The organism is Dokdonella immobilis (genome assembly GCF_900115085.1).
In the GTDB taxonomy this organism is placed as follows: Bacteria; Pseudomonadota; Gammaproteobacteria; order Xanthomonadales; family Rhodanobacteraceae; genus Dokdonella; species Dokdonella immobilis.
This window is the reverse complement of sequence record NZ_FOVF01000006.1, coordinates 1-57,671: the sequence shown is the minus strand read 5'-3', so window position 1 is coordinate 57,671 and position 57,671 is coordinate 1. Positions and strand designations below refer to the sequence as shown.

Here is a 57,671-nt window from a genome sequence, read left to right as displayed (position 1 = left end):
ACGCAAGCGCCCGAAGACGTTCTTGCCGAGCATCATCGTGCCGATGGTCGCGGCCTGGACGATGCCGGCGCAAAGTATGGCGATGGCGAGGGCGCGAGGCAGCCGCGAACGTTGCGCGAGGGCCAGTCCGGCCAGGCCGAGGGCCACGCATACGACCGATGCCAGCCAGTAGGAGATGTGGATCCCGACGACGCCGTCGAGCGTAGCGAGTCCGACCACGAACGGCGCCGCATTCTCGTGGCCGCTGGCGTGTATCCAGTGCGCCAGCGGGATGTCCACGGCCAGCAGTCCGATGGCGACCAGGGTTGCGGAAATCATTGCGGTCGCCAGCAGGAATCGTTGATTCATGGGTTCTCCGGAGACAAACGGCATTCGCGCGGGGCCCGGCGCGCGCGTTCACGCAGGTTCGCATGCGCTTTATGGCATCATAGCGCGCTGATTTTCCAGCCCGCCGGGTCTTTCATGCTGACTGTTGGATGCCTCCAGCGCAACGTTTTCGCCGAATTTGCGCGAGTCACCGACATTCGGGATTGTCCGGCCCGATTCACGATCCGGCGGCAGGCCGATGGACCGGCCGGCGCGGCATCGGCCACGGCATGAAGCGCAATGCCCAGCACTGAACCGCGAGGTCCACGCCAGATCCTGCGTGCCCTGGTCTGGTCGGCCAAGGGCCTGCGCGCGGCCTGGTCCCATGAAGCCTCGTTCCGGCTCGAGGGCTACCTGCTGGTCTTGCTGTTTCCGCTCGGCCTGTGGCTCGGCGACGGTGCGGTGGAGAAGGCCGTTCTGTGTGGCAGCCTGATCCTCGTGCTGTCCGCGGAGTTGCTCAACTCGGCCATCGAGGCCGTGGTCGACAAGGTCAGTCCGGAATTCCACGAACTGGCCGGGCGCGCCAAGGACATGGGGTCGGCAGCCGTGTTCCTGTTGATGCTCAACGTGATGCTGTGCTGGGGCCTGGTCCTCTGGCAGCATTTCCACTGAACGACGGCGCTTGCTGAATGCTGGAATTTGTTGCTGATCCCCATTTCTGGGCCGCCCTGTTCACGCTCGCCGCGCTCGAGATCGTGCTCGGCGTCGACAATCTCGTCTTCGTCTCGATCGCGGTCAGTCGCCTGGCACCGGAGCAGCGGCCGCTGGCGCGCAAGGTCGGATTGAGCCTGGCCTGCCTGACCCGGATCGCCCTGCTGCTGTTCCTGTCCTTTCTCGCCGGTCTCGATGACCAGCGCCTGGGTCTGTTCGAGCTGGCCGAGCAGACCATCTCGCTGCGCGACCTGATCCTGATCGGCGGCGGCCTGTTCCTGCTGGTCAAGGCGGTCATGGAGATCCATCAGGAACTGGAAGGCTCGCGCGAGGACATCGAGGAGGGGCGCGTGTTTGCGTCCTTCACCTTCGTGATCGTCCAGATCGCCATCATCGATATCGTCTTCTCGCTCGATTCCGTGATCACGGCGATCGGCATGGTCAACGAGGTATTCGTCATGGTCTGCGCGATCATCCTCGCCGTGGCCGTGATGATCTTCGCCTCGAACCCGGTCGGCGACTTCATCGATCGGCATCCGACCTTGCGCATGCTCGCCCTGGCTTTCCTGATCCTGGTCGGCGTGGTTCTCATCGCCGACGGATTCGAGCTGCATATCCCGCGCGGCTACGTCTATTTCGCCATGGGTTTCTCGATTGCGGTCGAGAGCCTGAACCTGTGGGCGCGAAAGCGCGCCAGGCGAAGCTGATCGCCGCGGTGATGGTGGCTGCGCGCCGCGGCCGGACCGGCGCTGCTCGATCCGACCGTGGTTCTTGTCGCGACCGCGTAGAATGGCCGGCCCGCAACGAATCCCCGGAATCCTGATCGTGTCCGACGAGATCCAGCTTCCTGCCCTGTACCTCAAGCGGGGTGAAGACACGCGCCTGCGCGCCGGTCATCTATGGGTATTCTCGAACGAGGTCGACGTGCAGCGTTCGCCGCTGGGCGGGTTCGAGCCGGGCCAGGCCTGCGTCATCGCCGACAGCCGCGACAAGCCGATCGGCGTCGGCTACGTCAATCCGAACTCTCTGATCTGCGCGCGCCTGGTCAGCCGCGGCATCGAGCATGCGCTTGATCGATCGCTGCTCGTGCACAGGCTCAAGGTCGCCCTGGCCCTGCGCGAGCGCCTTTACGAAGAGCCCTGGTATCGCCTCGTGTTCGGCGAATCCGATGGTCTGCCGGGACTGACCATCGACCGCTTCGGCGATGTACTCGTGGCCCAGACCACGACGGCCGGCATGGAACGGCTCAAGGACGCGATCACCGAAGCCGCGCTCAAGGTGCTCAAGCCGCGCCAGCTCTGGTGGAAGAACGACGCCTCGATCCGCAGCATGGAAAACCTGCCGGCATACGCCGATCTCGGCTACGGCGAAGCGGTCGCCGCGCCGCTGATCGTGCGCGAGGCCGGGCTCGAGTTCGAATGCGATCCGGTCGGCGGACAGAAGACCGGATGGTTCTACGACCAGCGCGGCAATCGCGATCATCTGCGTGCGCTGGTGAAGGGCAAGCGCGTGCTCGACATGTTCAGCTACCTTGGTGGCTGGGGTATCCGCGCGGCCGCTTTCGGTGCCAGCGAGGTGGTCTGTGTCGACGCCTCGCAGTCCGCGGTCGACGCGATCGGACGCAATGCGCAGCGCAACGGTTTCGGCGATCGGGTCAGCGCCGTACGCGCCGACGCATTCGACTATCTGAAGGCCCTGCGCGAGCAGCGCGAGCGTTTCGATGTCGTGATCCTCGATCCGCCGGCCTTCGTCAAGCGCAAGAAGGACCTGGCCGAGGGCCGCATCGCCTATCGGCGTCTCAACGAGCTCGGCATGCAGGTACTCGAGCGCGACGGCATCCTGATCACCTGTTCGTGCTCGTACCACATGCCGCGCGCCAGCCTGCTCGACGGCGTGCAGCAGGCCGCACGCCACCTCGATCGCCAGGCCCAGTTGCTCGTGGACCTGCAGCAGGGGCCCGATCATCCGGTGCATCCGGCGATCGCCGAAACCGATTACCTGAAGGGCTTCGTCCTGCGTGTCCTGCCGGCCTGAGTCGCTGGCATAATGCAAGGCGCCGATCGAGCGAATTCCACCCACGCCTGACATCGCGGAACCCAATGCATTATTTCGTAGATTTCGATCCGATCGCTTTTTCCGTGGGTCCGCTCGCCGTGCACTGGTACGGCATCATGTACCTGATTGCGTTTGGTGCCTTCTGGATGCTCGGCGAACGGCGCCGGCGCCAGGGCCGCCTGCCGGTCGGGCCGACCGCATTTTCCGATCTCGCCTTCTACGGCATGATCGGGGTGATCGCCGGCGGGCGTCTCGGCTACATGCTGTTCTACGGCACCGCCGACCTCATCGCCAACCCGCTGTCGCTGTTCCGTATCTGGGAAGGCGGCATGTCCTTTCATGGCGGTCTGATCGGCGTCTTCGTGGCGATGTGGCTGTGGTCGCGAAAGAACGGACTGCACTTCTTCGATGTCATGGATTTCGTCGCGCCGCTGGTGCCGATCGGCCTCGGCGTCGGCCGCTTCGGCAACTTCATCGGCGGCGAGTTGTGGGGCCGCCACACCGATGTCGCCTGGGGCATGATCTTTCCGCGCGCGATCAACACGGCCGGACACACGATCGAACAGCTCAAGGCGATGGCGGTCGCCGGCCAGCTCGAGAACGAAGTGCGTCATCCCTCCCAGCTCTACCAGATGTTCCTCGAGGGTTTCGTGCTGTTTGGCGTGCTCTATGTCGTGTCCATGAAGCCGCGCCCGCGCTATCTGGTCTCGGGGCTTTTCGCGGTGCTCTATGGGATGTTCCGTTTCCTCGTCGAGTTCGTGCGCGAACCGGACGCGCAACTCGGCTATCTGGCCTGGGGCTGGCTGACCATGGGCCAGCTGCTGTCGTTGCCGCTGATCGTGCTCGGCCTGGTCTGGATCGCGATGTCGCGGCGCTCGCCGACACTTCAGCCGCGCGTGGTCGAGGATCCTGCCAGGCAGGAGGGTCGCTGATGCGCCAGTACCTTGAACTGCTCCGCCATGTCCTGGAAAAGGGTACGCCGAAATCCGACCGCACCGGAACCGGCACGCATTCCGTGTTCGGCTGGCAGATGCGGTTCGATCTCGGCCAGGGGTTTCCCCTCGTCACGACCAAGAAGCTGCATCTGCGCTCGATCATCCACGAGTTGATCTGGTTCCTGCGCGGCGACACCAACATCGCCTACCTGAAGCAGAACGGCGTCGGCATCTGGGACGAGTGGGCCGATGCCGATGGCGATCTCGGCCCGGTCTACGGCAAGCAGTGGCGTTCGTGGCAGTGCCCGGACGGTCGCACGATCGACCAGATTGCCTGGCTGGTCGAGGAGATCCGGCGCAACCCCGACTCGCGTCGGCTCGTGGTCAGTGCCTGGAACGTCGCCGATCTCGACAAGATGGCCTTGCAGCCATGCCACACGATGTTCCAGTTCCATGTCGCCGACGGAAAACTGTCGTGCCAGCTCTACCAGCGTTCGGGTGACATCTTCCTCGGCGTGCCGTTCAACATCGCCAGCTATGCCCTGCTGACCCACATGCTGGCCCAGGTCTGCGGCCTCGCCGTCGGCGATTTCGTGCATACACTCGGCGATGCCCACCTCTACCTCAATCACTTCGAGCAGGCCCGCGAGCAACTGACGCGCACGCCACGCGCCCTGCCGACCCTGCGCCTCAATCCCGAGGTCAGCTCGATCTTCGACTTCCGTTACGAGGACATCGCCATCGAGGGATATCTCGCTGACAAGCCGATCAAGGCGCCGGTGGCGGTGTGATCGCGCTGGTCGCGGCGCTGGACCGGAATTTCGCGATCGGCCTCGACGGCACCATGCCGTGGCACCTGCCGGACGATCTGCGCCGATTCAAGCGCCTGACCCTGGGCCAGGTTGTCCTGATGGGGCGCAAGACCGCGCTCTCGCTCGGGCGCGCGCTGCCCGAGCGGACCAATCTGGTGTTGAGCAGATCCGCGTCCGCACCGTTTCCGGGACAGATCGCCGTGCGCTCGGTCGAGGCCGCGCTTGCCCTGGCCGGCGAGCGCGATCTCATGGTCATCGGTGGCGGCGAGGTTTACGCTCAGACCCTCGCCCGCGCCGCACGCATGCATCTGACCTGGGTCGATACCGAGGCAGGATCCGCGGATACCTTCTTCCCGCGCTTCGATGCGAGCGAGTGGAATGTGGAGCGTGACGAGGCGCATGGCGCCGATGCGAAGCACGCCTGTGCGTTTCGTTTCGTCGACTATCGGCGCATCACGAAGACGTTGTAGCAAGCGGCTTCAGCCGTGATGCTCTTCGTTGATTTGCAGAAAGGGCATCGAACCTGAAGGTTCTTCCTATGGGGGAGCTTGCGATGTGTGGCGCGGGCTTTGGTGCAGCCTGAGGCGTTGCCGCTTCGTTGTTGGCTTTGGTGGCGTCTGAGGCGTTGCCGCTTCGTTGTTGCTTCGAGGTCGGCCAGGGCAGTCGCCTGGCGATTCGACTAATCGAAGGACTTTCCGGGTGGTGTCGGCCGGTCCGACTTGAGCACGACGAACTGCGGTTCCTCGGCGTCGATGCGCATCGCGGTCAGGGCGCCACCCCAGACGCAACCGGTATCGATGGCGAAGACGCCAAGGCCGCAGAAGCGCCCGAGCGTGGACCAGTGTCCGCAGACGATGCGCAGGTCGCGTCGTGATTGCCCGGGCACCTCGAACCACGGATAGACGCCGGGACGCTGCGTCCCCGGCATGCCCTTCTCGGAAAACGCGATGCGCCCGCGCACGTCGCAGTAGCGCATGCGGGTCAGCACGTTGATGCCGGCGCGCAGGCGTTCGGTACCGCGCAGGCGCGGCGTCCAGGTGTCCGGCTTGTTGCCGAACATCTGCTTGAGCAGGCGTGCATGATCGTCGGCGCGCAGGCGTGCCTCGATCTCGCGGGCGACGCTCTCGGCGCGGGCGACATCCCAGCTTGGCGCCAGCCCGGCATGCACCATCATCATGTTGAGGCCGCGGTCGCTGTGCAGCAGCGGACGACGGCGCAGCCAGTCGAGCAACTCGGCACGGTCGGGGGCGAAAAGGATCTCGCGCAGCTCCGCGTTGACCTTGGCCTGGTCCTGTTCGCTGCGCGCGCCGACCGCGAGCAGCGAGAGATCGTGGTTGCCGAGGGTGACCACGGTGCGCTCGCCGAGCGACTTGACCAGGCGCAATACCTCAAGCGATTGCCCGCCGCGGTTGACCAGGTCGCCGCAGAACCACAGCGTGTCGCGCGCCGGATCGTAGCCCAGCTTGTCGATCAGCCGGGACAGTTCGTCGTAGCAACCCTGGATGTCGCCGATGGCCCAGACCGCCATGTCAGGAGTCTGCGCTCGTGTCGGCGGCGCGCTTCGACGGGAGACAGGCCATCAATGCAGGGTCCGCGGAATCGAGAGGACGAATGACGGGATGTCGGCGTCGAAGCGCGTTCCGTCTTCGGCGAGCATGCGGTAGCTGCCCTGCATGGTGCCGACGGCGGTTTCGAGGACGGCGCCGGAGGTGTATTCGTAACCTTCGCCGGGTTGCATCAGCGGCTGCTCGCCGACCACGCCTTCGCCGCGGACTTCGCGCACGTCGCCGTTGCCGTCGGTGATGATCCAGTGGCGGCTGAGCAGGCGTGCGCTGAGGCTGCCGCGATTGCGGATCGTGATCGTGTAGGCGAACACGTAGTGGTTTTCCTGCGGTTTCGACTGCTCGTCGATGAACTGGGTGGCAACCGACACCGCGATGTCATGGGGCTTCTTGGTGGTCATGGTTCGATTGTCGGGGAGTGCGACGTACTCGGCAAGTTGCAGTTGAGCGAATTTCGCGGTGCACCGCCCGGCCGACCTGAAGCGATGCCGCTGCGCCGGTTCAACCCCGGCTTGCCAGCAGCCTGGCGAGACGCACGAAGGCCTCCGGGGCCAGTTGCTCGGCGCGGCTGCGCGGGTCGATACCGGCGGCGAGCAGGTCGTCGTTGCCGGCCAGGCCGTCGAGCGAATTCGACAAGGTCTTGCGGCGCTGGCCGAATGCTGCGCGGACGAGACGTGCGATCGCGGCCTGGTCGGCGATCGGCCTTTCCTCGCGCGGCCGCGGCAGCAGCCGGACCACGGCGGAATCGACTTTCGGCGGCGGTCGGAACGATCCGGGCGGCACCGGCAACAGCGGCTCGACCCGGCAGGCCAGCTGCAGCATGACGCTGAGGCGACCGTAGGTCTTGCTGCCGGGTGCCGCGGCCATGCGGTCGACGACTTCCTTCTGCAACATGAAATGCATGTCCTCGATCGCATCGAGATGGTCGATGCAATGGAACAGGATCGGCGAGGAGATGTTGTAGGGCAGGTTGCCGACCACGCGCAGCCGCTCCGCTCCGGCCAGGGCCGTGAAGTCGACGGTCAGCACGTCGGCCTGGATGATCTCGAGTTCGCCGATGCCGGCGCTGCGGGCGGCGATGCGCGGAACCAGGTCGCGATCGAGTTCGATCACGGTCAGCCTGCCGGCCTTGCGCAGCAGCGGCAAGGTGATCGCCCCGTCGCCAGGGCCGATCTCGACGATGCGCTGGCCGGGCTTCGGGTCGACCGCCTGGACGATGCGCGCGATGATGCCGGCATCATGCAGGAAATGCTGGCCGAAGCGCTTGCGCGTGACGTGCGGGGTGTCGCTGGAGGAGGGGCTGGTCGGTCTCAAGGGTTCGTCTGAAGTGGTGGCTGGGCAGGGCGAGCCGGGATCGGCGCAGCCGGTGCACAGCATGCCCCATCCGGCGCCGCTGCGCAGCGTCCTCGCGGGCCGGAGTATCATGCGCAACCCGATGATGCGCCGCGTCGCCGGATACCGCTGCAGGCGCCCGGGCCCGCGCCTGGCGGAATCCGATCGACGCGGTTGCGCGTACTGCTTCCGCGCACCACGATCCGAGTCGTTCGATGACCCCTTCCTCGCTGTTGCGCCTGCTCCTGCTCGGCATGATCTGGGGCGCCTCGTTCCTGTTCCAGCGCATCACCGTGCCGGCGGTCGGCGCGCCGTTCACCGCGGCGATACGACTGGCCCTGTCGGCGCTGATGCTGGTGGTCCTGCTGCGCCTGCTCGGACGTTCGCTGGACCTGCGCCGGCAGTGGCGCGCCTCGCTATGGCTCGGCACGATCAGCGCGGCGCTGCCGTTCCTCTGCTTCGCCTACGCAGCGCGTAGCCTGCCGGCCGGCTACATGGCCGTGATCAACGCCACCGTGCCGCTGCTGACCGTGGTCATGGCGGCCATCCTGATGCGGGTCAGGCCCTCGTGGTCCAAGCGCATCGGCGTCGTGGTCGGGCTCATCGGCGTGGCCGTGCTGGCCCGTTATGGCAGCCTCGGCATGAACGCGCAGGCGCTGATCGCGATTGGCCTGTGTTTCGTCGCTTCGGCCCTGTACGCCTACAGTTCGCTGTTCATCCGCCGTCGCCATGCCGACACCAATCCGCTGGTCCTGGCCGGTTCGAGCCAGCTCGGCGCCAGCGTGGCGATCCTGCCGCTCGGCCTGTACAACCTGCCGACGGCGTGGCCGGCGCCCGGGGTGATCGTCTCGCTGCTCGTGCTCGGCCTGGTCTGCACCGGGCTGGCCTACGTGCTCTATTTCCGCCTGCTCAGCGATATCGGCAGCGAAAAGGCGGTGACCAATACCTTTCTCGTCCCGGTCTTCGCGCAGGTCTGGGGCGCCCTGTTCCTGCACGAGCATCTGACCGTGGCCGGCGCCGTCGGTTTCGGCCTCGTCCTGCTGGCGGTCGCCCTGGTCCTCGAGATCCATCCCTGGCGCAAACGCGCGACGATCCCGCTGCGCTGAATCAGCGCGGCCGCGCGGCCAATTCGATGGCCAGTTGCAGCGCGGCGCGCAGGCTCCCGGCATCGGCGCGCCCGCTGCCGGCGAGATCGAGCGCGGTGCCGTGGTCGACCGACGTGCGAATGTAGGGCAGGCCGAGAGTGACATTGACGGCATGGCCGAAGCCGGCGTGCTTGAGCACCGGCAGGCCCTGATCGTGGTACATCGCCAGCACCGCATCGAAGCCGGTCAGCTGGCTCGGCACGAAGGCGGTATCGGCGGGCAGCGGGCCGACCAGGTCGAGGCCTTCCTTGCGCAAGACCTCGAGGACCGGTTCGATCGTCTCGATTTCCTCGCGGCCGAGATGGCCGCCTTCGCCGGCATGCGGATTGAGTCCGAGCACGGCGATGCGCGGCGCGGCCAGGCCGAAGCGCCTGCGCAGATCGGTGTTCAGGATGCGCAGGGTCGTGGATAGCCCATCCCGGGTGATCGCCGCCGGCACGGCCGCCAGCGGCAGATGGGTGGTTGCCAGGGCCACGCGCAAATCCCTCGCGACCAGCATCATGACCACCCTGCAGCCGGCGCGATCGGCGAAGAACTCGGTATGGCCGCTGAAAGGCACGCCGGCATCGTTGATCACGCCCTTGTGCACCGGCGCCGTGACGATGGCATCGAACGTGCCGCTGGCCGCGCCATCGGCGGCTTGCGCGAGTGTTTCGAGGACGTAGCGGGCATTGCGCGGATCGAGCGAGCCGGGATGACTCGGTTCGGCCAGGGCGATGTCGATGATGCCGAGCCTGCCCGGTGGCGGGCGTGCGTCGAGGCGGAATTCCTCGAGTTCGAGGGTTACCCCGATGGCCTCGGCGCGCTCGGCCATGAGCCGTGCATCGGCGATGACGGCGAGATCGGCGCCGAGGTCCTCACCGGCCAGGCGCGCAATCAGTTCCGGGCCGATACCCGCCGGTTCGCCGGCGGTCAGGGCAATGCGTGGACGCGTCGGATCAGCCGGCGTTACCGGAGGCACCATCGGCTCCCGGCAGGCGGATCTCGATGTAGGCCTCCGCACGCAGCTGGCGCAGGAAACTGGCGTATTCCTCCTCGGCCTTGCGCGCGCCGATGGTCTGGCGCGCCTTGTTGCGTTCGGCTTCCGCGGTCTTGTCTTCGGTGCGCGTTTCGAGCAGTTGCATCACGTGCCAACCGGCATCGGTCTGGAACGGCGCACTGATCTCGCCGTCCTTGAGGCTGGCGACGACTTCGGCCACCTTGGTGCCATAGCCAGCCTTCGGAAACCAGCCGAGGTCGCCGCCGAGATTGGCGCTGTTGGTATCGTTCGAATATTCCTTGGCCAGCTTGGCGAAATCCTCGCCGGCCAGCAGGCGCTCGCGCAGTTCGCGCACGGTTTTTTCGGCCTGGGCCGGGGAGACGATTTCACTGCTCCGGATCAGGATGTGGCGGGCGTGGTATTCGGTGACCAGTTCGCTGCTGGCTTCGCGCTTCTCGATCAGCTTGATGATGTGGAAGCCGTTCGGTCCGCGAACCGGGGCTGCGGTCTCGCCGGGCTGCAGTCGGTCGGCGATTTCGGCGAACGCGGTCGGCAGCTCATCGTAACCGCGCCAGCCGAGGTCGCCGCCATCGAGCGCGTTCTGCGCATCCGAATAGCGGATCGCCGCGGCGGAAAAGTCCATGCCTTCCCTGATCTGCCGGCTGACGTCGTCGGCCTTGGCCTGGGCCGCCGCGATCTGCTCGGGAGTCGCCCCGTCCGGCAGGGTGATCTGGATGTGGCCCAGATGCAGTTCGCCGCGCCGCGCGCCGCCATTCTTGAGCAGCAGCTCGATCTCGGTGTCGCTGACCTGGACCCGGCTCTGGATCACGCGCTGGCGCAGCTGGCGGACCAGCGATTCCTCGTAGACATTGGTCCGGAACTGGTCCCAGGTCATGCCCTGGCGCTCGATCGCCTGGCGCAACTGACCGACATCGAGACGGTTCTGCTGGGCGATCTGGGCCACGGTCTGGTCGACCTCGGCGTCCGAGATCTTGATGCCGGTGCTGTCCGCTCGCGCGACCTGCAGCTTGGTCATGATCAGGCGATCGAGCACCTGGCGTTCGAGTTCGTCGCGCGGCGGCAACTGCTGCGGATTGTTTGCGTACTGGGCGGTGATCGCGTTGACCTGTCGATCGAGTTCGCTGCGCAGGATCACGTCCTCGTCGAGCACCGCAACGACGCTGTCCAGCGGTTCGGTCGGCATCAGTTGCGCCGTGGCCGCCGGTGCGAACAGGACGAAGAGCAGGATCAGAAGGGTGGGCAGCTTGTTCATGCGCATGCAGGTTCCGCGGATGCCGGTTTGACCGGACTGGATTGTAGGGGGACGTGCGCGCACCGGCGTTAAGAAAAAGTCCGCTGGCGACCGCGCTCCGGGTCGTGGACGCGGCGCCGGCAGGCGCCGCTATTGATAGCCCAGAATAGCACGGCGCAGGAAATCGCCGGCCTTCTGGCCGATCGAGCCGACGCCCTTGAACTCGACTTCGAAATACAGCGCGTCGGTCGTATCGCGCTCGACATTGTGCACGTAGTGCCGGGCCAGCACGCGCCAGGCCACGCAGCAACTGTCGTGCTCGATGCCGGCGAAGGCCTCGAGGGTCTTGCGGTCGCGCATCGAGTAGTTCCAGCGCCCGACCAGGCGCCAGGCCTCGTTGAGCGGGATCAGCACCGAGGCGTCGGCCTGTTCGAGCAGGTCGCGCCGGAACCGGTAGGAAAGATTGAACACGCCATCCTGGCCGAAGCGGTTCTGCACGCCGAAGGCGGACAGGTCGGTGCGGTCGGTGTTCGGATTCCACTGGTTGGATACGGTGAAGCGCCAGCGATCGTTGAGACGCAGGTCGAGTTCGCCGACATAGGTCGAGCCGGAATAGTCGGTGACCGCCCGGCCCGGAAGCTGGACACGCTGGTCGTCGAAATAGCGGATCTGGCCGATGCTCGCGGAAACGCGCTCGCTGCCGGTGCTGTCCTCGATCAGGCGCGAGGTCAGGGCGACGGTCAGGTTGTTCGCATCCATCTGGCGGTCGGCGCCGACGAAGCGGTTGCTGCGGAACAGCTGGCCGAAGCTGAAAGGCACTTCCTGGGTATCGAAGACCGGCAGGTTGTCCTGGTCGCGGTAGGGCACGCGCAGGTAATAGATGCGCGGTTCCAGGGTCTGCGTGTAGCCATTGCCGGCCAGCGTCAGTTCGCGGTCGAAGCGCAGGCCGGCATCGAGGCTGGCGATCGGCACGCCGCGATGCGGGGACTTGTCGCTGTCGCGATCGATCTGGTAGCTCGTGTAGCGGAAGCCGACTTCCGGGCGCACGAACCAGGCCGCGGCCTCGAGCGGGTAAGCAAGATACGGGTACAGGTCCAGGCGTCGGCCATCGACCGCATCGTTCTTGGAAAACGAGACATATTCGGAGCGCAGGCCGGCGTCGAGATCGCCGACCAGGCCGTGCTCGGCGTCGAAGGTGGCGCGCGGCAGGCGCCGGTAGGGCTCGACCGAGTTCGGCAGGGTCGGATCGGTGATCTGGTATTCATCGCCACCGAAGCTCGCCTTCCAGCCGTTGCCCTGGCCGAGGAAATAGGCGCTGGAGGGCAGCAGTGTGGTCGCGGCGATGTTCAGGCTGCGCCCGAAATCCTCGAAATAGCGATCGTCGGAGACGTGGTTGATCTGCACCGAGGCGGCCCAGTTCGCGTTGAAGCGGGTTGCGTCGTCCCAATGGAACAGGCTGCGCCGGCGATCCGCGTCGCGGTCGTGCGGCAGCCACTCGGCTTCGACCGTACCGCGACTGGTATCGGTCAGGTAGCGGAACTGGCCGCCGAACATGAGGCCGCGCTGGGTCATCAGGCGCGGGGTCAGCGTGGCGTCGTAGTTCGGCGCCAGGTTGAGGTAGTACGGGGTGGCCAGTTCGAAACCGCGATCGTTGCTGTAGCCGATCTCGGGATACAGGAAACCGGACTTGCGCCGGTCATCGAGCGGGAAGCTCGCATACGGCACCCAGAACACCGGCACGTCGCCGATGCGGAAGGTCATGTCACGGGCCCGGCCAACGCCGTTGGCCTGGTCGAGCTCGATGGCATCGGCACGGAACTCCCAGCCCGGAGCGTCGAGCGGACAGGTCGTGAACGAGGTGTCGGTGAGCTGCGCGTGGTCCTTGTCGGTCATCACGGCGGTGCCGGCGCGGCCATTGCCACGCGACGAAAGCAGCTGGTAGCGAACCTCGTTGAGGGTGGCCTGGTTCGGTGTCGTACTGCCGTGCGCGTCGCTCGCCGACAGCAGCATGTCGCGATCCTGGTAGCGCACGTTGCCGAGCGCGCTCCATTGCGTCGAAGTGCGCGCGTAGGTGAAGCGGTCGGCGCGGATCAGCTGGTCGAGCTGCTGGATGCTGGCATCGCCCTCGAGGACGAAGTTCTCGCCATCGGTGGAACGGCTCTGGCGGCCCTTGACCTCGGTATCGGCGAGATCGCGCTGGCCGTCCTTCGGCAGGTCGGCCACATAGAAATCGAGCAGGTCGTTCTTCCGGCACAGCGACCAGTCCTGGGCCGGTTTTGGGCAGACCAGGGTGCCGATCGGGCAGGCCGGTGCCTCGGCATCAGCCCAGGCCGACGCCGAAAAGCCGAGCAGGATGGCGGCCACCAGGGCGCGGCGGCAGGGAACGCGGGGTCGGAAGGGCAGCACGGTCGTTGGTTTCGCCAGAGGCAGGGACGCGCTAGCTTGCCCAATCGCCGTCGACTCGGCAAACCCCGGAGCGCCGTTCATGCCGCCGACAAGGCGCGCAGGTGGGCGATCGTCGATTCGCGCAGGGCATTGAGGCTGTAACCGCCCTCCAGGCTCGACACGAGCCGGCCCGAAGCGTGGCGCTCGGCCAGCGCGATCAACTGGTCGGTGACCCAGCCATAGTCCTCGCTGTCGAGGCTCAGATTGGCCAGCGGATCGAGTCGATGCGCATCGAAGCCCGCCGAAACCAGTACCAGTTGCGGCGCGAATGCGTCGAGCGCGGGCAGCAGGATCGTTTCAAAGGCCTCGCGGAATTCGGCCGAGCCGGCGCCGGCCGGCAAGGGCGTGTTGACCAGGTTGCCGACGCCACGTTCGCCACGTGCCCCGGTGCCCGGATACAGGGGCGACTGGTGGCTCGACGCATAGAGGACCCGGGCGTCGGCCTGGAAGATGTCGGCCGTGCCGTTGCCATGGTGGACATCGAAGTCCACGATCGCGACGCGTTCCAGCCCATGCACGGCGATGGCCTGGGCCGCGCCGATGGCGACGTTGTTGAACAGGCAGAAGCCCATCGCCGCGTCACGCGTGGCGTGATGGCCAGGCGGGCGCACGGCGCAGAAGGCGCGGCGCGAGGACGTCATCATGACCGCGTCGACCGCGGCACATACCGCCCCGGCCGCGCGCAGCGCTGCTTCGACCGAGTCCGCGCAGATCACCGTGTCGGCATCGAGGTGATGATGGCCGGTTTCCGGCGATGCCGAAAGGACATGGCCGACATGCGCGGCGCTGTGCACGCGCTGGAGCTGTTCGTGGCTGGCGCGCGGTGCCTCGTGCCGCTGCACGTGCGGACAGGCCGGATCCTCCAGCGCCTGCAGCACGGCGCGCAGTCGCGTCTGCGATTCCGGATGGCCGGGACCGGTGTCGTGGCGCAGGCAGGCTTCGTGCGTGTAGACGTCGACCTTCATCGGGGGGCGCGTTCCGCGGTCTTGGCTAGCGTTTGACGCGCTCGTGCTGCCACAGCACCTCGCCATGCGCCGAGGCGCGCGCCAGCACACGGGCAATCACGAAGAGCAGGTCCGAGAGCCGGTTCAGATAGCGCATTGCCTCGCCACGCACCGTCTCGATGCGCGACAGCGCGACGACTTCGCGTTCGGCGCGGCGGGCGATGGTGCGGGCAAGATGGCACTGCGCGGCAGCCATGCCGCCACCCGGCAGGATGAATTCCTTGAGCGCCGGCAGGTCCTCGTTGAAGGTGTCCAGGTCCTGTTCGAGATGGCCGATCGCGGATTCCTCGACCAGGCCCATGCCCGGAATGCACAACTCGCCACCGAGATTGAACAGCTCGTGCTGGACGCGGACCAGCACGTGGCGAACCGCGTCCGGGACCTCGCAGGCGAGGACGATGCCCACGGCGCTGTTCAGTTCGTCCACGCAGCCGTAGGCGTTGACGCGGGCCGAATCCTTGGCGACGCGCGAACCGTCGCCGAGTCCGGTGCTGCCGTCGTCGCCCGTGCGCGTGTAGATTTTCGAGAGACGGTTACCCACGTCGCCCGCTTGCGAGCGGCGCCTCGGCGAGCCCGCGCAGCCAGCGCGCGCCGATCAGGTGGACCACGGCGGCAGCGCCGGCATAGGCCGCGGTCGTGCGCAGGTAGGGCAGGTACCAGTCGGCCATGTTCTGCAGCCAGCCGCTCGCGCTCGGCGCGGTCACGCTGTCGCTGAGCCAGTAGAAACTGCCGTTGCTGACCAGGAAGCAGACGCTGGCGGCGCCGACCAGGCTGACGCACAGCCAGCCCAGCGTGCGCAGGCCGAGGCCATGCGAACGGGCGCGCAGCAGGGCGCCACCGGCCCACATCGCCGCATAGGCCGGCAGCAGGAACCAGTACGCAGCCGACACGCAGTAGTGACTCCAGAAATCGAGGCCCTGGCCGTTGATGACGAGGAAATCGACCAGCACGGCCAGAGCCATCAGCAGCGGGAAGGCCCAGCGCATCGACCCGCGCAGGTAGAAGCCGGCGGCGAAGAACACCGCCCAGCTGGCATCGGGCAGGGCACCGAAGTGGTTGATGCGCGTGCCCGCCATGATCACGGCGAGGACGAGGAAGATGCCGGCTTGCTGCGGCTTGGTCAGGGTCATGTCACGAATTCCGGGGAGAACGCAGCCACTATCTTAGCCCGGAACCTCGATCAGGTCGCGCCCGGGAGCTGCAGGAGACGTCGATGCCGGGCCCTATTCGGCCTCGAACCGCGCCGCGTTCATGTAGCGCACTTCGAATTGGCGATTGGCGCAGCGCAGGCGGCAGGCGCGCGCCTCGTCGATGCCGATCGCCAGGGCGCGATCCGGCGGCAGGCCGAGCGCATGGCAGAGCAGGGCGCGGATCGAACCGGCATGGGCGATCGCGAGCACGCAATCGTCGGCGCCGGTCGAGCCGATCAGGGCCGCCAGCCACGCGCCGGTGCGGCGCACGACGTCGGCGAAGCTCTCGCCGTCGGGCGCTTCCTGGATCACCCAGTTGTCGAGCCAATGGCGGTAATCGGCACCTTCGGCCTTGATGATCTCGTTCCAGTGGCGCCCGTTCCAGCGCCCGAAATCGGCCTCGCGCAGGCGTGCGTCGGCGAGCGGTTCGATCGCGAATGCCGAGGCGAAGATCTGCGCCGACTGCTGGGCCCGGCGCAGGTCGCTGGAAAACAGGAAGCGCGGTGCCGGACCGCTCCAGGTCGTCGCCAGCTTCTGGATGTCGGTGAAGCCGCGCGAGGACAGCGGCACATCGGCGTGCCCGAGGCAAAGCCCGGGATCGGCGTCGGTGCGGCCATGGCGGACGAGGATCAGATCCATGCGTGCAGGCGAGTTGGATGAGCGCTGCAGCCTAGCATCGCAGCGCGACTCGTGTGCAGCGAGCCGCGGACGCGCTGTCGATCGCACCACCGGGCAGCGCGTTGCAGGCGCACGGAATCGGAATCGGCCCCGGTGCAGTGGAAGCGCCCGCAGCGACTTCCGTACCGCCGCCGCGTCGATTCCCGTGTCCTGTTTGCCCTTATCATGTGCGCATGAGCGACAGATTCGACATCGTCATCGTCGGCGGCGGCCTGGTCGGTTCGAGCCTGGCGATCGCGCTGGAGGGTTGCGGCTATCGCGTCGCCCTGGTCGAAGCGGCGATGCCGAGGGTCGCCGACCAGCCAAGCTACGACGAGCGCAACCTGGCCCTGGCGCGAGCCAGCATCAATGCGCTGCAGGCGCTCGGCGTCTGGGCGCACACCGGCGACCAGGCGACGCCGATCGGGCGCATCCATGTCAGCCGGTACGGTGATTTCGGCGCCGTGCATCTCGATGCCGCGGCGCTTGGCCTGCCGGCCTTCGGTGCGGTGTTGCCCGCACGCGAACTCGGCAATGCCCTGCTGCATCGGCTCGATGAATGCAGCGCCCTCACGCGCATCGCGCCGGCCCAGGTCATGGCGCTGGAATCGCAGGACGATGCGGTCGAGGTGACCGTGCGTGCGGGCGACGAGGAGCGCCGCATGTCGACGCGGCTGCTGGTGGGCGCGGATGGCACCGAATCCTTCGTGCGCGGGCATTTCGGCATTGGCACCCGGCGTACCGACTACGCGCAATGCGCCTTCGTCACCACCGTGACCACCGACCGCGCCCTCGACGGCATGGCCTACGAGCGCTTCACCGATTCCGGTCCGGTTGCCCTGCTGCCGCTGGGACAGCATCGCGCCGGGCTCGTCCTCAGCGTGCCCGCCGCCGACGCCGAACGCGTTGCCGGACTCGACGATGCCGCCTTCGTCGAACTCGTGCATGCGCGCTTCGGTTATCGCGCCGGACGCCTCAGTCGCCCGGGTCGACGCAAGCCTTATCCACTGACGCGTGTGCTCGCCGAAGCGCTGACCGCGCCGCGCTGCGTGCTGGTCGGCAATGCCGCGCAGACCGTGCACCCGCTCGGTGCGCAAGGTTTCAATCTCGGTCTGCGCGATGCGCTGACCCTTTCCGAATTGCTCGTCGAGGCCCAGCAGGCCGGGACCGATCCCGGTGGCGCCGAACTGCTCGCGGCCCATGTCGCGCGGCGTACCCCGGATCGCGAGGCGACCACCGCATTCAGCGACGATCTGGTGCGCCTGATGGGCAATGACTTCCTGCCGCTGCGCGTCATGCGCTCGCTCGGCTTCGTCGCACTCGATCGATTGGCGCCGCTGAAGCGACGCATGGCCCTGCGCGGCATGGGCTTTCGCGGCGATGTCTCGCAATGGGCGCTGAGCCGATGAGCCGGCGCCAGGAGCTCGATGTCATCGTCGTCGGTGCGGGTGTCGCCGGGTCGGCCACGGCCCTGGCCCTGGTCCGCGCCGGCTTTGGTGTGACCCTCGTCGAAACCCGGTCGCCGATGGAGTGGCGGGCCGATGACGAGGTGGATCCGCGCGTGGTCGCCCTGGCTCCGGATTCCGCCAGCCTGCTCGACGAACTCGGCGTCTGGTCCAGCGTCCTCGACGCGCGTGCGAGCGCTTATCGGCGCATGCGCGTCTGGGATGCGCTGGCGCCCGGCGCGCTGACGTTCGACGCCGCGGATCGCGGCGAGGCGGCACTCGGCTGGATCGTCGAGAACCGCCTGTTGCAGCACGTCCTGTGGCGCACCCTGAATGCATCATCCGCCAGCGGAAATCCGGCCCGGCTGCTGTGCCCGGCCGAAGTCGTGGCGATCGACAACGACCATGAAGGGGTCGCGGTCGCCCTGGCCGATGGCACGCGTCTGCGGACGCGCCTACTGATCGCCGCCGATGGTGCAGCCTCGCCGATGCGTCGGCGCCTCGGCATCGGCACGCGCGATCGCGATTACGGCCAGCGCGCCATCGTCGCCCATGTCGGTACCGAGCGGTCGCACGAGGCAACTGCGTGGCAACGCTTCCAGCCGGGTGGTCCACTGGCGTTCCTGCCGCTCGCCGATGGACGCAGTTCGATCGTCTGGTCGCGACCCGACGAGGATGCCGCTCGCCTGCTTGCGCTCGACGATTCGGCGTTCCGCGCCGAACTCGGCTGCGCCTTCGATTTCCGTCTCGGTGCGATTGTTTCAGCGAGTCCACGGCACGCGTTCCCGCTGCGGCTGCGCCTGGCCGAACGCCACGTGGCCGGTCGCTGTGTCCTGATCGGCGACGCGGCCCATGCAGTCCATCCGCTGGCCGGCCAGGGCCTGAATCTCGGATTGCGCGACGTGCGCTGTCTGGTCACCTTGCTCACCCACGCGAAACAGCGCGGTGGCGATCCGGGTGCGGCGCACGTGCTGCGCCGCTACGAGCGCGAGCGACGCAGCGAAAATACCCTGGCCGCGCACAGCCTCGACCTGATCGAGCGCAGCTTCGGCTCCAAGGCCATGCCGTTGGCGGCGGCACGCGGACTGGCCCTCTCCCTCGTCGATCGAATCGGCCCGCTCAAGCACCTGCTCGGCGACGCCGCCGCAGGCCGCCTGTAGTCGCCGTCGATGCCCCGTTACGCCGCGATTACGGCGCGATGCGTTTTACTGGTGGCCTGTCCAATCAGGAGACTGCCATGGCCAACCTGCGAATGCGCTTGACCGCGAGCGAAGACGACACCGCTGCCCTGATCAATCGGATCGCCGCCCTGCAGGGAGTCGAATCGGTCGAGGAAATCGCCGACCTGATGCCACACATGGATGACCCCGATTCGAGTTCGGCCGGTCTGCCCGACGACATCGGGCCCGGTAGCCATCTGGTGCTTGTCGAGGCGGGCAACGAAACCGGGCTGCGACGCGCGCTCGAAGTGGCGGAAGCCTGCGCACATGCAATGGCGATCGGGCTCGAGGTCGAGGATCCGTCTGACTAGCGAGCGTCCCGACAGGTAGCGCGTCCTTCACGTCGGCGACCAGGCTCTGCGCGCGGACGTGGTCGCCTGACCGATTGATCCCCTGACCGGTCGATCCGGGGAGGAGACCCTGGCATCCCGAAGGCGCGCTCCAGGCCCGGCGCGGATCTTCAAGGCCATCAACCGGCATCGGTAGCGGGTCTTCCGAATGTCAGGGCGGCCGCGCGACGCGTTCAGATCCTTGCTGGACAGGACCGGCGATGGCGGGCGGCGCCGCCCTCGGTCGCCACGACCCGCGCCACGATCCGCTGCTTCGCCGGTCAGCGGTTGCCACGTTTTCCCGGATCGACCCGACTGTGCTTGCCGACCGCGCCTGGGTTGGCGGTCGAAGAATGGGTGCCCATGGCCGATTCGTGCGGCGCCGGATGGTCCCCGGTCGCGCTTCGACCGTGGGCTCCGCCATGGGATTCCGCGCCGGGCCAGTGCGGGCCCTGGCGCACGCGGGCTTTCTTGGCTTCGAGCAGGGCGCGGATCTGTGCCGCGGCTTCGTCGGGGGTGATCGCCGATGGTTCGGCCGACGCGCGCGAGTGTTCCGCGGGTCTCTCCTCGCGCTTCGGTGGTGCCGCCGTCTTGCGTGCGCTGTCTGCGGCGGGGGGCGAAGAGGGCGGCGCTGCGGATGCTGCCTTTGTGACTTCGGGTTTCGATCCGGCGCCGGCGGACGGTGTGCTCGTGCCCGGCGCGGTGCGACGGGCTCCGGGTCTTTTTGTCGGCGTAGTCTTGCCCGTTGCCTTGCGGGTCGGGGACTTGCGGGCAGGGGGCGCAGCCACGGCCTTGCCGACCGGCCGTTTGCTCGTCGGCGACTTGCGCGCAGGGGTCTTCTTTGCGGGCGCTTTCCTGGCAGGAGATTTCCTGGCAGGTGACTTCTTCGCAGGAGCCTTCTTCGCAGGAGCCTTCTTGGCGGGCACCTTCCGCGCCGGCGCCTTCTTGGCAGGCACCGTCTTCGCAGGCGCCTTGGCAGGTGCGGGCGTCTTCCTGGCTGGTGCCTTTGCAGGGGTTTTCCTGGCCGGCGCCTTTCTTGCCGGCGCCTTCTTCGCCGCGGCCTTCTTGCCGGCGACCTTCTTGCCGGCGACCTTCTTGCCGGCGACCTTCCGTGCCGTAACTGCCTTTTTTGCTTTTCCCGCCTTCTTTGCAACTGCCATGCTCGATCTCCTCATCCACTGGGCTGGAGGGAAGGGCGTTGGGTCGCCCCGTTCTGCCGGAAAACACGAATCGCAGGAGAACGTGATCGCATTGTCCGGCTGGACCGGCGCTGAATACGGCACTCGTGGCGGCTTCCGTCAACGCATCGACCGTGTGCTTCAGCCAACGGGGATTTCGCATCGCCGGGCGGGGCTGGAGATGTGGCGCGAACGTCACGATGCTCGCGCGTGTGCAGATCGCGACGCGTCGACGCAGACTGAGCGGCCGTCTCGGCACCGGCGCCTGCGTGGCTCCACCTCGCGCATCCCCGCAGTTTCTTCAAGCCGGCGCAACGATGGATGCGCGATCAGGCAGGTATCGTAACGGCTGTACTGCCTGTTCAGATTCCCTGGGGCATTCCCATTCCCGTGGGGTCGAATCGAGCCAGCAGCTGCGCGATGTCGGGCGCGACATCGAGCGTTGAAAATCCGCGCCACTCGTAGCCGGGTGCGACCGTGCAGCCAACCAGGGCATATTCGCCAAGCGGACGTGCGGCCTGCCAGCAGCCGGCAGGGACGACAAAGACCGGCGCGGTCTCATGGTCGACCGGGCCGAGCCGATGGCGCGTGAATTGGCGGTCGCGCGGATCGAAGCGCAGCATCTCGAGCGCATCGCCCTCGTACCAGTGCCAGATCTCGTCGGCATCGATGCGATGCCAGCGGCTGACCTCGCCTTCGCCGAGCAGGTAGTAGATCGAGGTGGCGGTGGCCCGCGCGCGCGCTTCGGGGCCAAACGGAATCTGGCTGGTCGACTCGTAAATACGGCGGTAGTGGCCGCCCTCGACATGCGGTTCGAGGGCCAGGGTCCGCTTCAGATGCTCTGCACGTTCGTTCATCCGCGAATGATACGTGCTCCTCGACGCATTGTTGCGCGCCGGCCGTGCAGCCGGGGCTACTTGAACTGGCTTTGGAAGAAGTTCCAGATCACGGCCGTGGCGTCAAAGCTCGTGTCGGGTTGATCACCGCGCCGTCTGCCGCCCTCGCCGCCGGGCCAGGCGTGGCCACTGTCGGCAAGCAGGTAGCTCTCGACGGCCTTGCCGTTCGCGCAGGCGTAGGTCAGGTGCAGCGAGCCAGACGCATCGCGTGACTCATGTGCGCTGCCGCACTGGTCCGCGCCAGCCCAGAACGCGGCCTGGCGCCCGGCTGGCAGGGCTGGCGTGCCGTCCCAGGCATTGAAGCGATCCCTGGGCGGCCCGCCGCCGGGCGGGACGTTGCGATCGAGCTGGCCGTTGATGATCAAGGCAGAGACCGCCTGTGCGGGTCGCGCTTCGTCACCGAACACGGTGGCCACGACCGGGGCGATCGCGGCGATGCGATCGGACAGCTCGATGCCGAGCCGGTGCACCATCATGCCGCCGTTGGACATGCCCGTTGCGTAGATGCGCCGCGGATCGACCGGGTAGCGCGCGGCCAGGCTATCGAGCAGTTCGCGAATGAAGCCGACGTCGTCGATGTTCCCGCGCATCGCATGGCCGCAGCAGTGGCCGGCATTCCAGGTCAGCATCATGCCGGGCCTGCGCCCGGTGCCTTCCGGATAGACCACGATGAAGCCTTCGGCTTGTGCCACGCGCGTGAAGCCGGTCATCGACTCGGCAAAGGTCGCGTTGCCGCCACCGCCATGCAGGACGAGCACGAGCGGAAGCCGATGCGTGCGATCGCTCGCGGCTGCGGGCAGGCGGACGACGTAGCTGCGCTTTATGCCATCGTGGACGATGTACTGGCGATCGGCATCGGTGTCGAGGCGGCGCCGCGCCTCGGCGTTGCCGGCGCGAACGACACAGGCGATCAGGACGGCGCTGATGACGAGCAGATTCAGCGCGCGCGCGACTGGCAGGCTGGAAACGGGCATGTCGGTTTTCCTCGGTTTGAAGCAGATCGGACATGTGATCGATGCGGGAAAAAGCAGGCGGTGGCCACGGGGCAGGCCGCCGCCCGAAGTGCGCTGGTTGCCTGCGCCGACAGCCCATTGCCAGCACGCAAGCAGACGTCGTGACCCTTGCGTCGCTTGATCAGACTCTCCCTAGTGTGGTGTCCCGCAAATAACGCGAAGAAATTCCGGGTGGATTTCATGGCGAGACAAGGCGTGAGGAGGAGGCATAGTGGGCACTATGGCGACGACGAGCAACGCAGTATCGCCGTGAAAGACGCCGGAATTATTTGATGGTATTTGTGGGACACCCCACTAGTGGCAAGCAATTACGTTGCCGGCCGGATCACGACAGGTACCGGAGTGCGTGACGCCGTCCTGGCTCACGTGCGTGCTGCCCTCGTAGCTGTAGCCGCCGGCGCCCGTGGCCGTGCTCGTGTGGGTGATGCCCTCGCCGCTCGCGCCACTCGTGCTTCCCGCATAGCTGCCGCCGCGGGCACCGTGCACGGTGGTGCTGCGCGCATCGCTGCGCGTGCCGTCGGCGTTGCGTTGGCCATAGCCCGAGGTTGCATAGGAGCCGCCGGCGGCCGAATAGCCGCTGCTCGAGGACTGATGGCTCGCCGATCCATCGGCGTAGCGCGCGCTGCGACCACTGCGCTGCGCATGTCCGCCGTTGGGTCCGCGCACGCTCGCTGCGCTGCCGGCAACGGCATTGCCCTGGCCGTCGGTGGCAAAGCCGCGGCCGCGCGCCAGCGTGCTGCCATGGGGCCCGCGCGAAACGGCAACGGTGCCGCCGCTGACGCCGCCAGCAGCGTTTGTGTGGGCGCCGCGGACGCGCGCGTGGCCGCCAGCGACGGCGGCGGTGCTGGTGCCGAACGTGGTGATGACGAGCAGGCTTGCAATCAGACTTGCGGATATCTTCACGAGGGTTCTCCTTGCGGGTTGGGGAAGTCTCGACGCTTCAGTGGGCGTCGAAAAAGAGGGCGGCGAGTGCGCTGCGCACGCGTTGCATGCGATCGAGGCGCGCACGCAGCATGTCGCGTACCGAAGCCTGCTCGGCAGGACTCAGGGACTCGTAGAAGGCCAGCTTGCGCGCGCGCAGGTCACGTGAACGCGCCAGGTACTCATCGAGACGGCGATCGACGTCCGCACTGAGCGCGCGCAGGTCGGGTGCATCGCTGGCGAGGATGTCGTCGGCCTGGCTCAGGCGCTCGCGCATGTCCTGGCGCGCCGAGGTGCGCAATTGCAGGGACTCCGCGCGCAGGCGCTCCCAGGCGGCGGCGTGGGAAGGATCGAGGCCCAGTTCGGCCGCGCTCGGCGTTTCGGGGGCGAGGGCGGGCCCGCGTGGCGATGCGGCGAGGACACTGGCGCCGGCCATGCTGGTCACCAGCGCGGCAACAAGGACGAGATGGGTGCGTTTCATGGTGGACTCCTCTGACCGGGGTGGCGGTGGAGCAATCCTCGACTCTATGTGCGCGCCGATCCTGTCTGCATTGCGCCCGGATGCAAGCAGATGTTGCCGATCACAGGCGCGGAAACATCCGCTTACATCTTGGCGCCGCATGGTTTCGACGCAGGCGGGAGGGATAACGCAGAATGGCGCCATGAACGAGGCCGACGCCCGCGCGCAAGTCCTGATCGTCGACGACGACGTGCGTCTGCGCGACCTGCTCGTACGCTATCTCGGACAGCAGGGCCTGGCGGCGAGCGCGGTCGGCGATGGCGCAGCGCTCGATCGCGAGCTGGCGCGGCGACACGTCGACCTGATCGTGCTCGACCTGATGCTGCCCGGCGAGGATGGCCTCTCGATCTGCCGGCGCCTGCGCGGGGCCGGACTGGAAACCCCGATCGTCATGCTGACGGCCAAGGGCGACGACATCGATCGCATCATCGGCCTCGAGATCGGCGCCGACGACTACTTGCCCAAACCGGGCAACCCGCGCGAGCTGGTGGCCCGCATCCGCGCCGTGCTGAGGCGTGGCCGTGCGCCGGTCGGTGCGCCGCGCGCGAGCGCCGAACGCGTGCGCTTCGGTGCCTTCGTACTCGATCTCGGTACGCGTGAACTGCTGCGCGGCGAGGAATCGCTCAAGCTGACCACGGGCGAATTCGCCGTGCTCGCCGCGATGGTGCAGCGGCCGCGCCAGCCGCTGACCCGCGACCAGCTCATGAGCTTCGCCCGCGGCCGTGAGCACGAGGCCTTCGAGCGCAGCATGGACGTCATGATCAGCCGCCTGCGCCGCCTCGTCGAGGACGATCCGAAACGGCCGCGCTGGCTGCAGACGATCTGGGGGCACGGCTACGTGTTCGTGCCGGATTCCCCCGCATGAGCCGGCCGAACTCCGGGCTCTATGGGCGCCTCGTCGTCTTGATCGGCGGCGTGGCCCTGCTGATCCTGCTGGTCGCCTTGCTGGTCCTGCGGGCCACCGGCGGCGGTGCCGCGCAGGACCAGGTCGCGCGCAATCTGCGCGCCCAGATCGCTCTCGCAGACCTGCTGCTCGATGCGCCGCCGGCACGGCCGCGCGATGTCGAAGCGGCGCTGGCCGAACTCGGCATCGCACATCGTCTCCAGGCGCCCGACGCGAACGCGGCACATGCCCGGTTCTGGGATGGCGTGATCGACGCGCTGGCAACGCAACTGCCCGATCGAGAGGTGCTTTTCGATGGTGGCGGCGAGCCGCGCATATGGGTGCGCCGCGTGCGCGAGGGAGACTGGATCGGCGTCCCGGTCGCGCCGTTGCGCGGAGAAATGCGACGCAGCGTCCTCGCGACCTTGCTCGCCGCGGGCCTCATCACGCTGGTCGCGGCGGCTGCCTACGCGCGCAGCCTGACCGAGCCTCTGCGCCAGCTCGCCGAGTCGGCGCCCGAGATTGCGGCCGGCCGCGGCGTCGCGCCGCTGCCGAAGAGTGCGGCGCGCGAGTTCCACGAACTCGGCGACGCTCTCGATGCCGCGGCGCACAGCGTGCGGGAGACGGCCAGGGATCGCAGCCTGATGCTGGCCGCTCTTTCGCACGACATGCGCACGCCGCTGGCGCGGCTGCGTCTGGCCTGCGAACTCGCGGCGCTCGACGAAACGAGCCGCGACGGCATGCATCAGGACATCGACGAACTCGACCGCCTGATCGGCCAATGCATCGACTACGCACGCGACGGGCGCGACGAGCCCATCGAAACCGTCGACGTCGTCGCCTTGCTGCACGAACTGGCCGCGGGCCAGGAACGCTTAGGCCAGGCCTGGGTACTGGGGGCGCCCGAGCGCGCTGTCATCGAGGGACGGCCGATGGCGCTGCGGCGCGCAATTGGCAATCTGATGGACAACGCCCAGCATCACGGTCAGGCGCCGTTCGAGCTTCTCTGCCGGTACGAGCCTGCTGCACTCTCGATAGCTGTGCTCGATCGCGGTCGTGGCGTCGATCCGGCCCTGCTCGGCAAGCTCGGCACGCCGTTTCGTCAGGCTGCGTCGAGTCGTGTGCCGGGGCGCAGTGGGCTCGGCCTGGCCAGTGCGCTGCGTGTCGCGGTCCAGCACGGTGGCTCGATCCGCTTCGCCAATCGTGAGGGCGGCGGCTTCGCCGCGACTCTCGCGCTGCCTAGCGCTCGATCCTGTAGTTGATGCCGGCGCGGCTGCCGGTGGTCGCGTTCTGCGCTTCGAAATTCCAGTGGCGGCTGAACAGGTAGCGCAGGGTGACTACTTCGCCCGGTTCGAAGATGCCGACGCCGTAGCTCAGGTAGAGCTTCGGCGAGAGATACTTGCCGACCGTGAACGCGGCGCCGCCGAGGGCGCCGTTGTCGGCCACGCCGATGTCGTCGACACCGAGGCGGCCGCCGATGCTCTTGGCCAGCAGGTCGCCGCCGGCCGTGCCGAGTGCGCGCGCGGCGGTGCCGAGCATGTCGCCCTCGCCGCTCTTGAGCGAGGACAGCGGCTTGCCGGTGACCAGGTACGAAAGTGCCTCGGACTGCTCCATCGACGGTTCCGAAAACACGGTCAGGACCGGCAACTGGGCAGTGCCGCGCACGAGCAGCCCGGCAGTCACGTTGTCGGCTTCGATCTTGCGCGTGGCGCGGATGTCGATGCCGGGATTGTCGATGGCGGTGCCGGCAAACAGGATGCGCCCGGTCTCGATCTTGAGGTTCTGGCCATAGGCCTTGTAGGTGCCGCCGGCATTCAGCGTACCGCTGCCGGTGGTGGTCCGGCCCGGTCGCTCGATCACGGCGAGATCGCCGCTGATCGTGCCATCGAAACCGTAGCCCTTGAGCTTGACCTTGTCGCCGAGCGACACGGTGACCCGCGCATTCAGAGGAACCGGCTTGCCAGGCTCGGGCTTTTCGGCGTCGACCACGACCACGTCGGGCGAGGCAGCGCTGGCGCCGGCGCCCGGCAGCCTGGCCAGGTCGACGTCGGCGGAAGGCACGACGACGGCCCCGGTCACCAGGTAGCCGTCGCTGTTGCGCGCGATCGTGAGGTCCGGGCTCAGGATCACGCGCGCTGCCGGAATGTCGGCTGCCATGAACTGATCGCCCTTGAGCTTGATCGTCATCGGATCGCCGGCGCCCAGGCCGCCCTCGCCCGTAATCGACAGGCTGCCCTGGCCCGAGGCCAGTGAGCCTTCGAGGGCGAAATGCTGCGCATCGGCGGCACGCAGGGTCAGCGCGCCGTCATGCAGCTTGAGTCCGGCGGCCGGGATTTCGCTGGCGAAGCCGGTCAGGGTCAGGGCACCGTCCAGGCGTGGTTCGGCCAGTGTGCCGGCAATGCTGTAGTTCGCCGAGAGGCTGCCCTTCGGGTTGGTGATCTCTGCGCTGAGCAGTTCGAGGAAGGCGAGGCTGTTGAGGTCGACCGAGACCTTGCCGTCGATCGCTTGGGTATCGCCCTCGGCCGGCGTCAGCCGCAGCTGGCCGTCGATGCGACCGTCGTGATCGAGCGCGGCGCGCACCGTCGCGGTGGTCGTCGTGCCGGCCAGCTCGGCTTCGACCGCAAAGCCGGTGTAGCTGAGCAGAGGCTGGTTGCCGCCGCTGTAGAACAGCTCGCCCTGGTCCGAGACGATGTGCGCCTGGCCGCCCAGGCTGCCATCGGCGGCGCGCGAAAAATTGCCATTGCCGCCGAGCTCGCCGCGCACGCGCACGGGCGAATCAGGGCTCGCCAGGCGTACCAGCAGGCGCACCGGCAGATGTTCGAGCCGATAGGTCGCGGCGAACCGGCCATCGCTGGCGCTGTTGCCCTCAAGGCACAGGCGCGCCTGCGCCTCGGGACGACCGGGTTCGATCGATTCGGCGGCCACTTCCTGCGCGGTCGGCGCGGGAGCGCCGTCGGCGCCAGGTTCCGGCTTCGGAAGAGCGGTCGTTCCGTCGGTTGTCGACACGGCCGGCGCCGATTCGGCCCTGCGCCGCGCAGGCACGCTGCCGACCAGGCAGGTTTCACCGACTGCGAAGGTCTGCCCGTCCCAGCGCAGGCTGGCCGGATTGGCGAGTGCGAAGTCGGGAAGGTTGCGCCCGGCCGGGTCGAGTTCGAATGTGTCGAGGCGGCCCTGCCAGCGATCGTCTTCGCTGCCGCCGCCAAGGCCGATGCGCAAACTGGCCGGACTGCCGTCGGCGACCAGGCTCAGCTTGTGCGCGGCGCGGTTGCCGTCGCCTTCGAGTACCAGCGTATCGAAATGGATATCGCCACGTGAGACATTCGCGGCCTTGAGGGTCAGGGCGCCGGCCGGTTGTTCGAGGTTGCGGACCTTCGCCACCAGTTCGACCGAATTCGCGCGCAGGCCGGACCAGGCCAGGTCGCGCCCGCTCATGTCGCCGTCGAGATCGAGCCGGGGCCACTGGCCTTCGATGTGCACGTTGCCGCGCGCGGTGCCGCCGGCCGCCGGCAGCCAGTCGCCGAGCGAGGCGACGTCGAAATGGACGCGCGCGTCGGTCTGTTGACCGCCGCGGCCCTCGAGGCTGATGCGGCTGCCGCCGGAGCGCAGGTCGAGCGTGCCATCGACGACGTAGCCGGGCTGCATGTGCAGGTCGGCCGAACCTTCGAGTGGCCGCCCGCGCAGGCTGCCGCCTACCTGGCTCAGGCCCAGCGTTGCGCTGGGACCCGCGTCGGATTGCGTGCCCGAGGTGGCGAGCACGAAATCGACGGCGCCCGGCCAGTCAGCGAAGAAGGCGCTCGGATCGAAGCGCGTGGCGGTCGCATCGATCTGCCAGGCCGGCACCGGTTGCAGGGTGATCGTGCCGGTCGCCTCGAGCCCGCCGTTTTCCTGTTTCAGGCGTACCGTGTTGAGCGTGATCGCCTCGGGCGTGCCGGCGATGTCGAGGCCGATGTCGGCGAGCTTGCCGGGCGGACCGAGGGCCAGGTTTCCGCGCGCGCTGAAGGTTGCGGTGTCGCCCTCGATGGCCAGCTCGCCACGGGTTGCCAGGGCCTGGCCAACCAGATCGGCCGGCAGCACGACCTCGCTCCAGTCCGCCTTCAGAGCGGCCCTGGGCGGCGACTGTGCGGTATCCACGGTACCGCGCAGATCAAGTCCACCTGGCGCGTCGGGCGATGTCAGATGCATCGCGTCTAGAGTCAGCACGCCGTTGGCGAAGGCGTATTTGAACGGATCGAGCAAGATCCGATGGGCGCCGACGCCGAACGTCGCCCTGGCCTCACCGCCGGCGCGATCGCCACTGCCTTCGAGATGCAGGGCCAGCGCGTCGAGATCGCTTCCGGGCAGCAGCTTGCGTGCGGCGAACTCGGGCACGTCGAGGCGCAGCGTCCACGGCGTGGTACGAGTCTGTCCGATCGTCATCGCCGCGCTGGCTGCGGTTGGCTCGGTCAGGCTCAGGTCAAGTCGTGCCTCCCTGCCGTCGCTGCTGCTCTTCAGCACCCCGGCGAGGTCGGTCTCGCCGAGGCGCCAGGCAAACGTGGTCTCGCCGTTTCCCGAATAGCCGTCGGTCGTGCCGAGCGTTCCATGGAGATCGACCGTGCCGTCCGGCGAATGCAGGCTGAGCCGCTTCGCGAACACCCCTTGCCGGGTCCAGCCGCCGCTCAGGTCGAAGCGGTCGACGACGAGGACGGCCTGACCGTCCTGGCGGATCGTCGCGTTCTCGATGGCCGCCTGGTCGATCGCGATGTCGATCGGCGGGGTCAGCGAAAACCCGCCGTCGGCCTTGCCGGGATCCGGCGCGGTCGAGGTCAGGGCGACATCGATAGAGTTCGCCGTCAGCGTGCTGATTGCGACGCGCGCGCCGAGCAGGGCGAGCAGATCGAGATCGACGCTGGCCTGACCGATGCGTAGATCGACGCCGGCGGCCGGATCGACATAGTGGACATCATCGACCTGCAGCGGGCCGGCCAGCGTGCCGCTGTAACGGGCCACGCCGAGCTTGCCGTCGAGGGCCGACTGCACGCGGGCGAGGACGAAGCCGGTGCCCGATTCGGTGCGCAGCAGCCAGGTCAGCGCAAGCGCCAGCAGAACCATCAAGGCAATGATGCCGATCAGCAGGCCGCGCCACACGCGGCGCTTTCGCCCTGGCGGGCGGGGCTCGGTCCGGGTCGGGCGCGGCGCGTTCACAGGTCCGGCCCTATGACGACATGCAGCTCGACGCCGCTGGCGAATTCATCGCCGATCGGCGTGCCGAGATCGACGCGCACGAGGCCGACCGGCGAGCGCCAGCGCACGCCGAAGCCGGCGCCGAGCTTGAGATCGAAATCGTTGCCGCTGAAGGCATCGCCGGCGTCGACGAATACGGCACCTCCCCAGGTCGGCGTGAAATAGTGCTCGTACTCGGCGCTGCCGACCAGCAGGCGGTCGCCACCAATCACCTTGGGCTCGGTGTTGTCGTCGGTCAGGTGGCGCGGTCCGATGGTCTGGAACGTATAGCCACGGATCGAGCGGTCGCCGCCGGCGAAGAAGCGCAACTCGGGCGGCAGCTTGTCGAAATCGCCGACCTGGGTGTAGCCGGCCGATCCGCGGGCGATGAAGCGCCCGTTGTCGCCAAGGCCATGGATCCATTTCGCGTCGGCGGTGACCTGGGCAAAACTCGTGTCGGAGAGCAGGCCCTTCTGCCCGGCGCGCGCGGCCAGGGTCAGCGACCAGCCCTTGCGCGGGAAATTGAAATCGTCGGCGCGCTTCTTGGTCAACGAGATCTCGGGATAGAGCAGGGTCGTGCTGCCTTTTTCGTCGGCGACCTTGAAATCACCGGTCAGGAACTGCAGGCCGATCGTGCGCGTCCAGCCGTGCCAGACCTTCGAATCGTTGGCGGCCAGGCGCAGCGTCTTCGACTCGCTGGTCTTCGTGTTCTCGTCGCGGTAGGTGATGCCGAAATTGAGGCTGTGGTTGTCGGGGCCGGGCAACGGAATCTGGTACAGCGTCGACAGCGTCTTCAGGCGCTGGGCGAGGATCGTCTCGAACTTGAGCTTGTGCCCGCGCAGGTTGACCCAGCGACGCTCGACGCCGCCGCGCACGCCGACCCCGGTGTCGGTGCCGATGAACAGCCCGGCCGTGTAGACGGTGCGCTTGGCCGGAGCCAGGGTCACCGCGATCGGCACCTTGCCTTCGGTGGCGTGCTCTGTATCGGGCTGGACCTGCGAGATGGCGAAGTAATTGGCGTCGAACAGGCGCTGCTGCAATTCGAGCAGCTTGTCCTGCGAGTAGTAGTCACCGACGTCCCACGGAATGAAGCGTTGCATGAACTCGTCGCCGAACTGGCCACCCTCGAACTTCGTGTCGGAAAATCGATAGCGCGGTCCGACCTTCCACTCGAGTTCGATCCTTGCCGTGTTCGAGGCCCGTTCGACCTCGACGCGGTGCGTCGCGAGTTCGGCGTCGAGATAGCCCACGCTGAAGAGCGAGGCATGAATGGCGGCCTTGCTGCGCTCGTAGGCGGCGTGATCGAGGCGCTGGCCCTTCTGCGGCGAGAACGCAGCGACGGCCGAACGTACCGCGCGCAATTTCCTCGCCTCATCGTCGAGGCCGATGGAGAGCTCGCTGACCTTGACCGGCTGGCCCGCGGCGACGTGCAGGATCGCGCGGAAGTCCTCGCCCTCGTTGACCAGTTCGCCGTCGACGCTGGCGTTGTAGTAACCGTAGGGTTCCAGCGCCTGCTTGACCTGGCGCTCGGCGCGCCGGTACAGCCGCCGCACCTGGGCCTTGCTGACCTCGCGCTTCTCGTACTGCTGCAGCTCGACCGCAGCGAGCGCAGCCGTGCGCAGATCATCATCGACCCCGTCCAGTTGCACGGTCACGCGAGCCGCTTCCGCCAGCGGCGCACCGAGGGCGAGCAGCAAGCCGAGCGGCAGTGCCATTTGCGCAAGGCGTCGTCGTTCGATCATGGGCTTGAGCAGGGGAACGCCATGACGGTTTTATAGCAGGATGCGGATGAGCATGGTGTTAGCGGCCCTGCCCGCCGTTCATGTTTCCGCCATGAATGTTTGCATTCGCCCCGCGCCTTGCAGGGCCTTATTCGGCCCGGTCGTTGCTGCGGTGGGCGACCCAGGCGCCGATCAGTGCCGATGCATAGGGAATGGCCTGTGCGGCGAGGATCGCCACCCACAGCTTGCCCTCGGTGTAGGTGATGCCGTTCGACGTGACCATGCCGACCACGCAGCCCATCAGGGCGATGAACATCAGCAGTTCCTCGCGCACCGAGGAAAATGCGCTCGGCTTGCTGCTCAGGCGCCGGCTCTTGGCCGTGCGCACGAACTCGCCCTTCTTCTTCCAGAGGCCGAGGAAGATGCCGCGTGCGATGGCGTGGCTGAGGCCCATGCTGGCGATCGAGGCCATGATCGTGTCGTACCACGAACACGGCACGCGCTTGCGGTAGAGCACGATGCCGAACACGGCCTTGCTGATGATGAAGCCGATTATCGGGATCAGGAACAGTTCCATCGGCAGGGTGAACTTCTCCGGCCAGCCGACCATGCCGATCGTCCAGATGATCGCCATCATCGTGAACACCAGGTGCAGGGCATCGGCGAACCATGAGAACCAGCCGGTCAGGAAGTGGAACTTCTGGCCGCGGCTGAGCGGACTGTCCTTGCGCGTCATCCAGCCGAAGCGCGCCTTCATGATCTGCATCGCGCCGAACGCCCAGCGGTAGCGCTGCGACTTGTAGGCGGTGAAGTCGGCCGGGGTCAGGCCCTTGCCCATCAGTTCGTCGACATAGACCAGCTCGTGGCCGGCATGCATCAGGCGCAGGCCGAGTTCGGCATCCTCGCAGATCGTCCATTCCGACCAGCAGCCGGTATTGGCCAGCAGGTCCTTGCGCACCATGGTCATGGTGCCGTGCTGGATGATCGCGTTGCGCTCGTTGCGATGGTGCATGCCGATGCGGAAGAAGCCGTCGTATTCCCACGCGGTCATGCGCCGGAACGCATTGTCCTCGAACTCGCGATGGGCCTGCGGGCATTGCACGACAGCGACCTTCGGATCGCCGAAGTGGCCGGTCAGGGCACTCAGCCAGTCGCGGCGCACGACGTAGTCGGCGTCGACCACGGCCACCACCTCGGCGCGAGGATCGGTCTGCTCGAGACCGAAGTTGAGTGCGCCGGCCTTGAATCCCGGCCACGGGTTCAGGTGGAAGAACCGGAAGCGCGCACCGAGCCGGGCGCAGTATTCCTCGACCGGTTTCCACACTTCCTCGCGCTTGGTGTTGTTGTCGATGACCAGCACTTCGTAGTTTTCGTAGTCAAGCGCGGCCAGCGAATCGAGGGTCAGGATGACCATCTCCGGCGGTTCGTTGCAGCAGGCCAGGTGGATCGACACGAACGGTTGCGCGGCCGGTGGCGATGGTTCGAGCAGGCCGTAATGGCGCAGCCAGCGTGGCCGCCACAGGACCTCGGTGAACTCGAAGCCGTTGATCAGCAGGACCAGGATGATGGCGAGCTGGGCCGGGACCAGGAGCAGGAACATGGTCCAGTCGAACGGACTCAGGTAGAACGCCATCGGCACGCTGACCGACCACACCACGACCGAGGCCGATAGCTGGATCAGGCCGAGGAAGAACAGGATGCCGCTGACGTAGAAGCGCATGAAATGTCGGGCGAACCAGAACATCGGCAGCAAGGCGAGCAGGGACGCGCAGATCGCCTTGATCGGCCAGGTCGGGTCCTCGGTGACCTTGCCGGTCAGCGAGAACTTCGGCTCGCGGGCGGCATTGAACATGCCCCAGTAAGCTTCGGCGCGGCCACCGATGTCTTCCTTCCAGGGCTGGTCGATCGCTTCCATCACGTAGTAGTCGATGTGCTCGCGTTCGGCCACGTTGAACCACTCGCGCAGGAACTGCGCTTCGTTCTCGATCGACGGTTGCGCGTATTCCTTGCGGTCGCCGTTCGAGGGCCAGCCGATTTCGCCGATCACGACCGGCTTGCCGGGAAACAGTTCCCTGAGCCGGTTGTACTGGCCGAGGGTGAAATTGATGGCGTCCTTGCGCGGGATCTTTTCCCAGTACGGCAGCAAATGCACGCTGATGAAGTCGACGTGGTCGGCCAGCTGCGGGTTGCGTTCCCAGACGAAGAACGGCTCGGCGGTCGAGACCGGGATCTTGAGCTGGGCGCGGGCGCGGTCGATGTAGTTGATCAACTGCTCGACGCTGACGTCGCCGCGCAGGATCGTCTCGTTGCCGACCATCGCGCGGGTGATGTTCGGATGCTTGCGCGACAGCGCGACCAGGGCTTCGAGCTCGGCCTCGTTGTTGCGCATGCGCTTGTCGATCCAGGCCCCGGCCATCACCTCCATGTCGTAGAACGCAGCCAGGCGCGGGATCTGCGGGCTCTCGACCGAGGAGTAGGTGCGCAGGCGCTTGGTGTGCTGCGAGAGGAGGCGGATGTCGCTGGCCAGTTCGGTTTCGCTTGGAAACAGGTCCTTGGTCGGATCCTGGTAGCGCTGGAAGGCGCTGAAGGCCATGCCCTCGACACGGCCGCTCCAGTCCGGCACCTGCATCGGCCGGTTCAGGAAGGCCCACAGGCCGAAATTCAGGGCGGCGATCGTCACGGCGAACAGGACGGCGCGCCAGAACGATTTTTCCACCACTTCGGAGCGCGTGTTGATCAAGGGAAACCCGTGGTGACTGGCGCGAAGCGCAAAACAGCGCGGCAGCATAGCGGAGCCCTTGCCCGGCCTCAACGAATGGGGGGCAGGCCGCGATCAGGCGTTGGCTCCGGGTTCATCGGCGGGCGGCGCGTGCAGCCTCCTCGCCGAGCATGCACGGGCCTATTCCTTGCGCAGCGACTCGACCGGATCCAGGCGCGAAGCCTGCCGCGCCGGCAGGTAGCTGGCCAGCCAGCCGACGCCGATCATGGTCAATCCCATCAGCGCGAAGGTCGTCGGGTCGACCGGCTGCACGCCGAACAGCAGGCTGCCGAGGGTCCGCGTGAACAGCAGCGCCGCTATGACGCCGACGCCGACGCCCATGCCGACCACGCGCGCGCCCTGAACCACGACCAGGCGCCTGACCTGCGCCGCTCGCGCGCCAAGGGCCATGCGCACCCCGATCTCGCGGCTGCGCTCGCCGACGATATAGGACAGCACGCCATACAGGCCGATCGCACCGAGCAGCAGGGACAGCGCCGCCGTGATCCCCAGGGTCAGCAGGGTGAACGAGAGCTCGGCCATCGAATCGCGGGACAGGCCGGCCAGGGTGAAGGCACGGTACATCGGCGCCTCGGGCGCGACTTCGCGCACCAGCGCACGCACTTCTGGCGCGATCGTTTCGGCGCGCGCGGTCCTGAGCACATAGGCCGGCGAGGAGACGAAGCGGCCGCCGTCCGCCGTCGTGTCGGCCAGCGGAAAGTAGACGAGCGGCTGCGGGCTGTCACGAAAACTGTCCTGCATGACGTCATCGACGACGCCGACCACGGTTTCCCAGGCGGTCTGTCCTTCGCGCTGGATGCGTCGGCCGAGCGCGTCCTGGCCAGGCCACAGGCGGTCTGCGGCGCCGCGACTGAGGATCACGTTGCCGCGCGCCTGGTCGTGGTCGTCGGCGGTGAATGCGCGTCCCTCGAGCAGGGTGATCCGCATGGTCCTGAAATAATCGCCAGCGGTGAACGTGTAGTTGAGCAGCACGCCATCGCCGCCGTTGCGCTCGGCGCCTTCGCTGCGGACGCGCATCGTCGCCGTACCTTCGTTCAGGGGCACGTTTTCGACCAGGCCGACCGACTGCACGCCGGGCAGGGCGGCAAGGCGGTCGAGGAAGGCGAGGTCGAACCGGGCGTAGTCGTTCGCGGTCTTGAGCCCGGGCCGGTCCGGGGCGAACTGGAAGGTGAAGACGTCCTCGGTGTCATAGCCGGGATCGGTGTGCCAGAGGCCGTAGGCACTGCGCACGAGCAGGCCCGAGCCGATCAGCAGGACCAGCGCCAGCGCGGTCTGCGCGATGACCAGCCCGTCGCGCAACCAGTGGCTGCGACGGGTCATGCCGCGGCCACCCTCGCGCAGTCGGGCCAGGTTCGGCGAAGAACCGCGCCAGGCCGGCAGGATCCCGCACAGCACGGCGGCCAGGATCGCTGCGGCCAAGGTGAACAGCACGCTCGATGCATCGAGTCCGACCTCATCGAGACGCGGCACGCCGGCGGGCACCGCACGCAGGAATGCCGGCAGGGCCGCGGCCGCCAGGGCCAGGGCGAGGACGCCCGCGGCCAGGGCTACGACCAGGATCTCGGCGACCTGGGTACGAATCAGCTCGACCCGGGTCGCGCCGAGCGCGCGACGCATGGCCATCTCGCGATGCCGCCCTTCGACACGCACGAGCATCAGGTTGGCGACATTGGCACAGGCGATCAGCAGGACGATGGCGGCCGCGGCGAGCAGGATCCAGAGCGGCCGTGCGGCGGCGCCGAGGAGCTGCTGGTCGAGCGGGCGCACGATCGCCTGATGCTTCTCGATCGTGCGGGCGTAGCTCGGCGAACCGCCGAAGCGCTCCGGCAATCGCAACGCGAGGGTCGTGAGTTCGCGGGCGACGCCTTCGCGGGTCGCGCCGGGCGCCATGCGCGCCACCAGGCCCTCGCCGAAGTCGCCGGGCTTGTCGATGTCCCTGGCCTCGACCGTGCCGGGGATCCAGAGCATCGTGTCGTCGCTCGGAAAGCGGAACTGCGGACCCATGACGCCGATCACCGTGCGGTCCTTGCCCGAGGCCTTGACCGTGCGCCCGAGCACGCCAGTATCGCGGCCGAACCAGGCGCTCCACAGCGAATGGCTGAGGACCACGACGCGTGATTCGTCGGCAGCGACCGGCAAGCGGCCCAGGATCGGTTGTGCGCCGAGGGTCGAGAACAGCGAAAAGGTCGTGAAGCCCATGCGAATGCGTTCGACGCGGTCCGCCGTGCGCAGCGTGGAGGTGCCCGTGTCGTAGAGGGCCATGTCCTCGAGCTGCCGCGACTGCTCGTGATACTGCACGTAGAACTCGGGGGCGACGCCGAACTCGGCCGGCAACTCGGAGCCGGGCGCGCTACCGGCCACGTAGACGAGCCGTTCCGGCTGCGCGTAGGGCAGCGGATCCAGCAGGACCGTGTTGACCACGCAGAACAGGCTGACCAGTGCGCCGATCGCCAGGCCGAGGACGCCGACGACCGTGATGGTGAAGCCCGGCGCGCCTCGCAACCTGCGCGTGGCATGAACGAGCTCACCGATTGCGCTGCCGAATGCCATGGTCGATCCTTGTATTGGGTGGTAACTCGCGAGGCCCGATCCGAGCCTCGCGAGGAATAGGGCGTTTCCGCTTTCGAAACGCTTGGATGTTCGAAACGGGCGAAGGGTGTCTCGATGGGCGCCCAACGCAGGGGCAGATGCAGCAGCACGGGGTGGTGCCCATCGACCGGCCTTGCCAGCACGTTAGCAAGCGCCATGCCACGGATTGTGAGCCCAGGAATCCGGCTATCCGGCTGCGACCGGTGCAGCCGACTGTCCGCTCGCGGGCGTTGCCTGTCCACGGATGGACACGCTGCGAGGAATCGATGGCGTCGTGGGATCCGGCTTTGCATCGCTGGCGCGAATCCGGGCGCAGCAGGCCCCGGCGCTGTACACTGCGCGCTGGAGTCGGCCAGGCAGTCGCGACGTGCTTCGGCACGGCGAGGAAAGTCCGGGCTCCGCAGGGCAAGGTGCCAGGTAACGCCTGGGCGACGTGAGTCGACGGAAAGTGCAACAGAAAACAAACCGCCGAACGGTGTCTGCGCATCCGGTTTTCCGGGTCGCCGCGGTCATGCGTGGTAAGGGTGAAACGGTGCGGTAAGAGCGCACCGCGTGCGGGGCCAACGCCGCACGGCACGGCAAACCCCACCTGGAGCAAGACCAAATAGGGGAGCTATGGCGCGGCCCGCGTCGCTCCCGGGTTGGTTGCTTGAATCCTGCGGCGACGCAGGGTCCAGAGGAATGGCTGCCCACGACAAAACCCGGCTTATCGGCCGACTCCTTCTTTTCCCCTGTTGCAGGCGGGCGTCGGGGCGGCCGTTCAGCCCTGCGGGCCGCCCATCACCGGCAACACGATGCCGTTGACGTAGCTCGCACAGACCGGCGAGGCCAGGAACACATAGGCCGGCGAGATTTCCTCGGGCTGGGCCGGGCGGCCCATCGCGCTCTGGCTGCCGAACTCGGCGACCGCGTCGGCTGGCCTGTCGGCCGGGTTCAGCGGTGTCCAGACCGGGCCCGGTGCGACCGCATTGACGCGGATGCCGCGCGGCAGCAGGTTCTGCGCCAGCGAGCGCGTGAAGGCGTGGATGGCGCCCTTGGTCGCCGAATAGTCGAGCAGATGCGCGCTGCCGAGCAGACCGGTTTCAGAACCGGTATTGATGATCGACGCACCGGACTTCATGTACGCGAGTGCGGCGCGCGCCATGTTGAAATAGCCGGCGATGTTGGTCTGCAGCGTCTCCTGCAGGTGCCGGTCATCGAGATCGGCAATGTCGAAACAACTCTGCTGGAAGGCTGCGTTGTTGACCAGTACATCGAGTCCGCCGAATTCCCCGACGGTTTGTCCGACCGCCTGCTCGCAGAATGCCGGATCACGCACATCGCCCGGGATCAGCAGGCAACGCTGGCCTTCGTTCTCGACTGCGTGACGTGTCGCGCGCGCGTCGCTGTGCTCGTTGAGATAGACGATCGCGACGTGGGCACCTTCACGGGCGAACAGGATCGCGACCGCGCGGCCGATGCCGGAGTCGCCACCGGTGATCAGGGCGACGCAGCCCTTGAGCTTGCCGCTGCCGGCATAAGCCGGGGCTTCGTGCCGTGGCGGCGGCGACAGCGCACTCTCGAGTCCCGGCTTGTCCAGATGCTGGCGCGGCAACGGATTGACCGGCTGCTTGCGGCCGCCGGCCTGCACCGGTTTGTTCCCGTCAGCGCGTCGGCGTGCCCGCGCATTGGCCTGCTGCGCCTTGCGCGCGATCGCGCGCTGGCGCCTGACGGTGGCTGCGATGTCGCCGCTGGAGCGGGCGGGCGTCTCGTTCTTTCGCTTGCGTGTGGGCATCGGCGTGATCCTTTCCAATTCCCGCTCGATGGTGGCGCCGCGCCCATGGCCTGCCGATGAACGGGCGCGGCCTTGGGCGGGCCTTGCCGCCCGCCGCTCGAGTTGCATTCAGGCGCGCGATCGTTGCCGTGTTCAATCGGCAAAGCCGCAGCGGTACCACTGGCCCGCGGTTCCGTCGAGCAACAGGCCGATGTCGATGCCGATGCTCTCCCAGATTTCGAGGCGTTCGCGCAGGGCGCGCTCGCGCGGCAGGGCGAGCTCGCTCGAGGCGTTGTAGTGCAGGGTCTCGACGAGCGCATAGGCATCGCGGCTCCAGTCGACGATGCGCTCGAGCTGGACCATCCACTGGTCGCGCAACCAGGCATCGAGCGGGGCATGGAAGGCGTAGCCGAGCGCATCGCTGGTCGAGCGCATCTGCTCGAACGCCGCGGCATGCACGCCACGAAACCACTCGAACCGGCCTCCCGCGCGGGCACGGACCGGCAGCGGCGCCGGCGTGACTGCATCGGCAAACGCGGTCTTGAGCGCGGCCTCGATGGCGCGCGCCTCGCGCACGCGATCAGTTTCGACGACGGCGCCACGGGCCAGGTCGAAGAAGCGGTCGAAGCGACGATGAAACGCGGCCAGGCGCGCCCACGGATCGCGCGCGAAGCCGATCTTGAGCGTGTCTTCCTCGCGGCACGGCAGCAGGTAGACGAAACAGCGGCCGCTCCACGGCGTGCGGATGCCCGATTCATCCATGCCGGCGCGATTCGCTCAGGCGCGCTTGCGGGACGACTTCGACGCCGGGCGCGACTTCGACGAAGCACTTCGCGATTTGCGCTTGGCCGCGGTCTTCTTCTTCGGGGCCGGCGCCGACTTCGCGCGCGCCGGCGTGCGCTTGTTGCTGGCCAGGCTCTTGCGCAGCAGCGACACGAAATCGACCACGTTCGTGGTCGCATCCTCGGGCACCTCGGCTTCCTCTTCGATCCGGCGCGTGACGCCCTTGGACTTCATGCGCTTTTCGATCACCTTGCCGAGGCGTTCACGATATTCATCGCGATAATTCTCCGGCTTCCATTGCGCCGACATCGACTCCACCAGCTTCTCGGCCATCTCGAGCTCGGCCCGGGTCAGGCGCGCCGAAGCAGGCTTGGCGCCGGGCAGGCGGTAGTCGTTCGGATCGACCAGCTCCTGCGGATACCGCAGCAGGTTCATGATCAGCGCATCGCCTTGCGGAAGCACGGCACAAAGGTATTCGCGGGTGCGGATGACGACGCGGCCGATGCCGATGCGCCCGGTCTTGCGCAGGGTCTCGCGCAACAGCACATAGCCCTTGTCGGCCTTCTTGCCCGGCACCAGCACATAGGGTTTCTCATAGTAGGTCGGCGTGATCGCGTCGCGCTCGACGAAGGCCTCGAGGTCGACCGATTCGTGACCCTCGGGCGCCGCGGCCTCGATGTCCTCGTCCTCGAGCACGACATAGTTGCCCTTCTCGTACTCGAAAGCCTTGACGATTTCCTTCCATGGCACTTCCTCGCCGGTCTCGGCATTGACGCGCTCGTAGCGGATCGGCTTTCGGTCGCGCGCATCGAGCATGCGGAAATGCAGGTCCACCTTGCGTTCGCCGCTCATCAGCGAAACCGGCACATTGAGCAGGCCGAACGAAATCACGCCGTTCCAGATCGGTCTCGCCATGTCACTCTCCATTTCGCGCCGGGAGGCAAGCGTGCCACCGGATCCATGAACGCCGCCGTGCCGGCGCGGTTTCGGCGTGATTCAGACTGGCCTTGCTATCAGGCTCGCTGCTGCCACCACCTTTGCAGGACTTAGCCGGGATGCCGCTCCAAACCTATCGCAGCAAACGCGATTTCTCGCGCACGCGCGAGCCCAGCGCAGGCGGTAAACGCGGCGGGCGCCGCTTCGTCGTGCAGCTCCACCACGCCTCGCATCGGCACTACGACTTTCGGCTCGAGCTCGATGGCGCCTTGAAGAGCTGGGCAGTGCCGAAGGGGCCGAGCCTCGATCCGACGGTCAAGCGCCTGGCCGTCGAGGTCGAGGATCATCCGCTGGCCTATGCGACCTTCGAGGGCGACATTGCCGAAGGCAACTATGGTGCCGGCCATGTCGACATCTTCGATTCCGGAACCTGGGAGGCCGAGGGCAGCGCACGCGCCGGACTCGAGGCCGGTGAACTCAAGTTCACCCTGCATGGCGCAATCCTGCGCGGCAGCTGGGTGCTCGTGCGCACGCGGCGCCGCGGCGGCAAGCCACAGTGGCTGCTGATCAAGCACCGCGATGCATTCGCCCGGGCGGCCGAGGCGGATGATTTTCTCGACCGGCGCAGCGACCGTCCGCGTGCAACGAAGCGCCTCCCGGCGAAGCCTGCCGCTGCCGCGCGGCAGCGGCGTGCCGCGGCGCCGCCTTCGCCGGAGGAACTGCCCGGCAGCGTGCCGCAACGGATCACCACGGCCGCGTTCAAGGCCGAACTCTGCAAGCCCGCGGACAAGCCGCCGCGCGGCAGCCACTGGTTGCACGAACCCAAGTGGGATGGTTACCGCCTGCTCGCCGCGGTCGCGGGCGGCAAGGTCCGCTTGTGGTCGCGCAACGGCATCGAGTGGACCGGGCGACTGCCAGCGATTGCCCGCGCCATCGCCGGGCTCGGATTGCGCAGCGCGCGCCTGGATGGCGAGATCATCGTCCTCGACGACGGCCGCGACAGCTTCAATGCCTTGCAGGAGCGACTCGCCGGGGACAACGGGGCAGACATCCTCTACATGCTGTTCGATGTCATCCATGCCGACGGGCGCTCGTTCGCCGAGGTGCCGCTGCTCGCGCGGAAGGCCTGGCTGGCCGCCCTGCTCGCGGCCCATCCCGATCCGCTGTTGCGCTATTCCGAGCACGAAGTGGGCCATGGTCCGGCCTTGTTCGCCCAGGCCGCCGCGAATGGCCTTGAAGGCCTCGTCAGCAAGCGCATCGACAGCGTCTATCGCGGCGCCCGCAACGGCGACTGGGTCAAGTCCAAGGCACGCCTTTCCGATGAATTCATCGTGGTCGGTTTCACCGAGCCAAAGGGACATCGTCGCGGTCTCGGCGCCCTGCTCCTGGCCAAGCCGCACGGGCGCGGCCTGCGCTATGCTGGCCGCGTCGGAACCGGCATCGGCAACGAGCGTCTGCGCATGCTGCGCCGCCGTCTCGATGCGAGCGTGATCGACGACGCTCCGGTGCCGACCGAGCGGATGGCCAGGGCCGACCTCGATGGCGCGCATTGGGTCACGCCGGAGCTTGTGGTCGAGGTTTACTTCCAGGGCGTCGGCAATCGCGGCCTGCTGCGCCAGCCAGCGTTCAAGGCCTTGCGCGAAGACAAGTCGCGCGCCGATGTCGCCCCCGATACCGTGGGCCACCCCGCCGCGCGTCGTTCCGGGCAGTCAGCCCGCACGCCACGTGCCGAACGGAAGAACAGCGCCATGGCCAATTCCAGGATCGAGATCAGCCATCCGCAGCGCCTCGTCTATGCCGAGACGGGCCGCACCAAGCAGGACGTCGCCGACTACTACCGTGCCGTGGCCCCGTGGCTGCTGGCCGAAATCGAAGGCCGGCCGCTGTCGATCGTGCGCTGCCCGGATGGTGTCGGTGAGGGCTGCTTCTTCCAGAAGCACGCGACCCGTGGCATCGGCAAGCATGTGCATGGCGTGATGATTCGCGAGAAAAGCGGACGCAACCGTTACCTGTGCATCGACGACGTCGAGGGCCTGCTCGAACTCGTGCAGATGAACGCCCTCGAATTTCATCCGTGGGGTGCACGCTCGGCCGCGCCGGAGCGCGCCGATCGCATGGTCTTCGATCTCGATCCTGGCCCCGGTGCTTCGTGGGGCGAGGTGAAGCGCGCTGCCCGCCGCCTGCACCGCCAGCTCGACTCGGTCGGCCTGCAGGCATTCCTGCGCACCTCGGGGGGAAAGGGCCTGCATCTCGTCGTGCCCCTCAAGCCGAGCGTGGAATGGGACGCGGTCAAGGCATTCGCGCGCGCGGTCGCCGAGGCCATGGTCAAGCTCGATCCGGAGCGCTTCGTCAGCGTCGCCGACAAGAGCCGCCGCAAGGGCCGCATCTTCATCGACTGGCTGCGCAATGCCCACGGCGCGACGAGCATCGCCTCGTACTCGCTGCGGGCTCGGGAAAGTGCAGGTGTGGCCATGCCTATTGCCTGGGAAGATCTGGCGCGCGTGCGCAAGCCCGATCAGTTCACCCTGAAGAACGCACTGTCCTGGATCGACAGGCGCGCTGCGGATCCGTGGGCCGCGATCGCCAGGATTGAGCAGTCCCTGCCCGATCTCGACGCGCTCTGAGAGCGAGGACGATCAGCGGCGCAGTCGAGCGATCAGCCAGGCCGCGCCGGCGGCAAGGGCGACGGCGCGCAACGGGCGTTCGCGGATCCGGATGCGTGCCCGGTCGAGCAGGCCCTCGGTGCGCCTGCGCACGACGACCCGGAATGCCGCTGCGGCATCGTCGAGGGCATCGACGACATCGCCGAACTCGGGCGGGGGCGGAAAGCCGGCGCGTAGCGCGGGGCGTTCCGCTGCGGTCAGGGATTCTTCATTCATGGTGCAGGACTCCAAAGGGTTCCAAACCGGATTCAAAGGCTATGCCGGCTCGCCTGAACGGCATGGCAGTCGCGAACCGGCCACGCGTCCAGGCTGCGAAGCACGTCACGAATCCTGCGTATGCAGGGTTTCCCCGAGCCGCGCCGTGCCTGTGACGGGCCTTCTGGACGCGACCTTTTGACCATCCGATCCATCGGTCAGGTGACGCCTGCCTGCGCGCGGACACTTTTTGCGCCGACTTGAATGTCTGGTTCCGCGCGTCGGGATCTGCATACAGGCAGGCGTCGTGACGGCTTCGCTGCTTGTTGACATCCTGCCTTAGAGCATTTCGCTGCGCGCATGTTCCGCACGTGACGCACCGATCGCCGTTTCCACATTCTTGACTTCCTCCGGAGGCGGAAGCACGGCAGGAAATCCGAGCGAATCAATCCACAGTTCGCGCGTCCATCCGGTGGTGTGGTAGAGGTGGTGGTCCTCATCCTGCTCCACCGCTTCGTAGGCCTGCTTCAGCACCTTAGACATCTCGCCGCTGGAATGCTTCGCGACATGTCCGATCAGTTCCCAGTTCAAATGGTCCTTGGTTTCGGCGAGCACGACGCATTCGCCGGCAACGAGTTGGGCCGCCTCGGGATTGCCGTCCTGCAGGGCCATCTCGATCGCCTGCACCAGTGAATCGCCGATGTGCGCGACGACGGCGCGACCTGGCGACGGCGTCTCTGGATCGAGTCCCAACTCGGTAAACACATGGGTCAGCACGCTTTCGTGCGTGCGCGTTTCCGAGAGGTAGCCCTCCCATTCCTTCCTGAGATCGTCGTTGGCGGCGGCGCGAATCGCGGTCGTATACAGCTTGATGCCGCCGCGCTCCGTCTCAAGCGCCTGGTACAGCAACTCATGGACCTGGTCATCGTTGAACTTGCGTTGCATGGTCGATCTCCTCGGGCTGGTTGAAACCGGAGTAGACCGTCGACTCGAACAATACAAAGTGAACAACGGGTACAGGCGGGGAAGGGCTTTCATGAAGCGTTTAGCGCCCGGCTGCGAAAACACCAGGCGCTCGCGCGCGTGCTTCCAGCGCAGTTCATCTGGCCCGGACGACGATGCGCGGCACTCATTTACGGTAGTGTGCCGATGGATCTGAAGAGTGGTTCCCCCTACTGGATGCTCAAGAACGCCCAGGCGGCGTTTTACCCGCCGCTCGAGCGCGATCATCGCTGCGATGTCCTGATCATCGGTGCAGGTATCACCGCCGCCCTGGTCGCGCGCGAACTCATCGCATCGGGCCGGTCGGTAACCCTGGTCGATCGTCGCCAGGCAGGCTGGGGCAGCACCTCGGCGAGCACGGCCCTGCTGCAGTACGAAATCGATGTCGAACTGCAGGCGCTGGGCCGGACCTTCGGTCTCGATGCGGCCCTGCTTGCCTATCGCGCCTGCGAAGCGGCGGTGCGCGATCTGCTGCGCCTCGCCCGTCGCCTGCGCAAGGTCGATGTCAGGCCCATGCGCAGCCTGTATTTTTCGAGCCACTGGTATCACGATCGGCGCGTGCGCGCCGAGGCCGCCTTGCGTCGCAGGCATGGCTTCGAGGTCGAATGCCTCGAGCGCGAATCGCTCGCGCAGCGCTTCGGGCTCGATGCCGGCGTCGGTCTGCTCTCGGCCGTCGCCGCCGAAGTGGATCCGGTCCAGTTCGCGCGTCGCCTGCTTGCCCAGGCGATTCGCAACGGCGCCGAGTTGTTCGAGCGCACGGCGGTCGCCGCGATCGACCCGAGCGCGCGCGGCGCCACGGTGCGGCTCGACAATGGTCGCCAGATCCGCTGCCGGCATGTGGTCGTGGCCGCCGGCTACGAGTCGCAAGGCTTCCTCGACGAACGCGTCGCCCGCAATCGGTCCAGCTATGCATTCGTCACGGACCCGCTGCCCGACGGCATCGGTCCACTCGACGAGTGCGTGGTCTGGGAAACCGCGCGGCCGTATCTGTACGCGCGCAGCACGGTCGATCGTCGCCTGATCATCGGCGGCGAGGATGATGCGATCGACATTCCGGCCCGACGCGATGCCAGCGTGTCGTCCAAGGCGGAAAAACTCCGGCGCCGGTTCGCCGCCCGCTTTGCCGATGTCCCGCTCGAAATCGCCTTCGCCTGGGCCGGTACCTTCGCCGAAACGCCGGACGGATTGCCGTACTTTGGTCCGCATGCGCGGTACGGCCCGCGCGTGCATTTCGCCATGGCCTATGGCGGCAACGGCATCACCTACAGCGCGATCGGTGCCCGCATCATCCGCGCCGCGCTCGAGGGCGACGAACATCCGTGTGCAGGCCTGTTCTCGTTCACGCGCAAGGGGTCATGAGCGAGGGCCCGGCACAGGCGCGGCTGGCCGGACTCGTCCATGTCAGTGACGAGGCCCCCGGCATTCGCCGTCGCCGCGCCGGCAAGGGCTTCGTCTACCGAGACGCGGACGGCTGCAGGGTTACCGACGCCCCGACCCTCGAGCGTATCCGCAAACTCGCGATTCCCCCGGCCTACGAAGACGTCTGGATCTGCGCGAACCCGCGCGGCCATCTGCAGGCGACCGGACGCGATGCCCGCGGCCGCAAGCAGTACCGCTACCATCCGCGCTGGCGCGCCGTGCGCGATGCCGGCAAGTTCACACGTCTGGTCGACTTCGGCGAACGCCTGCCACGCCTGCGCCGGGCGCTGCGGCGTGATCTGCGCTTGCCCGGCCTGCCCCGCGAAAAGGTCGTTGCGATCGTCGTCAGCCTGCTGGCCGAGACCCTGGTCCGGATCGGCAATGCCCGCTACCGTGACGAGAACGGATCGTTCGGACTGACCACCCTGCTGGCCCGGCATGTCGCTTTCCTTCGCGGTCGGGCCCTGATCCGCTTTCGCGGCAAGAGCGGACTGAAGCACAGCGTGCCGGTGGATGACGCGCGCCTCGTGCGTCTGCTGCGTCGCTGCCGTCAACTGCCGGGGCAGGCCCTGTTCCAGTTCACCGGCGATGATGGCGTGCCGCAGCCCATCGACTCGGGCATGGTCAACGATTACCTGCTGGCCGCCATGGGCGGTGATTTCACGGCCAAGGATTTCCGCACCTGGGGAGCGACCCGGCACGCCATCGCCGTCTTCGTCACCACGCCGCTGCCGGATCCTGTCGATGCACGCCTCCTGGCGCGCGCGATCAACGAAGTGATCCGCGTGGTCGCCGAAGCCCTGCGCAACACGCCGGCGGTTTGCCGCAATTCCTATATCCACCCGGCCGTCATCTCCGCCTGGAGCGAAGGCTCCCTGCAACGCGTGATCAGCGCGCAGGAGGTGGCCTATCCGCGCAAGCTCGAACGGGCCAGCCTGCGCTTCCTGCGGAAGGCCGGGGCGGGCGCTGCCCCGAGCCGGTCAGGTCGATGAGGCGTTGGCGCTCCGGTTCTTGATCACCCCGCGCACGTTGGAAAAGGCCAGGCCGACCTGTAGCACGACCAGGGCCCAGGCCTGCGAAGGTACGGCCCAGATCACCCAGAGCGCGTTGCTGAGCAGGAACACCCAGAAGCCGTGATCGCGTCGAGACCGCTGCTGGGATGCGACCAGCCAGGCGGCAAGCAGGGTCGCCAGCATGGCCGGCCACTGCACGTAGTCCACAGCGCCCATGGCGCCTCCTGTCGTTCGGATGCCGATACTGTAAGACAGCCGTGATGAGGGTCGGTTGATGGATCATGAACGGGTCGGAATCGCGGAAGGCCTGCGTGCGCCCTGACACAGGCCGATGAACCGGGACGGAAGGCCTGCGGCCGCGGTCCGCGCAAAGGTCGGAAAGATCACTTCGATCGGCCTTCCAGACGAAGTTGCATCCGCGTGAAGTGCTCCCTTCCCACGGATTTGGGAAAGTCATAGCATCCGCGTCCACGGAGAGGAGCGGGGCCATGGTCGGAACGGGATCATTGATCGCGCGGGATTCGCAGCCCCGCGCCGACGGCAGCGTACTTGCGGTGCTCCTGCACGAGCGGCCCCCATACGGCTTCATGGCCTGGGCCGGCTACCTGCTGGCCGAGGCCATCGACAAGGCGGCCGATGACATCACGCTGGCCGACTACGGTCAGGTCGAGAAGGTCAGTTTCTGCCGGTGGGACGATGTCTGGGAGTATTTCGCCGATCGCGAATACGCCCCGCTCGTGCAAATCCTGCGCGAGCAGGTGGGCGCCCGCCCACACTGCGATCACGGCGCCGGCGCCCAGCCTGCGCAGACGGCGCCGCAGGAGCCGATCGAACGCACGCGGTCATGAGCGCGCGCGCCCGTCCGGTGTCCTATTTCAGCAGCAGATAGAACACGCTCTGGCCACGAACGACGGTCAGCAACAGCTGGCGTGGCGTGCGCTGCAACAGGTCGGCCAGTTCGCCGGTGTCCTCGATGTCCCGCTGGTTGATGCCGACGATGACGTCACCGGGGCGCAGGCCGCTGGCGTAGGCCCGGCTCGAGCGTTCCACGCTCTTCGCGATGCTGCCGCTCAATCCCGGCCGGCGCTGCGAATCGCTGAGGTCGCTGAGCACGACGCCGGCCAGGCGCGCGTCGAGATCCGTGCCGCGCAGGCTGGTCGAGGCGCTGGCATTCAGGGTCAGGGCCACGTTGATCAGTTTGCCTTCGCGCTGCAGGTCGATGCTGAGCACCGTGCCGACCGGTGTCAGGCCTTCGATGTTGTGCAACTCCTGGCCGGAGCCGATGGCCTTGCCGTTGACCGCAGTGATCACGTCGCCGGGCCTGAGCCCGGCCGAAGCGGCGGCCGAGCCATTGCGCACGCGGGTGACCACGGCGCCCTTGCCGGGATCGATGCCGAGCAGGCCGGCGATCTCCGGGGTGATGTCCTGGGTGTCGACCCCGAGCGCGCCGCGGCGCACTTCGCCGTAGGCGACGAGCTGGCGCATGACGTTGGCGGCGAGGTCGCTCGGAATCGCGAAGCCGATGCCGACGCTCGCGCCGGACGGCGAGAAGATCATCGAGTTGATGCCGACCAGTTCACCGCGCAGATTGACGAGGGCGCCGCCCGAATTGCCCGGGTTGATCGAGGCATCGGTCTGGATGAAGTTCTGGTAGCCGCGGCTCAGGCCGGTGCGGTCGAGCGCCGAGACGATGCCCGAGGTGACGGTCTGGCCGAGTCCGAACGGATCGCCGATGGCGACCACGAAATCGCCGACGCGCAGGTCCTTCGAGCGGGCCAGCGGGATCGCCTGCAGCCCATCGGCCGGGATCTGCAGCACGGTCAGATCGGTGTCCGGATCCGAGCCGATCACGCGCGCCTTGACCGTGCGGTTGTCGTGCAGGGTCACGTCGATGTCGTCGGCGCCCTGGGTGACATGGTTGTTGGTCAGCACGTAGCCCTTGCCGGCATCGACGATCACGCCCGAGCCGAGCGATTGCTGGACGCGCTCGCGCGGCTGGTTCGGGATGTTGAAGAAACGCCGGAACACCGGATCGTCGAAGAACGGATCGCGCACCTGCACGCGGGTCTTGGTATTGATGTTGACCACCGCCGGCGTGACCCGATCGATCATCGGCGCCAGGGTCGGCAGGGGCTGGCCATCGACGGCGGGCGGCAGGCTGGCCAGGCTGAGGTTCGTGGTCAGGCCGAGAACGAGGGCCAGAATCGACACGAGGAAAGTCGGGGATGCGGGTTTCCAGGGCATGGGAGTCATTCCGAGGCTTGAATTGAATGGCGATCATCGGCGGATCCGGGCGCTTGGCGTCGGATCCCGCCCGGACCGGGGCGACTGTCCGAAGCAGCACGTCCCAGTCGGCGATGTAAAGAATCATGGCGCCGGGACCGGGCCAGCACCCGGCATCCGCCAGGGGCCCGCATAGAGACCGCAAGCGCGGCCATCGGTTTCATCGAATCCCCTCCCTCAACGAAATTCGTGGCCATGGCGGCGCCTCAACGCGACCGGATCTGTTCAGGGCAAGTGCTTCTTTACATTCGCGAATCCCGGGCGTAGGGTACCGCGCAGGCGTCACCACAAGATGTTGTGTGCCTCGGGCGGGGAAAAACCAAGCCATTGTGGAGTGATTCGGGGAATGTCCAGGCATTCCGTCCGCTTTGGCCACCCTGATCCGTCCCAGCAAGACGTGGCAATCGATCGTGAAACGCAACAACGAAACCGGGAAGAAATCCCGGGCACAGAAAAATAACCGGGAGGACACGCTGGCAATGAGCACGGTGCGACTAGAGGGGCTCGCGCGCGGCGCGGTAGAGATTCCACTTCAGCCTGCGTCCCTGGACATCTGGGACAAGAAGTACAGGCTCAAGACCAAACAAGGCGCACCGGTCGACGTCAGCATCGACCATACCTACCAGCGCGTCGCCCGCGCCCTGGCCGAGGTCGAGACGGCCAAGGAAAAGCAGGACTACTGGTACGAACGCTTTCTCTGGGCGCTGCGTCGCGGTGCGATCCCGGCCGGACGCATCACCTCCAACGCCGGTGCCAACGAACACAAGCCGAAGACCTCGACGATCAACTGCACGGTCTCCGGCACGATCGAGGATTCGATGTACAACATCCTCGACAAGGTCCACGAAGCCGGCCTCACGCTGAAGGCCGGATGCGGCATCGGCTATGAGTTTTCCACATTGCGCCCGCGCGGCGCCTACGTGTCGGGCGCCGGCGCCTACACCTCGGGCCCACTGTCGTTCATGGACATCTACGACAAGATGTGCTTCACCGTGTCCTCGGCCGGTGGCCGTCGTGGCGCGCAGATGGGCACCTTCGACGTCTCCCATCCCGATGTGAAGGAATTCATCCGCGCCAAGCGCGAGGACGGGCGCCTGCGCCAGTTCAATCTGAGCCTGCTGATCACCGACGGCTTCATGGAAGCGGTCGAGAACGATGCCGACTGGCCGCTGGTGTTCCCGATCCACATCAAGGAGCAACACGAGATCGATCTCGCCGACACCGCCAAGGTGGTCTGGCGCGAATGGCCGACGACCAAGCACTACGTGGTCCGCGACGATGGCCTGGTCGCCTGCAAGGTCTACACCCAGATCCGCGCCCGCCACCTGTGGGACATGATCATGGTCTCCACCTACGACTTCGCCGAGCCGGGCTTCATCCTGATCGACCGCGTCAACGAGATGAACAACAACTGGTGGTGCGAACACATCCGCGCGACCAACCCTTGTGTTACGGCGGATACGTGGGTGCATACCGATGCGGGCCCGCGTCAGGTGGCCAATCTCATCGGCGTGCCCTTTGCGGCACGGGTCGATGGCGTCGCCCATGCGAGCGGTGCCGAGGGATTCTTCAAGACAGCCACCAAGCCCGTTGTCAGGTTGGCAACCGAGGAAGGGCATTCGCTGCGCCTCACCACCGACCACCGTGTGCGCAAGGTCGTCAGCAAGACACGCTGGACTCTCGATACCGCTTGGTGCCCTGCTTCCGAGCTAAAGCCGGGCGACGAGGTACTTCTCAACAACCATCGCAACGATATCGCCTGGCCCGGTCGCTACAACTTCGACGAGGGATTCCTGCTCGGCATGCTCGTTGGTGACGGCACGTTGAACCAGGACAAGGCCGTTTTGTCGGTGTTCGGCCATGCGCTGGCCGCGAACGGCGAAGGCCACCCTGGACGTGGCGCGCGTTCCTTGATGACGGCGATCGAGAGCGCCGCATTCGAAATGCCGCATCGCAGCGACTTCACTGGATTCCAGGCCGTTGCCGGCCGGAATGAATTCCGGCTCGCGACGGGTGCGCTCAAGCAGCTCGCCGCGGAAGTGGGCATGACGCCCGGCAACAAGGCGATCACACCGGGCATCGAGCAAGGGTCCAGCGATTTTCAGCGGGGCTTCCTGCGCGGCTTGTTCGACAGTGACGGTTCCGTGCAGGGCAGTCAGCTCAAAGGCGTGAGCATTCGCCTGGCGCAGTCGGATCTGCAGCGCCTGGAAGCGTCCCAGCGTATGTTGTTGCGTCTCGGCATCGCTTCGCGCATCTACCGCAACCGCCGTGACGCCGGTTCAACGCTGCTGCCTGACGGGCGCGGCGGAAACGCACGCTACGACACCCGAGCGCAACATGAGTTGGTCATCAGTGGCGACAACGTGGCGGAATTTGCCCGTGTGATCGGATTTGCCGACGCCGACAAGAACGATCGCCTGCGAGGCCTTCTCGGCGCTTACAAGCGCAAGCTGAATCGCGAGCGATTCGTGGCGACCGTCAAGGCGCTCGAACCGGATGGCCTCGAGGACGTCTACGACGTTCAGATTCCAGGCATCAATACGTTCGACGGCAACGGGTTGCATGCACACAATTGCGGCGAGCAGCCACTCCCACCGTACGGTTCCTGCCTGCTCGGTTCGGTCAACCTGACCAAGTTCGTGCGCGATCCGTTCGGGCCGAAAGCGCGTTTCGACATGGAGGAATACCGCGAGGTCGTGCGCGTGTTCACGCGCATGCTCGACAACGTGGTCGAGATCAACGGCCTGCCGCTGGCCGAGCAGCGCGAGGAGATCGAGAGCAAGCGCCGCCACGGCATGGGCTTCCTCGGCCTCGGCAGCACCCTGACCATGCTCAAGATGCGCTACGGCACGCCCGAGGCCTGCACCTTCACCGAAGATGTCTCGCGCGAAATGGCCGTGGCCGGCTGGGAAGTCGCCCTTGGCCTGGCCAAGGAAAAGGGCCCCGCGCCCGTGCTGACCCGCGATTTCACCGTGACCGGCGAAATGCTGCGCAAGCGTCCGGAGATGGCCGCAGACGGCTACCAGATCGGCGACAGCATCCCGGGCCGCGTCCTGCATGCGAAATACAGCCGCTACATGCAGCGCGTGGCTTCGGTCGCGCCGGACCTGGTCGCCGAGCTGGCCGAAGTCGGCGCGCGCTTCACCCACCACACCTCGATCGCACCAACCGGCACCATTTCCCTGTCCCTGGCCAACAATGCCTCGAACGGCATCGAGCCGAGCTTCGCCCACCACTACAGCCGCAACGTGATCCGCGAAGGCAAGAAGTCCAAGGAAAAGGTCGAGGTGTTCAGCTACGAGCTGCTCGCCTACCGCGAACTGATCAACGGCAAGGCCATGCCGTTTTCGGACAAGGCCGAGGAAAAGCTGCCCGACTACTTCGTCGCCGCCGACGACATCAGCCCGACCGAGCACGTCGACATCCAGGCCGCCTCGCAGCGTTGGATCGATTCGTCGATCTCCAAGACCGCCAATGTGCCCACCGCGTACCCCTACGAGGACTTCAAGCACATCTACCACTACGCCCATCAGCAGGGATTGAAGGGATGCACCACGTTCCGGTTCAATCCGGCGGCCTTCCAAGGAGTGCTCGTAAAGGAGCATGATCTGGAAAACACCAAGTACCGATTCGAACTCGAGGATGGGTCGATAGTCGAAGTCAAGGGCAACGAAGAGATCGAGTACGATGGCGAGGTCCACACCGCAGCCAATCTTTTCGATGCCCTGAAGGAAGGCTATTACGGCAAGTTCTGATTCGAAGGTGGGCCCGGCATGCGCTCGCGCGTGACGGTTTATCTGTAGTGCGTTGTCCAACCCAGCCAATCAACATGCGCGGTGAGCGCGGAGAGGGGAACCATGAGTACCGAAAGTCCGGTTGAAGAAGTCAAAGACAGTCTGAAGGAAATGGGTGGCGCGATTTCCGACGCCGCCGGTGCGGTTGCCAGCTCCGCCAGTGCCATGGCCGCCGATGCCAAGGAATCCGCTGCTGCCGTCGGCAAGAAGGCCGTGGCCAAGGTGCAGAAGGCTCGCAAGCAGGCCGCCCGCAAGGTCAAGACCGTCGTCGCCAAGATGAAGCAGGTCGAGAAGGCTGCGGCGAAGAAGATCAAGAAGGCCGCCAAGTCGGTGACCAAGGCCGCCGAGGAAGCCAAGAAATCGGTGACCCAGAGCACCGCCAAGGCCAAGCCGAAGGCCAAGGCCGCCAAGAAGAAGGTTGCCAAGAAGGCCGCCGCCAAGAAGGGCGCGGTGAAGAAGGCGACCAAGAAGGTCGCGAAGAAGGCAGTCGCCAAGAAAGCGGCCACCAAGAAAGCCGTGAAGAAAGCGGTCAAGAAGGCCACCAAGAAGGCTTCCGCCGCGAAGAAGGCCGTGAAGAAGTCGCCAGCGAAGAAGGCCAAGGCCGCCAAGAAAGCCGTGAAGAAGGCCGCCGCTTCGAAGAAATCGGCGAAGAAGGCCATGAAGAAGGCGCCCGCCGCCGCAAAGGCTGCCAAAAAGGCCGCCAAGAAGGCTCCGGCGAAGAAGGCTGCCAAGAAGGCCGGCAAGAAAGGCCGCAAGTGATCGGCCGCCCTGGCCGCGGCTGCCGCGGCCAGGGCTTTCCCGATGACTTGAGCAGCAGAGCGCGAGCGGGGCACGGCCTCGCCAGCGCTTGAATAGTCCCGGGTCCGGGCCGACCTTGGACCGTATGGGTTGGGCCCTGGAGAACAATGGTCTGTTCATCCTGAGCGCAGCGAACAGGCGTCCGTTCGTCTTGAGCGTAGCGAATAGAATTCCGCTCGACCCGAGCTTGGTGCAGCGAACAAGAGTCCGTTCATCCTGAGCGTAGCGAATAAAATTCCGTTCGTCCTGAGCGTAGCGCAGCGAAGTCGAAGGACATCAAGTGCCGAAGTCGAAGGCCGACCGAACGACGCCAGCCAAGGATCGAACCCGAAAAAACCCGCCAACCGGGCCAAACGGCACCGACGGCACAGACCGAACTGACCACCCGCGCAACGCGCGACCGTCAGGCAGAAACCAAGGAGCACGCCGGCATGGCGATCAAGATTGAAAAGAAGATCAAGGGTTACACCGTCGTCCAGCCGGACGAGAAGCCGGCGCCCGTCGCCGCGCCCGCGCCTGCGGCCGAGGCCAATGAGCCGGCCAGCGCCGAAGTCATCCACATGCACGAAAAGGTCGAGCGCCCGGACCAACTGATCGGCGCGACCTACAAGATCAAGTCGCCCCTGGTCGAGCACGCCCTGTACGTCACGATCAACGACATCGTGCTGAACCCGGGCACCGAGCACGAACTGCGCCGGCCATTCGAGATCTTCGTCAATTCGAAGAGCATGGAACACTTCCAGTGGATCGTCGCGCTGACCCGCATCATGTCGGCCGTGTTCCGCAAGGGTGGCGACGTGACCTTCCTGGTCGAGGAACTGAAGGCCGTGTTCGATCCGCGCGGCGGCTACTTCAAGGCCGGCGGCGTCTACATGCCGAGCATCGTCGCCGAGCTCGGCGCCGTCATCGAGCGCCACATGAAGATGATCGGCCTGCTCCACGATCCCGAAATGGACCCCGCCCAACGCGCCCTGATCGCCGAAAAGCGCGCCGCCTACGAAGCCAAGTCAAAAAAAAAGTCTGAAGTAACCGCCAAACCGGCCGTTTCCGAATCATCGTCCCTGCGCAGGCAGGGACCCAGCGCCTCCGCTTCCAGCGCCCCATCGGCGTCGCCCGCCCCCGGCGAAGCCGAAGACGACACCCCCACCTTCCCCCCCGGCGCCACCATGTGCCACAAGTGCAACACCAATGCGACCATCATCATGGATGGTTGTGCGACGTGTTTGAATTGTGGGTATTCGAAGTGTGGGTAACGGAACCTTTGGCAAAGGAGTGTAGAAAGAATGGCGGCACCATTTTCTTCGAATGATCTAGTAATTCTCGGGTACGACGAGATAATGCCGATTCAAGTCGGCTCCGACGCTATCGCCTACTCCGGAAAGGTGAAGGCGGGAATTGTAGAAAGCGAGCATACATTCGTCTACTTCAAGTCCGATGCCACAAAGGAGGCGATAATTCGAGTTGCAAAACTGCTTCAAAAAAATGATCAGCAATACGTATTGAAGAGCAGGTCTGGCCCTGCAGATGCCTTGATCAAAGCGGCCTTCGGGCGAGATGCGAAGATTTACCTGATCGAAGAGCTGCTTTGGACAAAGGTAAATGAGCTGTTTAAATCGTACGCGCAGAACATAGCCAACTCAATTCCACATGAGCCAAATTTCATCGCTCCGAGAGGGGAGGGAGTGCAGCCAAAGGACCGGCTGGATGACTATCTAGTAGAGCATTTTACAAAACGCGATCAAGAAGGCGACAAAAAGAGGTTAGTAGTCCTCAAGGCGAATGCTGGCGTAGGAAAAACTACGCTCTGTCGTCAGCTCGTTACTCGGTTTGCAAAGCGAATAGCATCAACTCGAGTAGTGCCAGTCTATGTAGAGGCTGCCTATTGGGGAGGGAGGGTAACGAGCTCATCCGGCTTGTGGGATATTATTCAGCTTTCGCTGCAGAACTACGACTCGGGGAGCGGGATTGGCCGAAGCCTATTTGAAGCAGCACTTCGTCGCGGATTCATCCTTTTCATATTCGATGGGTTCGACGAGCTGTGTTCGAGTCCAAGATCAAGCATTTCGGCCGCGGATACAATTGGCGGTATTAAGGAGTGGGTTGCGGATGGCGAAGCGCGAATTATTCTTACCACAAGGACGCCGTACTGGGATATTGAAGTCGGCGAAGATCCGGAAGAAGTGTATTCCCTAAATTTGCTCCCGTTTAATCCGCAGCAAGCGAAAGAATACATGCGGAAAGTATTTGAGCATGACCAGCAAGGATTCGAAAGCGCATCGAATCTGTACTCTGACGTTATCGCATTCGCTAAGCAGCCAGGGAATCTGGGCGGGGCTAGGGCGCAGTTTTGGACGCTGCCTATTGCGGTTTCGATGGTTTGCGACGCTGTAAAGTCTGGCGTGTCTAGGAGTGATTGGACAAGTCAGAGCCTTGAGGGGCTTATGATCGCGATTTGTGAGCGGGAGTCCAAACGCCAGAATTTGAGTATAAGCGGCGTTCGTCAGTTAGACGTATTTCAAGAGATTAGCCTACTTAGCTCCAGCAGTGATGTGTTGGCATTTGAGCGAGACGATCTGCAAGCCGCCGGAGTTTCGGAGGTCGATGCCTCAAAATTCTCTTCGCACCCGTTTGTGCGAAAAGTGGGAGATGGACAGTACTCTTTCGCATATGATTTCTTGGCGCCATTCTTGAGAGCGCTCGCAATTCGGAGGGCGACTTTGGAGTCGGCAACGCCAATTAGGCAGTCTGTGCTAGAAGCCATGCGCGCAGAGGAAAATGGAAAAGGCTTTCTTATTGAGCATACAAGTCGCATGCTTGAGGGGGAAAGTATGGACAAAGTCTATGAGCTTTTGGCGCGCATTCCTGCAATAGACAAGAGTTCTCGGTCATTCGTGTTTCATTTGCTTCAACGCTTGGCTGATGTTCAGGTGGATGTTGTGAATGGATCTGACCGTGCGCGAGTAGCAGTGAAGGCATTGGCTGAGCCGCCTGGTTCAGAGATTGTCCGCGGGGCGCGATTCACAGGTGTTCTAGAGAGGCTCTGTCTGACAGGGATCGAGTTTGTCGACTGTGAGTTCCTGGATGTGTCGTTTAGAGGAATTGAGTTTGAGGGGTGTGTCTTTCGCTCATGCCGATTCGACGGGGAAGTCATCTTCTTGACCAAGCAGGACGCGGAGAGTTTTTCTGGGGCGACGCTTGGGAATGATTGTGAGCTTCGAGGAGGTGCTCGGCTATCTCTCGAGTCGCTCCTCATCGGAGATAAGGTCGAGCGCTCTGAATTGATAAAAGACCTTTTAGAGGTCGGTTTATCGAAGTTTTGGCACAATGGAAAATTTAAGAGCGCAATCCGTAAGGCTGACTGGAAGAAGGGTGCTCTTGGTCGGTCAAGAAATTCGGATGTGCTTCTAAGCGTGCTTCGGCGGAGCAAATTGGTTGATGAGACAACTATCAGTGGGGTTCAAGAAGGGGGGTGGCTGTTTAACCGCGATGCCATAGGCGACCTTCAGAATTTCATGGATCATCGAAGGCTCTCGGGTCTTGTGTTGACAGCATTCAATGAGCTCGAGAAGTCAATCTAAAGAGGGAGTCAATCAATCAAAGGAGCGAAGAACGGGGTCAAGTTGGACTACCCCCGATTTCTCGGACGGGTTAATTAGGCGACACCGCCATCTTCTCGAACTGCTCCGGTGATTGGTAGCCGAGAGCGCTGTGTAGCCTCTGTCGGTTGTAGAACACCTCGATTTAGTCGAATACTTTGCTGCGCGCCTGGTCGCGGTCGACGAAGCGCTCGTGGTGCGTGAGCTCCTGTTTCAGCGAACTGAAGAAGCTCTCCATCACGGCATTGTCGTAGGGCATACCCTTGCGACTCATGCTGGCGATCATCCCGGCATCGGACAATTGTTGCTGGTAGGCCTTGCTGGTGTATTGCACGCCTTGATCGCTGTGGTGGATGAC

General features: G+C 66.0%; 47 protein-coding genes, 1 other RNA gene and 1 pseudogene (1 of these 49 running past the window's edge). 22 read left to right on the top strand and 27 right to left on the bottom strand.

Going from position 1 to position 57,671, the window contains the following annotated elements; all coding sequences use genetic code 11:
- Positions 1 to 348, bottom strand: the 5' portion of a protein-coding gene (locus BM125_RS06465) for a phosphatase PAP2 family protein (protein ID WP_175497939.1). The gene continues 291 nt to the left of window position 1, outside the view; the window shows 348 of its 639 coding nt (coding positions 1-348); its start codon is at positions 346 to 348; its stop codon lies beyond the left edge, outside the window.
- Positions 349 to 606: 258 nt separating this feature from the next.
- On the opposite strand from BM125_RS06465, the gene BM125_RS06460 reads away from it, so the two are divergent.
- From BM125_RS06460 to BM125_RS06435, 6 genes are all read left to right on the top strand, one after another.
- Positions 607 to 978, top strand: coding sequence for a diacylglycerol kinase (locus BM125_RS06460; RefSeq protein WP_092406126.1), 372 nt, complete (start codon positions 607 to 609; stop codon positions 976 to 978).
- Between the two features lie 17 nt (positions 979 to 995).
- Positions 996 to 1,724, top strand: a complete 729-nt coding sequence (locus BM125_RS06455) for a TerC family protein (RefSeq protein ID WP_092406124.1) — start codon at positions 996 to 998, stop codon at positions 1,722 to 1,724.
- A gap of 118 nt (positions 1,725 to 1,842) precedes the next feature.
- A complete protein-coding gene (locus tag BM125_RS06450) occupies positions 1,843 to 3,051 on the top strand; it encodes a class I SAM-dependent rRNA methyltransferase (RefSeq protein ID WP_217647818.1) in 1,209 nt (402 codons plus the stop codon).
- A gap of 65 nt (positions 3,052 to 3,116) precedes the next feature.
- Positions 3,117 to 4,004 (top strand): prolipoprotein diacylglyceryl transferase, encoded by an 888-nt coding sequence (gene lgt, locus BM125_RS06445; protein WP_092406122.1) that lies wholly within the window; start codon positions 3,117 to 3,119, stop codon positions 4,002 to 4,004.
- A complete protein-coding gene (locus BM125_RS06440) occupies positions 4,004 to 4,798 on the top strand; it encodes a thymidylate synthase (protein WP_092406120.1) in 795 nt (264 codons plus the stop codon). The genes lgt and BM125_RS06440 overlap by 1 nt, the downstream gene beginning before the upstream one ends.
- Positions 4,795 to 5,289, top strand: coding sequence for a dihydrofolate reductase (locus BM125_RS06435; protein ID WP_092406118.1), 495 nt, complete (start codon positions 4,795 to 4,797; stop codon positions 5,287 to 5,289). Before BM125_RS06440 ends, BM125_RS06435 begins: the two co-directional genes overlap by 4 nt.
- Positions 5,290 to 5,498: 209 nt before the next feature.
- Here BM125_RS06435 and BM125_RS06430 read toward each other — a convergent pair whose 3' ends face one another.
- The 3 genes from BM125_RS06430 to rsmA all read right to left on the bottom strand — a co-directional run bounded on the left by BM125_RS06430 (position 5,499) and on the right by rsmA (position 7,695).
- Positions 5,499 to 6,347 carry a symmetrical bis(5'-nucleosyl)-tetraphosphatase gene (locus tag BM125_RS06430; RefSeq protein WP_092406116.1) on the bottom strand — a complete coding sequence of 283 codons (849 nt, stop codon included), beginning with the start codon at positions 6,345 to 6,347 and terminating at the stop codon, positions 5,499 to 5,501.
- 51 nt (positions 6,348 to 6,398) lie between these two features.
- The gene (apaG, locus tag BM125_RS06425) at positions 6,399 to 6,782 is read right to left on the bottom strand and encodes a Co2+/Mg2+ efflux protein ApaG (RefSeq protein WP_092406114.1); all 384 of its coding nucleotides are present in this window, start codon (positions 6,780 to 6,782) and stop codon (positions 6,399 to 6,401) included.
- A gap of 100 nt (positions 6,783 to 6,882) precedes the next feature.
- Positions 6,883 to 7,695, bottom strand: a complete 813-nt coding sequence (gene rsmA / locus BM125_RS06420; RefSeq protein ID WP_245778822.1) for a 16S rRNA (adenine(1518)-N(6)/adenine(1519)-N(6))-dimethyltransferase RsmA — start codon at positions 7,693 to 7,695, stop codon at positions 6,883 to 6,885.
- 233 nt (positions 7,696 to 7,928) lie between these two features.
- Here rsmA and BM125_RS06415 point away from each other — a divergent pair, with 233 nt between their 5' ends.
- On the top strand, positions 7,929 to 8,819 hold the full coding sequence (locus BM125_RS06415; protein WP_092406110.1) for a DMT family transporter: 891 nt from the start codon (positions 7,929 to 7,931) through the stop codon (positions 8,817 to 8,819).
- Between the two features lies 1 nt (position 8,820).
- Here BM125_RS06415 and pdxA read toward each other — a convergent pair whose 3' ends face one another.
- The 7 genes from pdxA to cobC all read right to left on the bottom strand — a co-directional run bounded on the left by pdxA (position 8,821) and on the right by cobC (position 16,367).
- Positions 8,821 to 9,819 (bottom strand): 4-hydroxythreonine-4-phosphate dehydrogenase PdxA, encoded by a 999-nt coding sequence (gene pdxA, locus BM125_RS06410; RefSeq protein WP_245778821.1) that lies wholly within the window; start codon positions 9,817 to 9,819, stop codon positions 8,821 to 8,823.
- Complete coding sequence (locus BM125_RS06405; protein ID WP_175497938.1) at positions 9,797 to 11,110, bottom strand: peptidylprolyl isomerase; 1,314 nt, start codon at positions 11,108 to 11,110, stop codon at positions 9,797 to 9,799. The genes pdxA and BM125_RS06405 overlap by 23 nt, the downstream gene beginning before the upstream one ends.
- Positions 11,111 to 11,239: 129 nt before the next feature.
- Entirely contained in the window at positions 11,240 to 13,495 is a 2,256-nt protein-coding gene (locus BM125_RS06400; protein ID WP_245778820.1) for an LPS-assembly protein LptD, read from the bottom strand.
- A gap of 77 nt (positions 13,496 to 13,572) precedes the next feature.
- Positions 13,573 to 14,499, bottom strand: coding sequence for a histone deacetylase family protein (locus BM125_RS06395; RefSeq protein WP_092406104.1), 927 nt, complete (start codon positions 14,497 to 14,499; stop codon positions 13,573 to 13,575).
- A 25-nt stretch (positions 14,500 to 14,524) separates the two neighbouring features.
- Positions 14,525 to 15,079, bottom strand: a complete 555-nt coding sequence (locus BM125_RS06390) for a cob(I)yrinic acid a,c-diamide adenosyltransferase (protein ID WP_092406102.1) — start codon at positions 15,077 to 15,079, stop codon at positions 14,525 to 14,527.
- Positions 15,072 to 15,668, bottom strand: a complete 597-nt coding sequence (locus BM125_RS06385) for a hypothetical protein (protein WP_092406100.1) — start codon at positions 15,666 to 15,668, stop codon at positions 15,072 to 15,074. The genes BM125_RS06390 and BM125_RS06385 overlap by 8 nt, the downstream gene beginning before the upstream one ends.
- Before the next feature lie 93 nt (positions 15,669 to 15,761).
- On the bottom strand, positions 15,762 to 16,367 hold the full coding sequence (gene cobC, locus BM125_RS06380) for an alpha-ribazole phosphatase family protein (RefSeq protein WP_092406098.1): 606 nt from the start codon (positions 16,365 to 16,367) through the stop codon (positions 15,762 to 15,764).
- 212 nt (positions 16,368 to 16,579) lie between these two features.
- Here cobC and ubiH point away from each other — a divergent pair, with 212 nt between their 5' ends.
- From ubiH to BM125_RS20585, 4 genes are all read left to right on the top strand, one after another.
- Positions 16,580 to 17,794, top strand: coding sequence for a 2-octaprenyl-6-methoxyphenyl hydroxylase (ubiH, locus tag BM125_RS06375; protein WP_092406096.1), 1,215 nt, complete (start codon positions 16,580 to 16,582; stop codon positions 17,792 to 17,794).
- Positions 17,791 to 18,990, top strand: a complete 1,200-nt coding sequence (locus BM125_RS06370; RefSeq protein ID WP_092406094.1) for a UbiH/UbiF/VisC/COQ6 family ubiquinone biosynthesis hydroxylase — start codon at positions 17,791 to 17,793, stop codon at positions 18,988 to 18,990. Before ubiH ends, BM125_RS06370 begins: the two co-directional genes overlap by 4 nt.
- A gap of 77 nt (positions 18,991 to 19,067) precedes the next feature.
- Positions 19,068 to 19,361: a hypothetical protein gene (locus tag BM125_RS06365; protein ID WP_092406092.1), complete on the top strand. Its 294-nt coding sequence runs from the start codon at positions 19,068 to 19,070 to the stop codon at positions 19,359 to 19,361.
- 534 nt (positions 19,362 to 19,895) lie between these two features.
- The gene (locus tag BM125_RS20585) at positions 19,896 to 20,903 is read left to right on the top strand and encodes a hypothetical protein (RefSeq protein WP_245778819.1); all 1,008 of its coding nucleotides are present in this window, start codon (positions 19,896 to 19,898) and stop codon (positions 20,901 to 20,903) included.
- A 16-nt stretch (positions 20,904 to 20,919) separates the two neighbouring features.
- On the opposite strand, the gene BM125_RS06355 is transcribed toward BM125_RS20585, so the two are convergent.
- The 4 genes from BM125_RS06355 to BM125_RS06340 all read right to left on the bottom strand — a co-directional run bounded on the left by BM125_RS06355 (position 20,920) and on the right by BM125_RS06340 (position 23,868).
- Complete coding sequence (locus tag BM125_RS06355) at positions 20,920 to 21,414, bottom strand: cupin domain-containing protein (protein WP_092406090.1); 495 nt, start codon at positions 21,412 to 21,414, stop codon at positions 20,920 to 20,922.
- Between the two features lie 56 nt (positions 21,415 to 21,470).
- Positions 21,471 to 22,427, bottom strand: coding sequence for an extracellular catalytic domain type 1 short-chain-length polyhydroxyalkanoate depolymerase (locus BM125_RS06350; RefSeq protein ID WP_092406088.1), 957 nt, complete (start codon positions 22,425 to 22,427; stop codon positions 21,471 to 21,473).
- 333 nt (positions 22,428 to 22,760) lie between these two features.
- Positions 22,761 to 23,369 (bottom strand): hypothetical protein, encoded by a 609-nt coding sequence (locus BM125_RS06345; protein ID WP_092406086.1) that lies wholly within the window; start codon positions 23,367 to 23,369, stop codon positions 22,761 to 22,763.
- A gap of 37 nt (positions 23,370 to 23,406) precedes the next feature.
- Positions 23,407 to 23,868, bottom strand: coding sequence for a hypothetical protein (locus BM125_RS06340; protein ID WP_092406084.1), 462 nt, complete (start codon positions 23,866 to 23,868; stop codon positions 23,407 to 23,409).
- 181 nt (positions 23,869 to 24,049) lie between these two features.
- On the opposite strand from BM125_RS06340, the gene ompR reads away from it, so the two are divergent.
- Together ompR and BM125_RS06330 are read left to right on the top strand one after the other, a co-directional pair.
- Positions 24,050 to 24,772, top strand: coding sequence for an osmolarity response regulator transcription factor OmpR (gene ompR / locus BM125_RS06335; protein ID WP_092406082.1), 723 nt, complete (start codon positions 24,050 to 24,052; stop codon positions 24,770 to 24,772).
- Positions 24,769 to 26,052 carry an ATP-binding protein gene (locus tag BM125_RS06330; protein WP_092406080.1) on the top strand — a complete coding sequence of 428 codons (1,284 nt, stop codon included), beginning with the start codon at positions 24,769 to 24,771 and terminating at the stop codon, positions 26,050 to 26,052. The genes ompR and BM125_RS06330 overlap by 4 nt, the downstream gene beginning before the upstream one ends.
- Here the strand turns inward: BM125_RS06330 and BM125_RS06325 are convergent.
- The 4 genes from BM125_RS06325 to BM125_RS06310 all read right to left on the bottom strand — a co-directional run bounded on the left by BM125_RS06325 (position 26,030) and on the right by BM125_RS06310 (position 37,039).
- Positions 26,030 to 29,914 carry a translocation/assembly module TamB domain-containing protein gene (locus tag BM125_RS06325; RefSeq protein WP_092406078.1) on the bottom strand — a complete coding sequence of 1,295 codons (3,885 nt, stop codon included), beginning with the start codon at positions 29,912 to 29,914 and terminating at the stop codon, positions 26,030 to 26,032. The genes BM125_RS06330 and BM125_RS06325 overlap by 23 nt on opposite strands.
- Positions 29,915 to 29,967: 53 nt before the next feature.
- On the bottom strand, positions 29,968 to 31,704 hold the full coding sequence (locus tag BM125_RS06320) for an autotransporter assembly complex protein TamA (protein ID WP_092406345.1): 1,737 nt from the start codon (positions 31,702 to 31,704) through the stop codon (positions 29,968 to 29,970).
- Positions 31,705 to 31,858: 154 nt separating this feature from the next.
- Positions 31,859 to 34,450 carry a glycosyltransferase gene (locus BM125_RS06315; protein ID WP_245778818.1) on the bottom strand — a complete coding sequence of 864 codons (2,592 nt, stop codon included), beginning with the start codon at positions 34,448 to 34,450 and terminating at the stop codon, positions 31,859 to 31,861.
- 159 nt (positions 34,451 to 34,609) lie between these two features.
- Positions 34,610 to 37,039 carry an ADOP family duplicated permease gene (locus BM125_RS06310; RefSeq protein WP_092406074.1) on the bottom strand — a complete coding sequence of 810 codons (2,430 nt, stop codon included), beginning with the start codon at positions 37,037 to 37,039 and terminating at the stop codon, positions 34,610 to 34,612.
- A gap of 383 nt (positions 37,040 to 37,422) precedes the next feature.
- On the opposite strand from BM125_RS06310, the gene rnpB reads away from it, so the two are divergent.
- An RNA gene (gene rnpB, locus BM125_RS06305) (RNase P RNA component class A) lies at positions 37,423 to 37,803 on the top strand.
- A gap of 35 nt (positions 37,804 to 37,838) precedes the next feature.
- Here the strand turns inward: rnpB and BM125_RS06300 are convergent.
- Genes BM125_RS06300 through ku form a run of 3 tightly spaced genes read right to left on the bottom strand, consistent with a single transcriptional unit; the run spans position 37,839 to position 40,529 of the window.
- The gene (locus BM125_RS06300; RefSeq protein WP_425429600.1) at positions 37,839 to 38,960 is read right to left on the bottom strand and encodes an SDR family oxidoreductase; all 1,122 of its coding nucleotides are present in this window, start codon (positions 38,958 to 38,960) and stop codon (positions 37,839 to 37,841) included.
- 24 nt (positions 38,961 to 38,984) lie between these two features.
- Entirely contained in the window at positions 38,985 to 39,593 is a 609-nt protein-coding gene (locus BM125_RS06295; protein WP_092406070.1) for a GIY-YIG nuclease family protein, read from the bottom strand.
- 15 nt (positions 39,594 to 39,608) lie between these two features.
- Positions 39,609 to 40,529 carry a non-homologous end joining protein Ku gene (gene ku / locus BM125_RS06290; protein WP_092406343.1) on the bottom strand — a complete coding sequence of 307 codons (921 nt, stop codon included), beginning with the start codon at positions 40,527 to 40,529 and terminating at the stop codon, positions 39,609 to 39,611.
- A 140-nt stretch (positions 40,530 to 40,669) separates the two neighbouring features.
- Between ku and ligD the strand changes: the two genes are divergently transcribed.
- Positions 40,670 to 43,174: a DNA ligase D gene (ligD, locus tag BM125_RS06285; protein WP_092406068.1), complete on the top strand. Its 2,505-nt coding sequence runs from the start codon at positions 40,670 to 40,672 to the stop codon at positions 43,172 to 43,174.
- A gap of 12 nt (positions 43,175 to 43,186) precedes the next feature.
- Here the strand turns inward: ligD and BM125_RS06280 are convergent, their stop codons facing one another.
- Positions 43,187 to 43,429: a hypothetical protein gene (locus tag BM125_RS06280; protein ID WP_092406066.1), complete on the bottom strand. Its 243-nt coding sequence runs from the start codon at positions 43,427 to 43,429 to the stop codon at positions 43,187 to 43,189.
- Between the two features lie 318 nt (positions 43,430 to 43,747).
- Positions 43,748 to 44,353, bottom strand: a complete 606-nt coding sequence (locus tag BM125_RS06275) for a ferritin family protein (protein WP_092406064.1) — start codon at positions 44,351 to 44,353, stop codon at positions 43,748 to 43,750.
- A 204-nt stretch (positions 44,354 to 44,557) separates the two neighbouring features.
- On the opposite strand from BM125_RS06275, the gene BM125_RS06270 reads away from it, so the two are divergent.
- Entirely contained in the window at positions 44,558 to 45,769 is a 1,212-nt protein-coding gene (locus BM125_RS06270) for an NAD(P)/FAD-dependent oxidoreductase (protein WP_092406062.1), read from the top strand.
- Positions 45,766 to 46,821: a DNA topoisomerase IB gene (locus BM125_RS06265; RefSeq protein ID WP_092406060.1), complete on the top strand. Its 1,056-nt coding sequence runs from the start codon at positions 45,766 to 45,768 to the stop codon at positions 46,819 to 46,821. The genes BM125_RS06270 and BM125_RS06265 overlap by 4 nt, the downstream gene beginning before the upstream one ends.
- Here BM125_RS06265 and BM125_RS06260 read toward each other — a convergent pair.
- Positions 46,810 to 47,058, bottom strand: coding sequence for a hypothetical protein (locus tag BM125_RS06260; RefSeq protein WP_092406058.1), 249 nt, complete (start codon positions 47,056 to 47,058; stop codon positions 46,810 to 46,812). The genes BM125_RS06265 and BM125_RS06260 overlap by 12 nt on opposite strands.
- A 272-nt stretch (positions 47,059 to 47,330) precedes the next feature.
- Here BM125_RS06260 and BM125_RS06255 point away from each other — a divergent pair, with 272 nt between their 5' ends.
- The gene (locus BM125_RS06255; RefSeq protein WP_092406056.1) at positions 47,331 to 47,690 is read left to right on the top strand and encodes a hypothetical protein; all 360 of its coding nucleotides are present in this window, start codon (positions 47,331 to 47,333) and stop codon (positions 47,688 to 47,690) included.
- Positions 47,691 to 47,712: 22 nt separating this feature from the next.
- Here the strand turns inward: BM125_RS06255 and BM125_RS06250 are convergent, their stop codons facing one another.
- A complete protein-coding gene (locus tag BM125_RS06250; RefSeq protein ID WP_175497937.1) occupies positions 47,713 to 49,086 on the bottom strand; it encodes a Do family serine endopeptidase in 1,374 nt (457 codons plus the stop codon).
- Between the two features lie 518 nt (positions 49,087 to 49,604).
- On the opposite strand from BM125_RS06250, the gene BM125_RS06245 reads away from it, so the two are divergent.
- From BM125_RS06245 to BM125_RS06230, 4 genes are all read left to right on the top strand, one after another.
- Complete coding sequence (locus tag BM125_RS06245; RefSeq protein WP_092406341.1) at positions 49,605 to 52,880, top strand: LAGLIDADG family homing endonuclease; 3,276 nt, start codon at positions 49,605 to 49,607, stop codon at positions 52,878 to 52,880.
- Positions 52,881 to 52,961: 81 nt separating this feature from the next.
- Positions 52,962 to 53,678: a hypothetical protein gene (locus BM125_RS20150; protein ID WP_175497936.1), complete on the top strand. Its 717-nt coding sequence runs from the start codon at positions 52,962 to 52,964 to the stop codon at positions 53,676 to 53,678.
- Positions 53,679 to 54,148: 470 nt separating this feature from the next.
- Positions 54,149 to 54,970 (top strand): TSCPD domain-containing protein, encoded by an 822-nt coding sequence (locus BM125_RS06235; RefSeq protein ID WP_092406052.1) that lies wholly within the window; start codon positions 54,149 to 54,151, stop codon positions 54,968 to 54,970.
- Positions 54,971 to 55,000: 30 nt separating this feature from the next.
- Positions 55,001 to 57,295, top strand: a complete 2,295-nt coding sequence (locus BM125_RS06230) for an NACHT domain-containing protein (protein WP_092406050.1) — start codon at positions 55,001 to 55,003, stop codon at positions 57,293 to 57,295.
- Between the two features lie 70 nt (positions 57,296 to 57,365).
- Here BM125_RS06230 and BM125_RS06225 read toward each other — a convergent pair.
- A pseudogene (locus BM125_RS06225) lies at positions 57,366 to 57,671 on the bottom strand (IS3 family transposase); the annotation flags it as partial.

Coding starts and splice junctions, on each gene's coding strand:
- ubiH (WP_092406096.1), top strand. CDS start 16,580: ATGAGCGACAGATTCGACATCGTCATCGTCGGCGGCGGCCTGGTCGGT.
- BM125_RS06430 (WP_092406116.1), bottom strand. CDS start 6,347: ATGGCGGTCTGGGCCATCGGCGACATCCAGGGTTGCTACGACGAACTG.
- lgt (WP_092406122.1), top strand. CDS start 3,117: ATGCATTATTTCGTAGATTTCGATCCGATCGCTTTTTCCGTGGGTCCG.
- BM125_RS06230 (WP_092406050.1), top strand. CDS start 55,001: ATGGCGGCACCATTTTCTTCGAATGATCTAGTAATTCTCGGGTACGAC.
- ku (WP_092406343.1), bottom strand. CDS start 40,529: ATGGCGAGACCGATCTGGAACGGCGTGATTTCGTTCGGCCTGCTCAAT.
- BM125_RS06340 (WP_092406084.1), bottom strand. CDS start 23,868: ATGAAACGCACCCATCTCGTCCTTGTTGCCGCGCTGGTGACCAGCATG.
- BM125_RS06300 (WP_425429600.1), bottom strand. CDS start 38,960: ATGCAACTCGAGCGGCGGGCGGCAAGGCCCGCCCAAGGCCGCGCCCGT.
- BM125_RS06385 (WP_092406100.1), bottom strand. CDS start 15,668: ATGACCCTGACCAAGCCGCAGCAAGCCGGCATCTTCCTCGTCCTCGCC.
- BM125_RS06270 (WP_092406062.1), top strand. CDS start 44,558: ATGGATCTGAAGAGTGGTTCCCCCTACTGGATGCTCAAGAACGCCCAG.
- BM125_RS06310 (WP_092406074.1), bottom strand. CDS start 37,039: ATGGCATTCGGCAGCGCAATCGGTGAGCTCGTTCATGCCACGCGCAGG.
- ligD (WP_092406068.1), top strand. CDS start 40,670: ATGCCGCTCCAAACCTATCGCAGCAAACGCGATTTCTCGCGCACGCGC.
- BM125_RS06460 (WP_092406126.1), top strand. CDS start 607: ATGCCCAGCACTGAACCGCGAGGTCCACGCCAGATCCTGCGTGCCCTG.
- BM125_RS06280 (WP_092406066.1), bottom strand. CDS start 43,429: ATGAATGAAGAATCCCTGACCGCAGCGGAACGCCCCGCGCTACGCGCC.
- apaG (WP_092406114.1), bottom strand. CDS start 6,782: ATGACCACCAAGAAGCCCCATGACATCGCGGTGTCGGTTGCCACCCAG.
- BM125_RS06355 (WP_092406090.1), bottom strand. CDS start 21,414: ATGAACGAACGTGCAGAGCATCTGAAGCGGACCCTGGCCCTCGAACCG.
- BM125_RS06330 (WP_092406080.1), top strand. CDS start 24,769: ATGAGCCGGCCGAACTCCGGGCTCTATGGGCGCCTCGTCGTCTTGATC.
- BM125_RS06260 (WP_092406058.1), bottom strand. CDS start 47,058: ATGGGCGCTGTGGACTACGTGCAGTGGCCGGCCATGCTGGCGACCCTG.
- BM125_RS06405 (WP_175497938.1), bottom strand. CDS start 11,110: ATGAACAAGCTGCCCACCCTTCTGATCCTGCTCTTCGTCCTGTTCGCA.
- BM125_RS06415 (WP_092406110.1), top strand. CDS start 7,929: ATGACCCCTTCCTCGCTGTTGCGCCTGCTCCTGCTCGGCATGATCTGG.
- BM125_RS06265 (WP_092406060.1), top strand. CDS start 45,766: ATGAGCGAGGGCCCGGCACAGGCGCGGCTGGCCGGACTCGTCCATGTC.
- BM125_RS06440 (WP_092406120.1), top strand. CDS start 4,004: ATGCGCCAGTACCTTGAACTGCTCCGCCATGTCCTGGAAAAGGGTACG.
- cobC (WP_092406098.1), bottom strand. CDS start 16,367: ATGGATCTGATCCTCGTCCGCCATGGCCGCACCGACGCCGATCCCGGG.
- ompR (WP_092406082.1), top strand. CDS start 24,050: ATGAACGAGGCCGACGCCCGCGCGCAAGTCCTGATCGTCGACGACGAC.
- BM125_RS06245 (WP_092406341.1), top strand. CDS start 49,605: ATGAGCACGGTGCGACTAGAGGGGCTCGCGCGCGGCGCGGTAGAGATT.
- BM125_RS06365 (WP_092406092.1), top strand. CDS start 19,068: ATGGCCAACCTGCGAATGCGCTTGACCGCGAGCGAAGACGACACCGCT.
- BM125_RS06350 (WP_092406088.1), bottom strand. CDS start 22,427: ATGCCCGTTTCCAGCCTGCCAGTCGCGCGCGCGCTGAATCTGCTCGTC.
- BM125_RS06235 (WP_092406052.1), top strand. CDS start 54,149: ATGGCGATCAAGATTGAAAAGAAGATCAAGGGTTACACCGTCGTCCAG.
- BM125_RS06320 (WP_092406345.1), bottom strand. CDS start 31,704: ATGGCACTGCCGCTCGGCTTGCTGCTCGCCCTCGGTGCGCCGCTGGCG.
- BM125_RS06275 (WP_092406064.1), bottom strand. CDS start 44,353: ATGCAACGCAAGTTCAACGATGACCAGGTCCATGAGTTGCTGTACCAG.
- BM125_RS06295 (WP_092406070.1), bottom strand. CDS start 39,593: ATGGATGAATCGGGCATCCGCACGCCGTGGAGCGGCCGCTGTTTCGTC.
- BM125_RS06370 (WP_092406094.1), top strand. CDS start 17,791: ATGAGCCGGCGCCAGGAGCTCGATGTCATCGTCGTCGGTGCGGGTGTC.
- BM125_RS06255 (WP_092406056.1), top strand. CDS start 47,331: ATGGTCGGAACGGGATCATTGATCGCGCGGGATTCGCAGCCCCGCGCC.
- BM125_RS06250 (WP_175497937.1), bottom strand. CDS start 49,086: ATGCCCTGGAAACCCGCATCCCCGACTTTCCTCGTGTCGATTCTGGCC.
- BM125_RS06395 (WP_092406104.1), bottom strand. CDS start 14,499: ATGAAGGTCGACGTCTACACGCACGAAGCCTGCCTGCGCCACGACACC.
- BM125_RS06455 (WP_092406124.1), top strand. CDS start 996: ATGCTGGAATTTGTTGCTGATCCCCATTTCTGGGCCGCCCTGTTCACG.